52 protein-coding genes, 2 tRNA genes and 2 pseudogenes (2 of these 56 cut by a window edge) are annotated in these 57,671 nt (G+C 65.1%); 22 read left to right on the top strand and 34 right to left on the bottom strand.

Annotated elements, in window-relative coordinates:
• Together G404_RS19745 and G404_RS0104145 are read right to left on the bottom strand one after the other, a co-directional pair.
• Positions 1-458, bottom strand: the start of a protein-coding gene (locus tag G404_RS19745) for a tyrosine-type recombinase/integrase (protein WP_028639972.1). 799 nt of this gene lie to the left of the window's left edge; 458 of the gene's 1,257 nt are visible here — the first part of the coding sequence; its start codon is at positions 456-458; its stop codon lies off the left edge, out of view.
• 294 nt (positions 459-752) lie between these two features.
• Positions 753-827 (bottom strand) — tRNA-Gly (locus G404_RS0104145).
• 250 nt (positions 828-1,077) lie between these two features.
• Between G404_RS0104145 and G404_RS0104140 the strand changes: the two genes are divergently transcribed.
• Together G404_RS0104140 and G404_RS0104135 are read left to right on the top strand one after the other, a co-directional pair.
• Entirely contained in the window at positions 1,078-1,986 is a 909-nt protein-coding gene (locus G404_RS0104140) for a tetratricopeptide repeat protein (protein ID WP_028639971.1), read from the top strand.
• A gap of 7 nt (positions 1,987-1,993) precedes the next feature.
• The gene (locus G404_RS0104135) at positions 1,994-2,608 is read left to right on the top strand and encodes an LON peptidase substrate-binding domain-containing protein (protein WP_028639970.1); all 615 of its coding nucleotides are present in this window, start codon (positions 1,994-1,996) and stop codon (positions 2,606-2,608) included.
• 25 nt (positions 2,609-2,633) lie between these two features.
• Here G404_RS0104135 and G404_RS18000 read toward each other — a convergent pair whose 3' ends face one another.
• The 5 genes from G404_RS18000 to G404_RS0104110 all read right to left on the bottom strand — a co-directional run bounded on the left by G404_RS18000 (position 2,634) and on the right by G404_RS0104110 (position 6,242).
• Positions 2,634-3,326, bottom strand: a complete 693-nt coding sequence (locus G404_RS18000; RefSeq protein WP_051280142.1) for a hypothetical protein — start codon at positions 3,324-3,326, stop codon at positions 2,634-2,636.
• A 20-nt stretch (positions 3,327-3,346) separates the two neighbouring features.
• Complete coding sequence (folD, locus tag G404_RS0104125; protein ID WP_028639969.1) at positions 3,347-4,240, bottom strand: bifunctional methylenetetrahydrofolate dehydrogenase/methenyltetrahydrofolate cyclohydrolase FolD; 894 nt, start codon at positions 4,238-4,240, stop codon at positions 3,347-3,349.
• Between the two features lie 4 nt (positions 4,241-4,244).
• Complete coding sequence (locus tag G404_RS0104120; RefSeq protein WP_028639968.1) at positions 4,245-4,538, bottom strand: YggT family protein; 294 nt, start codon at positions 4,536-4,538, stop codon at positions 4,245-4,247.
• Between the two features lie 34 nt (positions 4,539-4,572).
• Complete coding sequence (gene argB, locus G404_RS0104115; RefSeq protein ID WP_051280140.1) at positions 4,573-5,487, bottom strand: acetylglutamate kinase; 915 nt, start codon at positions 5,485-5,487, stop codon at positions 4,573-4,575.
• A 71-nt stretch (positions 5,488-5,558) separates the two neighbouring features.
• Positions 5,559-6,242, bottom strand: a complete 684-nt coding sequence (locus G404_RS0104110; RefSeq protein ID WP_028639966.1) for a queuosine precursor transporter — start codon at positions 6,240-6,242, stop codon at positions 5,559-5,561.
• Between the two features lie 88 nt (positions 6,243-6,330).
• Here G404_RS0104110 and G404_RS0104105 point away from each other — a divergent pair, with 88 nt between their 5' ends.
• Positions 6,331-7,587, top strand: coding sequence for a NupC/NupG family nucleoside CNT transporter (locus G404_RS0104105; protein ID WP_028639965.1), 1,257 nt, complete (start codon positions 6,331-6,333; stop codon positions 7,585-7,587).
• A 28-nt stretch (positions 7,588-7,615) separates the two neighbouring features.
• Here G404_RS0104105 and G404_RS0104100 read toward each other — a convergent pair whose 3' ends face one another.
• Entirely contained in the window at positions 7,616-9,148 is a 1,533-nt protein-coding gene (locus G404_RS0104100; protein ID WP_084600997.1) for a carboxylesterase/lipase family protein, read from the bottom strand.
• Between the two features lie 74 nt (positions 9,149-9,222).
• Positions 9,223-11,811 (bottom strand): DNA mismatch repair protein MutS, encoded by a 2,589-nt coding sequence (mutS, locus tag G404_RS0104095; protein ID WP_028639963.1) that lies wholly within the window; start codon positions 11,809-11,811, stop codon positions 9,223-9,225.
• A 149-nt stretch (positions 11,812-11,960) separates the two neighbouring features.
• Here mutS and G404_RS0104090 point away from each other — a divergent pair, with 149 nt between their 5' ends.
• Both G404_RS0104090 and G404_RS0104085 read left to right on the top strand, forming a co-directional pair.
• Positions 11,961-13,598, top strand: coding sequence for a hypothetical protein (locus G404_RS0104090; RefSeq protein ID WP_028639962.1), 1,638 nt, complete (start codon positions 11,961-11,963; stop codon positions 13,596-13,598).
• 77 nt (positions 13,599-13,675) lie between these two features.
• Positions 13,676-15,940 (top strand): NADP-dependent malic enzyme, encoded by a 2,265-nt coding sequence (locus G404_RS0104085; protein ID WP_028639961.1) that lies wholly within the window; start codon positions 13,676-13,678, stop codon positions 15,938-15,940.
• A gap of 43 nt (positions 15,941-15,983) precedes the next feature.
• On the opposite strand, the gene G404_RS0104080 is transcribed toward G404_RS0104085, so the two are convergent.
• The 4 genes from G404_RS0104080 to G404_RS0104065 are packed head-to-tail and all read right to left on the bottom strand — an operon-like array spanning position 15,984 to position 21,353.
• A complete protein-coding gene (locus tag G404_RS0104080) occupies positions 15,984-17,234 on the bottom strand; it encodes a dicarboxylate/amino acid:cation symporter (protein ID WP_028639960.1) in 1,251 nt (416 codons plus the stop codon).
• A 23-nt stretch (positions 17,235-17,257) separates the two neighbouring features.
• Positions 17,258-19,009 (bottom strand): chloride channel protein, encoded by a 1,752-nt coding sequence (locus G404_RS0104075; RefSeq protein ID WP_051280164.1) that lies wholly within the window; start codon positions 19,007-19,009, stop codon positions 17,258-17,260.
• A gap of 56 nt (positions 19,010-19,065) precedes the next feature.
• Positions 19,066-20,313 (bottom strand): MFS transporter, encoded by a 1,248-nt coding sequence (locus G404_RS0104070; RefSeq protein ID WP_028639958.1) that lies wholly within the window; start codon positions 20,311-20,313, stop codon positions 19,066-19,068.
• Positions 20,310-21,353: a LacI family DNA-binding transcriptional regulator gene (locus G404_RS0104065; RefSeq protein WP_245584379.1), complete on the bottom strand. Its 1,044-nt coding sequence runs from the start codon at positions 21,351-21,353 to the stop codon at positions 20,310-20,312. The genes G404_RS0104070 and G404_RS0104065 overlap by 4 nt, the downstream gene beginning before the upstream one ends.
• A 145-nt stretch (positions 21,354-21,498) precedes the next feature.
• Here G404_RS0104065 and G404_RS17995 point away from each other — a divergent pair, with 145 nt between their 5' ends.
• From G404_RS17995 to G404_RS17990, 5 genes are all read left to right on the top strand, one after another.
• Complete coding sequence (locus tag G404_RS17995) at positions 21,499-23,904, top strand: glycoside hydrolase family 3 protein (protein ID WP_051280138.1); 2,406 nt, start codon at positions 21,499-21,501, stop codon at positions 23,902-23,904.
• A 29-nt stretch (positions 23,905-23,933) separates the two neighbouring features.
• Positions 23,934-26,678: a TonB-dependent receptor gene (locus G404_RS0104055; protein WP_028639956.1), complete on the top strand. Its 2,745-nt coding sequence runs from the start codon at positions 23,934-23,936 to the stop codon at positions 26,676-26,678.
• A gap of 26 nt (positions 26,679-26,704) precedes the next feature.
• Positions 26,705-27,670, top strand: a complete 966-nt coding sequence (locus G404_RS0104050; protein WP_051280134.1) for a glycoside hydrolase family 16 protein — start codon at positions 26,705-26,707, stop codon at positions 27,668-27,670.
• A 61-nt stretch (positions 27,671-27,731) separates the two neighbouring features.
• A complete protein-coding gene (serS, locus tag G404_RS0104045; RefSeq protein ID WP_028639954.1) occupies positions 27,732-29,012 on the top strand; it encodes a serine--tRNA ligase in 1,281 nt (426 codons plus the stop codon).
• Positions 29,009-29,749 (top strand): M23 family metallopeptidase, encoded by a 741-nt coding sequence (locus G404_RS17990; RefSeq protein ID WP_051280132.1) that lies wholly within the window; start codon positions 29,009-29,011, stop codon positions 29,747-29,749. Before serS ends, G404_RS17990 begins: the two co-directional genes overlap by 4 nt.
• 20 nt (positions 29,750-29,769) lie before the next feature.
• Here G404_RS17990 and G404_RS0104035 read toward each other — a convergent pair whose 3' ends face one another.
• Positions 29,770-30,183, bottom strand: a complete 414-nt coding sequence (locus G404_RS0104035) for a DUF1761 domain-containing protein (RefSeq protein WP_036520353.1) — start codon at positions 30,181-30,183, stop codon at positions 29,770-29,772.
• Between the two features lie 122 nt (positions 30,184-30,305).
• On the opposite strand from G404_RS0104035, the gene rimO reads away from it, so the two are divergent.
• Both rimO and G404_RS0104025 read left to right on the top strand, forming a co-directional pair.
• Complete coding sequence (rimO, locus tag G404_RS0104030) at positions 30,306-31,715, top strand: 30S ribosomal protein S12 methylthiotransferase RimO (RefSeq protein ID WP_036520352.1); 1,410 nt, start codon at positions 30,306-30,308, stop codon at positions 31,713-31,715.
• 41 nt (positions 31,716-31,756) lie between these two features.
• The gene (locus tag G404_RS0104025; RefSeq protein WP_028639951.1) at positions 31,757-33,157 is read left to right on the top strand and encodes a serine hydrolase domain-containing protein; all 1,401 of its coding nucleotides are present in this window, start codon (positions 31,757-31,759) and stop codon (positions 33,155-33,157) included.
• Positions 33,158-33,199: 42 nt separating this feature from the next.
• On the opposite strand, the gene G404_RS0104020 is transcribed toward G404_RS0104025, so the two are convergent.
• A complete protein-coding gene (locus G404_RS0104020; protein ID WP_156906183.1) occupies positions 33,200-33,826 on the bottom strand; it encodes a hypothetical protein in 627 nt (208 codons plus the stop codon).
• Between the two features lie 291 nt (positions 33,827-34,117).
• Here G404_RS0104020 and G404_RS0104015 point away from each other — a divergent pair, with 291 nt between their 5' ends.
• The 4 genes from G404_RS0104015 (at position 34,118) to G404_RS0104000 (ending at position 38,454) form a co-directional block, all read left to right on the top strand.
• The gene (locus tag G404_RS0104015; protein ID WP_281170250.1) at positions 34,118-35,614 is read left to right on the top strand and encodes a flavin-containing monooxygenase; all 1,497 of its coding nucleotides are present in this window, start codon (positions 34,118-34,120) and stop codon (positions 35,612-35,614) included.
• Between the two features lie 42 nt (positions 35,615-35,656).
• Entirely contained in the window at positions 35,657-36,418 is a 762-nt protein-coding gene (locus tag G404_RS0104010; protein ID WP_028639948.1) for a competence/damage-inducible protein A, read from the top strand.
• The gene (locus G404_RS17985) at positions 36,405-36,962 is read left to right on the top strand and encodes a hypothetical protein (RefSeq protein WP_156906182.1); all 558 of its coding nucleotides are present in this window, start codon (positions 36,405-36,407) and stop codon (positions 36,960-36,962) included. The genes G404_RS0104010 and G404_RS17985 overlap by 14 nt, the downstream gene beginning before the upstream one ends.
• A 112-nt stretch (positions 36,963-37,074) precedes the next feature.
• Positions 37,075-38,454, top strand: a complete 1,380-nt coding sequence (locus G404_RS0104000) for a hypothetical protein (RefSeq protein ID WP_028639947.1) — start codon at positions 37,075-37,077, stop codon at positions 38,452-38,454.
• Positions 38,455-38,529: 75 nt separating this feature from the next.
• Here the strand turns inward: G404_RS0104000 and rplA are convergent, their stop codons facing one another.
• The 4 genes from rplA to secE form a co-directional block, all read right to left on the bottom strand.
• Complete coding sequence (rplA, locus tag G404_RS0103995; RefSeq protein WP_028639946.1) at positions 38,530-39,231, bottom strand: 50S ribosomal protein L1; 702 nt, start codon at positions 39,229-39,231, stop codon at positions 38,530-38,532.
• A 4-nt stretch (positions 39,232-39,235) separates the two neighbouring features.
• Positions 39,236-39,667 carry a 50S ribosomal protein L11 gene (gene rplK / locus G404_RS0103990; RefSeq protein WP_028639945.1) on the bottom strand — a complete coding sequence of 144 codons (432 nt, stop codon included), beginning with the start codon at positions 39,665-39,667 and terminating at the stop codon, positions 39,236-39,238.
• A gap of 176 nt (positions 39,668-39,843) precedes the next feature.
• The gene (nusG, locus tag G404_RS0103985) at positions 39,844-40,380 is read right to left on the bottom strand and encodes a transcription termination/antitermination protein NusG (RefSeq protein WP_028639944.1); all 537 of its coding nucleotides are present in this window, start codon (positions 40,378-40,380) and stop codon (positions 39,844-39,846) included.
• A 50-nt stretch (positions 40,381-40,430) separates the two neighbouring features.
• Positions 40,431-40,625, bottom strand: coding sequence for a preprotein translocase subunit SecE (gene secE / locus G404_RS0103980; protein ID WP_028639943.1), 195 nt, complete (start codon positions 40,623-40,625; stop codon positions 40,431-40,433).
• Between the two features lie 353 nt (positions 40,626-40,978).
• On the opposite strand from secE, the gene G404_RS17980 reads away from it, so the two are divergent.
• A complete protein-coding gene (locus tag G404_RS17980; RefSeq protein ID WP_169719681.1) occupies positions 40,979-42,238 on the top strand; it encodes an AMP-binding protein in 1,260 nt (419 codons plus the stop codon).
• On the opposite strand, the gene G404_RS20965 is transcribed toward G404_RS17980, so the two are convergent.
• From G404_RS20965 to G404_RS0103960, 3 genes and pseudogenes are all read right to left on the bottom strand, one after another.
• Positions 42,235-43,764: a sensor domain-containing diguanylate cyclase gene (locus tag G404_RS20965; protein ID WP_342663690.1), complete on the bottom strand. Its 1,530-nt coding sequence runs from the start codon at positions 43,762-43,764 to the stop codon at positions 42,235-42,237. The two genes, G404_RS17980 and G404_RS20965, sit on opposite strands and share 4 nt — an antisense overlap.
• A 1-nt stretch (position 43,765) precedes the next feature.
• Positions 43,766-43,957 (bottom strand): annotated as a pseudogene (locus tag G404_RS20960) (sensor domain-containing diguanylate cyclase); the annotation flags it as partial.
• Positions 43,958-44,200: 243 nt separating this feature from the next.
• A tRNA-Trp gene (locus G404_RS0103960) sits at positions 44,201-44,276 on the bottom strand.
• Between the two features lie 90 nt (positions 44,277-44,366).
• On the opposite strand from G404_RS0103960, the gene aat reads away from it, so the two are divergent.
• Positions 44,367-45,158 (top strand): leucyl/phenylalanyl-tRNA--protein transferase, encoded by a 792-nt coding sequence (aat, locus tag G404_RS0103955; protein WP_028639942.1) that lies wholly within the window; start codon positions 44,367-44,369, stop codon positions 45,156-45,158.
• A 35-nt stretch (positions 45,159-45,193) separates the two neighbouring features.
• Here the strand turns inward: aat and G404_RS20020 are convergent.
• From G404_RS20020 to G404_RS0103935, 4 genes and pseudogenes are all read right to left on the bottom strand, one after another.
• Positions 45,194-45,556, bottom strand: a pseudogene (locus G404_RS20020) (DUF2155 domain-containing protein); the annotation flags it as partial.
• Between the two features lie 81 nt (positions 45,557-45,637).
• Positions 45,638-46,054, bottom strand: coding sequence for an NADH:ubiquinone oxidoreductase subunit NDUFA12 (locus G404_RS0103945; RefSeq protein ID WP_028639940.1), 417 nt, complete (start codon positions 46,052-46,054; stop codon positions 45,638-45,640).
• A 72-nt stretch (positions 46,055-46,126) separates the two neighbouring features.
• Positions 46,127-46,654, bottom strand: a complete 528-nt coding sequence (locus G404_RS0103940) for a DUF192 domain-containing protein (protein WP_051280127.1) — start codon at positions 46,652-46,654, stop codon at positions 46,127-46,129.
• Complete coding sequence (locus tag G404_RS0103935) at positions 46,635-47,231, bottom strand: regulatory protein RecX (protein WP_028639938.1); 597 nt, start codon at positions 47,229-47,231, stop codon at positions 46,635-46,637. The genes G404_RS0103940 and G404_RS0103935 overlap by 20 nt, the downstream gene beginning before the upstream one ends.
• A gap of 118 nt (positions 47,232-47,349) precedes the next feature.
• On the opposite strand from G404_RS0103935, the gene G404_RS0103930 reads away from it, so the two are divergent.
• Complete coding sequence (locus G404_RS0103930; protein ID WP_028639937.1) at positions 47,350-49,107, top strand: fatty acyl-AMP ligase; 1,758 nt, start codon at positions 47,350-47,352, stop codon at positions 49,105-49,107.
• Positions 49,108-49,150: 43 nt separating this feature from the next.
• On the opposite strand, the gene G404_RS0103925 is transcribed toward G404_RS0103930, so the two are convergent.
• A complete protein-coding gene (locus tag G404_RS0103925) occupies positions 49,151-49,858 on the bottom strand; it encodes an SDR family NAD(P)-dependent oxidoreductase (RefSeq protein WP_028639936.1) in 708 nt (235 codons plus the stop codon).
• Complete coding sequence (gene bla, locus G404_RS17970; RefSeq protein ID WP_036520251.1) at positions 49,858-50,805, bottom strand: class A beta-lactamase; 948 nt, start codon at positions 50,803-50,805, stop codon at positions 49,858-49,860. The genes G404_RS0103925 and bla overlap by 1 nt, the downstream gene beginning before the upstream one ends.
• Before the next feature lie 120 nt (positions 50,806-50,925).
• Between bla and G404_RS0103915 the strand changes: the two genes are divergently transcribed.
• From G404_RS0103915 to G404_RS0103905, 3 genes are read left to right on the top strand one after another with little or no spacing between them, the layout of a single operon-like run.
• Positions 50,926-52,131, top strand: a complete 1,206-nt coding sequence (locus tag G404_RS0103915; protein ID WP_028639935.1) for a toxic anion resistance protein — start codon at positions 50,926-50,928, stop codon at positions 52,129-52,131.
• A gap of 2 nt (positions 52,132-52,133) precedes the next feature.
• Complete coding sequence (locus G404_RS0103910) at positions 52,134-52,889, top strand: hypothetical protein (protein ID WP_028639934.1); 756 nt, start codon at positions 52,134-52,136, stop codon at positions 52,887-52,889.
• Entirely contained in the window at positions 52,889-53,194 is a 306-nt protein-coding gene (locus G404_RS0103905) for a polyhydroxyalkanoic acid system family protein (protein WP_028639933.1), read from the top strand. Before G404_RS0103910 ends, G404_RS0103905 begins: the two co-directional genes overlap by 1 nt.
• 37 nt (positions 53,195-53,231) lie before the next feature.
• Here G404_RS0103905 and G404_RS0103900 read toward each other — a convergent pair whose 3' ends face one another.
• The 6 genes from G404_RS0103900 to fdhF form a co-directional block, all read right to left on the bottom strand.
• Positions 53,232-53,963 (bottom strand): hypothetical protein, encoded by a 732-nt coding sequence (locus G404_RS0103900; RefSeq protein WP_169719680.1) that lies wholly within the window; start codon positions 53,961-53,963, stop codon positions 53,232-53,234.
• 80 nt (positions 53,964-54,043) lie between these two features.
• Entirely contained in the window at positions 54,044-54,487 is a 444-nt protein-coding gene (locus G404_RS0103895) for a DUF2721 domain-containing protein (RefSeq protein ID WP_028639931.1), read from the bottom strand.
• A gap of 43 nt (positions 54,488-54,530) precedes the next feature.
• Positions 54,531-55,229, bottom strand: a complete 699-nt coding sequence (locus G404_RS0103890) for a TonB family protein (RefSeq protein WP_051280123.1) — start codon at positions 55,227-55,229, stop codon at positions 54,531-54,533.
• A gap of 12 nt (positions 55,230-55,241) precedes the next feature.
• Entirely contained in the window at positions 55,242-56,027 is a 786-nt protein-coding gene (gene fdhD, locus G404_RS0103885; protein WP_051280121.1) for a formate dehydrogenase accessory sulfurtransferase FdhD, read from the bottom strand.
• Positions 56,017-56,259, bottom strand: coding sequence for a formate dehydrogenase subunit delta (locus G404_RS17965; protein WP_036520249.1), 243 nt, complete (start codon positions 56,257-56,259; stop codon positions 56,017-56,019). The genes fdhD and G404_RS17965 overlap by 11 nt, the downstream gene beginning before the upstream one ends.
• Positions 56,256-57,671, bottom strand: the 3' portion of a protein-coding gene (fdhF, locus tag G404_RS0103875) for a formate dehydrogenase subunit alpha (RefSeq protein WP_028639928.1). Its footprint extends 1,428 nt past the window's final position; the window shows 1,416 of its 2,844 coding nt (coding positions 1,429-2,844); the start codon falls outside the window, past its right edge; its stop codon occupies positions 56,256-56,258. The genes G404_RS17965 and fdhF overlap by 4 nt, the downstream gene beginning before the upstream one ends.

Raw genomic sequence — 57,671 nt, 5'->3', positions numbered from 1 at the left:
GGCGACAGCCTGCCTTCACGGGCGTTCTCTATTAGCTTGTCGACCAGCTTGGAGATCATCGCCGGCGACAGGTCCTCGAACATCTTCGTGGCCCAATGGGGCTTGATCCTGTTCATCAGCAGAATCTTATAGCGGATCGACAGGCGTTCTTTGTCAGGGTCGATCCGGCGAACGTAGGCATCGATGGCTGGCCCAATGCGCTTGCCGACCACCGTTTCGCCAGTGAGCGACTTGACCAGAAGCTGGTTGTAGAGATCATCGGCGAACTTAAAGGCCTGATGCTCATCGCCAGTGCCCGTGCTGCGGTTGACATAGCCCTTGGTGTTGGGAACCTTGATGCGGCAAAGCCATGTTGGCTTTTTGAAATCCGCGCGCTGGTAAAGGTAGATTGCTCCCTCACGGAACGTCTTAGACGCCGTGATCGTCCCTTTGGCGCTGTCTGTGGAACCTTTCGGCACCCAATCCCCCGAAACTCAATCAACCATTCGAATCCGAACACGATCCGAACATGCGATTTTTTTGACGTCGGGGGAACGGTGTCGGGCAAAATTCTCCGAAATTGGCAAACCGTGCCCGACAGTGATGAAATGTCGTTCGTTGCCGGACCTAAAGGGTAGTTGGGGAATCAGGCGGTTACTGACCCGATGAAATCCGAACATTTTCCCGAAAATCCGAACACGATCCGAACACGGCAAAATTGGCACCTCCCGCTGGGAAGTGTTTTTCTAAATCACTGATTTTCATGGTAAAACTGGAGCGGGCGAAGGGATTCGAACCCTCGACCCCAACCTTGGCAAGGTTGTGCTCTACCCCTGAGCTACGCCCGCTCGTGCGTTGCGCCGAACTGTCCCGCTATCCCTTGGAAAAGCGCCGTTCGGCTGGGGTGAGGCGGGCAAATAACGGCGATGTTGCGGGCGCGCAACCCCCCAAATGCACTTTCTTTCCACAATCGCCTGCGCGTGCGGTTTTGCACGTGGCTTTGCGGGCGATGCATGGCGATTGCCCTTGTCGAATGCGCATCGCTTCCCACATGGTGTGCAACAATCAGTTCCGACCATCCTTGCGGAGATTCCACGCGTGGCAAGCCTTGGCCTCAATCTCGACGAACAGAAAGCGGTCGACCGGTTCCGCAAGACGGTGGTCGAACCATCGATGACCAAGCTGGTGATCCTGGATTTCTGGGCAGAATGGTGCGGCCCGTGCAAGGCGTTGACGCCGATGCTGGAAAAAATCGCCGCCGAATATGCCGACAAGGGCGTGGTGCTGGCCAAGGTCAATGTCGATGAAGACCAGTTCATCGCCGCACAGTTCCAGATCCGGTCGATCCCCACGGTCTATGCCATGTTTCAGGGCCAGCCGGTGGCCGACCTGACCAATGCGCGCAGCGAATCGCAGCTTAAGCAGGTGCTTGACCAGATCCTGGCGCAAGTGCCGGTGCAGGCCGGTGACGAGCAGGCCCCCGATCTGGCGCCGATGCTGGCCCTGGGCGACGAAGTGCTGGCCGAAGGCGATTACGAGCAGGCGATCGCGGTGTTTGCCCAGATCATCGAGATCGCGCCCGACAGCGCGCTGGCCCACGCCGGGCTGATCCGTGCGCTGCTGGCCGCGGGGCACAAGGACGAAGCCGCTGCCGCGCTGGCCGAACTTGATCCCAAGCTGGCCGAAGATCCTGCGTTTGCGCAAGTGCGCGCCGCGCTGGCCCTGGCCGAAGATGCGCCCGAGCCGAGCGAACTGGATGGTCTGCGTGCGGCGGTTGCAGCCAGCCCGGACGACAACGACGCGCACCTGGCGCTGGCCAATGGCCTGTATGCCAGCGGTGACCGTGACGAGGCTGCCAAGGTCCTGCTGGCGCTGATCGCCAAAGACCGCGCATGGAACGACGGCGCGGCGCGCACGCGACTGCTGCAGATTTTCGAAGCCATCGGGCTGGAAGACCCGTGGGTGGCCGCAACACGTCGCAAACTGTCAACCGTGCTGTTCGGATGATCGCGCGATGACCCCCGAGCGGCTGTCGATCTTTCCCCTGGCCGGTGCCCTGCTGTTCCCGGGCCTGCAATTGCCGTTGCGCATTTTCGAACCAAGGTATCGCGCGATGGTGTCCGATGCGCTGGCCCGCGATCAGCGGATCGCTATGATCCAGCCGCAATCGCCCGAAAATGGTGCGCCGCTGTTCCGCGTCGGCTGCGTGGGCAAGATCGCGGATGTCGAGGCGCTGGACGACGGGCGCTACAACATCGTGCTGCAGGGCGTGGCGCGGTTTCGCGTGCTGCGCGAACTCGACGTGACCACCCCGTTCCGCCAGGTCGAGGCCGAACTGATCCATGAACCTCTGGATGCGGCGCTCAGCGCGATCGAACGCGCCGGGTTCGAGCGCGAGGCGCGCACATTTGCACAGGCGCAGGGCTATGCCGTCGACTGGGATTCGGTGGGCAAGCTGGATGATGTCGCACTGATCAACGGCGTCGCGCAGATCGCCCCGTTCGATCTGGCCGCCAAACAGGCGCTGCTCGAGGCCAGCACGCTGGCCACCCGCTGCGAACTGCTGATCCAGCTGATGCAGTTCTTTGGCCGGCGCGACCGCGACGATGGGCGCGTAACGCTGCAATAAACCCGGTCAGCCTGGGATCCGGACCCTAGTTACCGGCGGGCGTGGGGCGGTCGAGCACCGCGCGGAATGCACCATCCAGCCAGATCCAAACCTGCAACCGGCGCGATCGGTCGGGCAGGACAGTGCTGCGCCAGACCAGCGAGCCATCGTCCGAACGCCCGTCGCGGCTGTCGGACCCGGTCGGGGCGTCGTTGGCCGGCATGGCCGCAGGCAAAGCGCGCAGCAGGGGCGGGCCAGACGGGCGCGGGCCATCCGCCGGTGCCGGGCGCGGCGGGCAATCGGCCACTTTTCCGGTGATCCAGTCGGGCGCAGGGGGCACCGCGACAAGGGGCCCGGCATCGGTCAGGACCCATTTGAAATCGAGCTTTTTCTGGCGTTTCCACACCGTGGCAAACCAGCCGCCGCGCCAGGTACCGGCGCTGACCCCGGCGGTGCCGTCGCACGCGGCCCAGGCCGTGTCGGTGCGCCGATCGGCAAACCACGGCGTTGCATCATGCGCCTTGAGCCACACGCGCACCGCGCTGCGCGCAGGCGCAATCATCTCTGCCGTCTCTTCGCCGGTGTTTGCCAGCGCAGTATTGGCACCCTTGTCGCGCGCCAGATGTGCCAGCGCGCTTTCCGCTTCGACCAGCGCGCTGGGATTGCCAAGCGGGGTCAGGCCCCGCTTTGACGATTGCGCATGCCCGGACGCCGGCGCCAGGCACAGCGCCAGTGCCATCAGGGCGTGGCGCGCGCGGATCAGATCGCCTCTGCCGGCAGCGCCATCCCGGCGTTGCGGAATGCGGCGACCAGCGCATTGCGCAGCAGCACCGCGATGGTCATCGGCCCGACCCCACCCGGCACCGGGGTGATCGCGCCGGCCACGGCGCAGGCTTCGCCAAAATCGACATCGCCCACTAGCCGTGTCTTGCCCGGCTCTGCCGCGTCGACACGGTTGATGCCCACGTCGATCACGGTTGCGCCCGGCTTGATCCAGTCGCCCTTGACCATTTCCGGCCGGCCCACAGCGGCCACCACGATATCGGCGCGGCGCACCACATCGGCCAGATCGCGCGTGCGGCTGTGCGCGATCGTCACCGTACAGCTTTCGGCCAGCAGCAATTGCGCCATCGGTTTGCCAACAATGTTCGACCGCCCGATCACCACCGCATCCATGCCCGACAGGCTGCCCAGCCGGTCTTTGAGCAGCATCACGCAGCCAAGCGGCGTGCAGGGCACAAACCCCGGCTGCCCCACCGCCAGCCGCCCGGCGTTGGTGACATGAAAGCCATCGACATCCTTGTCGGGACTGATCGTCGAAATCACCGTCTGTTCGTCGAGATGCGCCGGCAGCGGCAATTGCACCAGGATACCATCCACCGCCGGATCGGCGTTGAGCGCCCCGATCAGCGCCAGCAGTTCGGCTTCACCGGCATCAGCCGGTAGGCGGTGCTCAAAGCTGGCCATCCCGGCCTCAACCGTCGCCTTGCCCTTGCTGCGCACATACACCTGGCTGGCGGCATCTTCGCCCACCAGCACCACGGCCAGCCCCGCCTTGCGCCCGGTGCGCGCGGTAAAGTCGGCCGCCAATGTGGCAATCCGACCGCGCAGACCCAGCGCATAAGCTTTTCCATCAATCCGTTCAGCGCTCATGCGATCAATATCCCTGGTGGGCCAGCACAGACAACAAATACATCACAAGCTGCATGCCGAGCAGCAGCACCAGCGGCGAGAAATCGACCCCATCGGCACGCGGCAAAGAGCGCCGGATCGGCCCGAGCACCGGCTCCAGCAGCGAACTCAGCCCGCGATAGAACCGCAACACGGCATCGTTGCGCGTGTCGACCACATTGAACGCGATCAGCAGCCCCATCACAAACTGGGCCATCACGATCCACCAGATCGCGTTGAACACAATCTGGACCATTCCAAGCAGAGTGTAGATCAGCACGGTCGGCGTCCCCTTCAAATCAGACGTGGAATCATCAAAGCCGGATCAGCGTTCCCGCCCCACGTGTGGTAAACACTTCGAGCAGCATGGCATGCGGCACCCGCCCGTCGAGCACAACCGCCGCTTCGCACCCGGCCTCAACCGCATGGACACACGTCTCAAGCTTGGGAATCATCCCGCCGCTGATCGTGCCGTCTTCTGCCAGCCTGCCAATATCGGCCGGCGTCAGGTCGGTCAGCAGCGACTTGTTCTTGTCGAGCACGCCCGGCACATCGGTCAGCAGGAACAACCGGGCCGCGCCCAGTTTGGCGGCAATCGCGCCCGCCATCGTGTCGGCGTTGATGTTGTAGGTGCAGCCATCTTCGCCGACGCCGATCGGCGCAATCACCGGGATCATGCCCGCGGCGCAAACGGTGTGGATGATCGTCAGGTCAATCGCCGAAGGTTCGCCGACAAAGCCCAGATCGACCGACAACTGGTCACCGCTTTCGGGATCGATGATCACCTTTTCGACTTTGGTGGCGGTGATCAGCCCGGCATCCTTGCCCGAAATGCCCAGCGCCTTGCCCCCGGCGGCGGCAATCCAGCTCACCAGTTCCTTGTTGATCCGGCCCGACAGCACCATTTCGGCAATTTCGGCGGTTTCCGCATCGGTCACACGCAAGCCATCGACAAAGCGCGATTCGATGCCCAGCTTTTTCAGCATGGCGCCGATCTGCGGGCCGCCGCCGTGCACCACCACCGGATTGATGCCGATCGCCTTCATCAGCACGACATCCTGCGCAAAATCCTGCTGTGCCGCCGGGTCGCCCATGGCGTGCCCGCCATATTTCACCACGAATGTCTTGCCGGCGTAACGCTGCAGATAAGGCAGTGCCTCGATCAGCGTTTCGGCCTTGTCGAGCATCGCCTGGCGATAGACGTCGTGGGTGTCGATATTGGTTGCCATGATGGACCGCGCCAATACCCTTTCGGGCGTGAAAGAGAAATGAATTTGCTGCGGCAGGCCGCGGGTTTCGCTTAAGCCCCCCGGTCAAGCCGGCGCCCGAATTGCACCGCCAGCCACACCAGCACCGGCACCATCACGGTCGACAGGACCAGCTTGGCGATGATCTGGCTGCCCATCATCACGCCCAGCGGCAAGGCGTGGCCATCGGCGCCGGCCACGCCCCAGAACGACAGCGTGATAAAGATCACCGTATCGACAATCTGGCTCAGCATGCTGGCCAGCCACGCACGCACCACCAGCACCCGGCCCATGCCATGCCCCGCCAGGCGCGCGAACACCGTGACGTTCAACGTCTGCGACAGGCCATACGAACACAGGCCAGCAAACTGCATCCGTGCGCCCTGCCCCAGGATCAGGGCAAACTGGCTCTGATTGGCCCAGATCGGCGCCGGGGGCACGACGTCGATGACAAGGCGGATCAGCACCATCGACAGGATCAATGGCACAAAGCCGAACCGCACCATGCGCTGCGCGGTCTGCACGCCGTACAATTCGCTGACCGCGCTCGACAGCACGATCAGCAGCAGAAACGCGAAAATCCCGCTTTCCACGGTCATCTGCCCGATCAGCGGCCAAGTGCCGACATTGGCCAGCTTTGCCCCCAGCACGCCGGCCAGCACGCACATGCCGCCATAGACCAGTGTATACAGGAACAGCGACGAAGGGACCGACACGACCGAAGTTTGCTTTTGCATAAAAGGCCGATAGCGGATTTTGACCGCGTGCCAAATTGGCTTTACGCGCATGGGCGCAATCGATCCCGTTGGAGCATCCGCGCGAACCATGCATATCCTGTCCAGTCTTGCCGGTATGGCGCTGATCCTTGCCATTGCGGTGGCGCTGTCGAACAACCGGCGCGCGATATCGCTGCGCATCGTGGTGCCCGCGTTTGCGCTGCAGGCCGGGTTTGCGGCGCTGGTGCTGCGATTTCCCCCCGGTAAATATGCGCTTGAGGGCGCCGCACACGGGGTGGAAAACCTGCTGGGCTATGCCCGCGCCGGGGTCACGTTCCTGTTCGGGCCGCTTGCTGCACCCGAAATCGGCGGGCACAGCTTTGTCATTTCGGCGCTGCCGACGATCGTGTTCTTTGCCGCACTGATTTCGATCCTCTATTATCTGGGCGTGATGCAGCTGGTGATCCGCTGGATCGGCGGCGCGCTGGAAACCGTCACCGGGATCAGCCGGGTCGAGGCACTGTGCGCGGCGGCCAACATCTTTGTCGGCCAAAGCGAATCGCCGTTGGTGATCCGGCCTTATCTGGCCGCGCTGTCGCCGCCGCAGATGTTCACGGTGATGACGGTGGGCATGGCGGGCGTCGCCGGCACGATCCTGGCGGCCTATGCGGCGATGGGCATCCGTATCGATTATCTGGTCACCGCTGCGTTCATGTCGGCACCGGGCGGGGTGCTGATGGCCAAGCTGATCTATCCCGACACGCCACCGGCCCCGCCCGAAATGGCCAGCGACGCACCGCTCAACGATCCGCATGAACCCGCGATCGCCGACCAGGGCGAAGAACGCCCCGCCAACCTGATCATGGCGGCCGCGCAGGGCGCGCAGACCGGGGTGCGGCTGGCGGTGGCGGTGGGCGCCATGGTGCTGGCGTTTGTCGCATTGGTGGCGTTGGCCAACGGCCTGTTCGGCTGGGCCGGCGGACTGATCGGTTACCCCGGCCTTGCCATGCAGGATGTGATCGGCAGCGTGTTTGCGCCGGTGTTCCGCCTGCTTGGCGCGCCCGACTGGCGTGAAGCGCATATCGCCGGCGGCATGTTCGGCACCAAGATCGTGCTCAACGAATTCGTCGCCTTCATCGATCTTGGGACAACCAGGGGCCTGAGCGCGCAGACCGTGGCGATCGTGACATTTGCGCTGTGCGGCTTTGCCAATTTCAGCTCGATTGCGATCCAGATGGCGGTGGCCGGCGGGCTGGCCCCCAACCAGCGCCCGGTGATCGCGCGTCTGGGCCTGCGCGCGCTGATCGCCGGCGCGCTGAGCAATCTGATGAGCGCAGCGCTGGCGGGGCTGTTTCTGGCGGTGTGACGAACCGGGATCGGCCCTGGGCCAAAGCCTAAAGGTCGCCCGGAAAAAACGGACACAGCGCCAGATCGGCCGCGGGCACAACCCGCACCGTGCTGCCGAAATGCATCATGGGTACGGCCGCCGCATCGACTGCGGTATTGCCCCAGCGCGGCCAGTGCGGCAGGCCCGGCCCGTTGGGATCGCCGCCGCGCGCAAAGTTGACCCAATACCGCATCATCGTGTCCGACAACGCCCGATCCGCCGCTTCGGCAGGCAGCCACGCCGCGCCGGTGCCAAACACATAGGGAATTTCCGCGCCGTGGTAGGCGCCAAACCCGTGGTGCCCGGGGCGCACCCGATCAAACCGGTACACCCACGCGCCAAGGCCACCGGCCGCGGTTGCCGCGGCCATCCGCACCGCCGGGCAGTGAAAGATCGGCGCGCTGGCCAGAAGGTCGGCGCGCATGGCGGGATCGTTCGACAGGTGCTGCAACAGGTGCGCGACATCCCCGGCGTTGGGCATGGCGAGCAGGGTCGATGCCTCACCCGCGCCGCGCGTGGCGGGATCAGAGGGCAGGTACAGGCGGAATTCGTCGGCGTTGGTGCCGATCAGCAGCGGCACGCGGAACGCGGGTTTGGGCGGCACCAGCGGTGACACGAACCGGCCCTTGCCGCGCTCGGTCTGCACATGCACCAGATCGGCGGCACTGCGCTGCGCCAGCGTGGCGGCGGTTTCGTCATGGACAAACAGATCGGCCGCAGCCTTTGCCGCGGCGGCGGGCGTGGCCATGCCGTCGGCGCGCAGAAACCCGCTTTCGATGACGGCGCGTGCGAACAGGCCCTTTGCAACCGGCATGTGCATCAGCGCGGCGATATCGGTGCCGCCCGCGGATTCGCCGAACAGCGTGACGCGCGCGGCATCCCCGCCGAATGCGGCAATATTGTCGCGCACCCAGCGCAACGCGGTGATCTGGTCCGACAGACCCTGCCGCCCGGCGCTGACATCGGACACCGCCGGATGGGCAAAGAACCCCAACGCGCCCAGCCGATAATTGATCGTGACCACCACCACCCCGCGCGCGGCCAGTCGCGCGCCGCGATAATCGGCCTCCTGGCTGTAACCGCTGGTGTTCGATCCGCCGTGGACCCACACCATCACCGGCAGACGCTTGCCCGCGGGCACCTTTGCGCCAGGCGTCCAGACATTGAGGAACAGGCAGTTTTCCGATTGGGTCGGCCCCGGGGGTACGACATCGCCATCGCTGCCCATCGCCACCGCCAGCCGGCGATACCACCCCGCGGTCGCCTCGGTCTGCGGACAGGCTGCGCCGTAATGCGTGGCATCGACTTCACCCGACAGGCGCGCCTGCGTCGACACATGCCAGCGTCGCGCGCCAGTGGGCGCATTGGCATAGGGAATGCCAAGGAACGCCGAAACACCGCCTGCCAGCGCCAGCCCGTGCAGATGCGCCTTGCCCACGGTGATGCGTGCGGGGGGCTCGGTTGCCGCGATATTGGGCACTGCCAGAACAAGTGCGAGTATTGCCGCACGCCAGCGCGCGCTTCGATTTGGCCGGTTCATGCAGATAAAGCCCCCTTCGCCCCGTCTGCAACAATGCCTCAAAACGAAACGCCTGGCCAGCGCCGTAACCAACCCTAACTGTTGGCTTCGCGTTTGAGCTCGTACAGCACATCCAGCGCCGCGCGCGGGCTAAGACTGTCGATATCGAGCACATTCAGCTTTTCGCGCAAGGCATCGACTTTGTCTTCTGCCGCCTCGATCGCGGCAGCGAACAGCGGCAGGTCATCAAGCCCGGCGGCCAGTCCGCCGGTCGCGGCCCGGCCTTTTTCCAGGCGATCGAGCACCGCTTTGGCGCGGCGGATCACACCCGGCGACACCCCGGCCAGCCGCGCCACCGCCAGGCCATAGCTTTTGTCCGCAGGGCCCTCGGCCAATTCGTGCAGCAGCACCAGATCACCCTTCCACTCGCGCGCACGCACGTGGCGCAGCGACAGCGCGGTGCAGCTTTCGGCCAGGCGGGTCAGCTCGTGGTAATGCGTGGCAAACAGGCAGCGGCAGCGATTGGTCTCGTGCACCGCCTCGACCACCGCCCAGGCCAGTGCCAGCCCGTCATACGTCGACGTGCCGCGCCCGACTTCGTCCAGAATGACAAAGCTGCGTGGGCCGGCCTGTGCCAGGATCGCGGCGGTTTCGACCATTTCGACCATGAACGTGGACCGCCCGCGCGCCAGATTGTCGCTGGCGCCGACGCGGCTGAACAACCGGTCGACCACGCCGATTGTCGCCGCCTCGGCCGGCACGAAACTGCCCGCCTGCGCCAGCAGCACGATCAGCGCGTTCTGCCGCAGAAAGGTCGATTTGCCCCCCATGTTGGGACCGCCGATCAGCCACAGCCGGTCTTCGGGCACCAGCCGGCAGTCGTTGGCGACAAAGCGTTCGCCGCGCGCCATCAGCGCCGTTTCGACGACCGGATGGCGCCCCCCGGCAATCGCCAACACGGGTTCGTCGACCACGCGCGGCAGGCTCCACCCGCCTTCGGCCGCGCGTTCGGCCAGGCCGGCGGCCACATCGAACCGCGCCAGCGCCACAGCGGTGCGGGCAATCGCCTCGCGCAAGGCGACCACGCGCGCGGTCAGATCCTCGAAATGCTGGTCTTCGGCGGCCAGCGCATGACCGCCGGATTCGGCAATCCGGCTGGCCTCTTCATGCAGCGCCAGCGCATTGAACCGCACCGCGCCCGCCATCGTCTGGCGATGGGTAAAGCCCGAATCGGGCGCCATCATCCGGTCGGCATGGCGCGCGGGCACTTCGATGAAATAGCCCAGCACGCCGTTGTGCCGGATTTTCAGCGCGGCTACGCCGGTTTCATCGCGATACTTTGCTTCAAGTGCGGCAATCGCGCGGCGCGAATGGCCCGACATGCGGCGCAATTCATCAAGCGCTGCGTCATAGCCTTCGGCAATGAACCCGCCCTGCCCGCGTTCGGTCGGCGGGGCCGGCACCAGCGCGCGCGCCAACAGATCGACCAGCGCGCCATGCCCGCGCAAATCGGGCACCAGCCGGTCGGCAAGCGCGGGCAAGGCGCCTGCCGCCTGCAACAGGTAGGCCAGTTGCGCCGCTTCGCGCAGGCCATCGCGCAATTGCCCCAGATCGCGCGGAGACCCGCGTCCGGCCACGACGCGCCCGATCGCCCGACCGATGTCGGGTGCCGCGCGCAACGTGGCGCGCAGATCGCCGCGCAACAGCGGATCGTCGTGCAGCCAGCTGACCAGTTCCAGACGGTTGCGGATCATCGCAATATCGGTCAACGGCGCCGACAGGTCTTCGGCCAGCGCCCGCGCACCCGCCCCGGTCACACAGCGGTCGACCGCCTCGATCAGGCTGCCGCGCCGACCGCCGCCCGACGCGACGGTCACTTCCAGACTGGCGCGTGTCGCCTCGTCCATCGCCATCGTGTGATCGCCGATCCGCGCCTGCGGGGGCAAAAGCAGCGGCAGGCGCCCGCGCCCGACGTGGTCGAGGTAATCGATCAGCCCGGCGGCCGCGGCCAGCATCGGCCGGGAAAAGGCGCCAAAGGCATCAAGCGTGGCCACGCCGTGAAGATCGCGCAGCAGCGTTTCGCCGCGCGCGCTGTCAAACCCGCGCGCGGGGCGCTGCGCGGCCGCGCCGGGCATCGCCAGGCCGTGCGCCGGCGCCGCGTCCGACACGATCAGTTCGCTGGCACCGATCCGCGCCAGCGCCGCGCCCAGCGCATCGGGGGCGCAGTCTTCCAGATCCATCTGCCCGGTGGATATGTCGCACGCGGCCAGGCCGACGCGTGCGCCCACCACACAGACCGCCGCCAGCACATTGGCGCGGCGCGGTTCAAGCAACGCCTCTTCGGTCAAAGTGCCCGCGGTGACAAAGCGCACGATATCGCGCGTCACCAGCGCCTTGGCGCCACCGCGCTTCTTTGCCTGTTCGGGGGTTTCGATCTGTTCGGCGATGGCCACGCGGTGCCCCGCGCGGATCAGCCGTGCCAGATAGCCTTCGGCAGCATGCACCGGCACGCCGCACATCGGCACCTGCTGGCCGCCGTGTTCGCCACGGCTGGTCAGCGCGATATCCAGGGTCTGGCTGGCGGCGCGGGCATCGTCGAAAAACAGTTCGAAAAAATCGCCCATGCGATAAAACAGCAGGCACCCTTCGGCCTGTGCCTTCAGCGCAAGATATTGCGCCATCATCGGAGTTGGGGCATGAGCGTTCACCGTGCCGGGGCTAGACGAGATTTCGGCACATCTCAAACCAACCCATCGAGGATATCGACAATTCCGCACCGACGCTTGGCAATTACAAGGCGCGATGGGCGGAACTGCACGGGTTTGGCTGGCTGATGCAGATGCACCCGAAATCCTGGCCCGACAAATTCCTGCGGTTTGCCCAGACCGCGCCGGGGCTGCCGTGGCTGTCGGGGCCGGGCATCACCCTGACCGTGCTGCTGGTGTGCCTGCCGTTCATGCTGGTCGAAGTGCCGCCGCTGATCGACATTCCCGGCCACATGGGCGCCGCCGCGATCGAGGCGGCAGGTCCCAACAGTCCGCTGGAAAAGTATTTTTCGTGGAAATGGGTGTTCACGCTCAACATCGGTGACGGCGTGTTGATGAAGCTGATCGGCGCGCAGTTCGGCGTGCTGGCGGCGGGCTGGTGGTCCACCGTGCTGGCCACCGCGCTGTACGCAGGCGGGTGCCTGGCAACGATCCGCGCGCTCAATGCGCGCGGCGGCCATGGCGCGCCCTGGGCCTTGATGTACGTGTTCAGCTTTCCGCTGCTAACCGGTTTTCTCAATTTCATTCTGGCGACGGGTCTGTCGCTGACGATGTTTGCGATGGCGATCTGGCTGGAGGATCAGCCGCGCCGGCGTGCGGCGCTGCTGATCGTGATCCAGCCGATGGCGCTGTTGTGTCATGCCATCGGCGGCATGCTGCTGGGCCTGCTGATCGGGGCCAATGCCTTTGGCCGCGAGATCGATGCGCTGCCGGCCGGATGGTGGCGGCCATCGCAATTTCGCACAGTGATCAGAACCCACGACTGGCGCGCGGCGATGCGGCGGCTGCTGGTTCTGTTGTGGCCGCTGCTGGCCACCGTGATCACGATCCTGCTGTGGAAATTCCTGTCACCGCCGCCTTCGCGCAGTTTCAACCGCTGGCGCTGGGATGAAAAGGAATGGTACCTGATCCTGACGCTGCGCGACCAGTCGATGATCCTCGATGCGGCGACGACCATCGCGTGTTATGCGCTGATTGCGTTCGGCTGGATCATCGGCGGCCGGTGGAAATGGTCGCAATTCCTGCCCGGCGCGCTGGTGATGGCCGAATTCATCGCGATCCCGAGCGATATCAACGGCAGCAATTTCGTCGATGTGCGGCTGTTGCCGGTGGCCTGCATGCTGTTGCTGGGGCTGACCGACTGGAGCCGCGCGCGCCCGACGATTGCCAAGGCGGTGGCCTATGGCGGGATGATGCTGCTGGCGCTGCGGCTGGTGGTGACGGCCGCCAGCTTTGCCGACTATGCCGATGATTTCCGCAAGCAGCTGGTGGCGTTGCAACATGTCGACGCGGGCAGCCGGGTCCTGGCCTTTGTCGAACATTCGTGTCTGGAAGAATCGTGGCGCAACACCCGGCGCGATCACCTGGCAAGCCTGGCCAGCATCTATCGCCAGGCCTGGGTCAACGACAACTGGGCGGTGCCGGGGCTGCACATGGTGGTGCCGCGGTTCCGCCCCGGGCGCAATTTCACCGCCGATCCGTCGGAATTCGTATGGTCGCAGGGCTGCGCCGGGGGCCGTTTGCGCAGCGTCGACACCGCGCTGAAATATGCCCCGATCGAACGCGTCGACTATGTCTGGCTGATCGATACCGGCCTGCCCAAGCGCCCCGATCCGCGTCTGCAACTGGTGTGGCAGGACGGCCGCAGCATGCTGTTTGCGGTGCGCCCGCTAACCATCCCCAACTGGCAGCCACGCGGGCTGTGATCGGGGCGATGACGCTGCTTGACGCAGCGTCAAAGAGCCGACAGGGCCGGTGGTACAACCAATCCGAGGATTGCCCGATGTCTGATGAAAGCAACGTCCGTTTCACCGAACGCGAAGCGCTGTTCTATCACAAGACGATCCGTCCCGGCAAAATCGAGATCATCGCGTCAAAGCCGGTGGCCACACAGCGCGACCTGTCGCTGGCCTATTCGCCGGGCGTTGCCGTGCCGGTGCAGGCGATCGCCGACGATCCGGCCTGTGCCTATGACTATACGGCCAAGGGCAATCTGGTGGCGGTCATTTCCAACGGCACCGCGATCCTGGGCATGGGCAATCTGGGTGCGCTGGCGTCAAAGCCGGTGATGGAAGGCAAAGCGGTGCTGTTCAAACGCTTTGCCGATGTCGATGCGATCGATATCGAAGTCGACACCGAAGACGCGGACAAGTTCATCGAGGCAGTGGCCCTGCTCGAACCCAGCTTTGGCGGGATCAACCTCGAAGACATCAAGGCGCCCGAATGCTTCATCATCGAGCAGGCGCTGCGCGAACGCATGAATATCCCGGTGATGCACGATGACCAGCACGGCACCGCGATCATTTCGGCCGCCGGGCTGCTGAACGCGTGTTTCCTGACCGGGCGCAAGCTCGACGAAGTCAAAGTCGTGGTCAATGGCGCGGGCGCGGCGGCAATCGCCTGCACCGCGCTGATCAAGGCGATGGGCGTGCGCCACGACAATGTGATCATGTGCGACCGTTCGGGCGTGATCTATCAGGGCCGCGAAGGCGGCATGGACCAGTGGAAAAGCGCGCACGCCGTCCGCACCGAGGCGCGCACGCTGGAAGACGCGCTGAAAGGCGCCGACATTTTTCTGGGCCTGTCGGCGGCGCGCGCGCTAAAACCCGAATGGGTGATGGACATGGCGCCGCAGCCGATCATCTTTGCCATGGCCAACCCCGATCCGGAAATCACCCCGCCCGAGGCCAAGGCCGCGCGGCCCGATTGCATCATCGCCACAGGCCGGTCGGATTACCCCAACCAGGTCAACAATGTGCTGGGGTTTCCCTTCATCTTCCGCGGCGCGCTCGACGTGCGCGCGACCACGATCAACGAAGAGATGAAGATTGCCGCGGCGCAGGCCATTGCCGAACTGGCGCGCGAAACCGTGCCCGAGGAAGTGGCTGCCGCCTATGGCAAGAACCACCAGTTCGGGCTGGACTATATCATCCCCGCCCCGTTCGATCCGCGCCTGATGGAACGCGTGTCGTCGGCCGTGGCCAAGGCCGCGATGGACACCGGCGTGGCGCGCATGCCGATCGAGGACTTCGACGCCTATCGCAACACGCTGAAAGCGCGGCTGAACCCGACCACATCGGTGCTGACCAATGTCTACGCCCAGGCCAAGCAGAACCCGCGCCGCGTGGTTTTTGCCGAGGCCGAAAACGAAGTCGTGCTGCGCGCGGCGATCCAGTATCGCGATTTCGGCTATGGCACCCCGGTGCTGGTCGGCAAGACGCAGCCCGTGCTCGACAAGCTGGTCGAACTGGGCGTGTCGAACCCGGAAAGTTATGAAATCCACAATTCCGCGGTGTCGCCGCTGGTGCCCGCAATGGTCGCCTATCTCTATCCGCGCCTGCAACGGCGCGGGTTTCTGGAGCGCGATATCAAACGCATGGTCAACCAGGATCGCAACGTGTTTGCCAGCCTGCTGGTCGCGCTGGGCCATGGCGACGCGCTGATTTCGGGCATGACACGCACCTTTGCGCAGACCCTGACCGAAGTGCGCCGCGTGCTTGACCCCAAACCCGGGCATATCCCGTTCGGCATCCACCTGATGGTGGGCAAGAACGACACCGTGTTCATGGCCGACACCACCGTCAACGAACGCCCCGGCGCCGAAGACCTGGCGCAGATCGCGATCGAAACCGCCGCCGTTGCGCGCCGCATGGGCCACGAACCGCGCGTGGCGTTTCTGTCGTTTTCCACCTTTGGCAATCCTTATGGCAAATGGATCGACAATATCCGTGGCGCCGTGGCGATCCTGGATGAACGCCAGCCAGGTTTCGAATACGAAGGCGAAATGTCGCCCGATGCGGCATTGAACCCCAAAGTCATGGCCAATTACCCGTTCAGCCGACTGTCAGCCCGCGCCAACGTGCTCATCATGCCCGGCCTGCAATCGGCCAACATTTCGGCCAAACTGCTGCGCGAACTGGGCGGCAATGCGGTGATCGGCCCGATGCTGATCGGCATGGAAAAACCGGTGCAGATCGCGCCGATGACCGCGCTGGCGCCCGATCTGCTGACGCTGGCGGTGCTGGCGGCGGCGGGGATTGCGGGCTGAAGCGGGTTGCGTTTGATCTGAAACGCAACCCGCTTCAGGCGAATTAGTTTTCCCGCGTCTGCCGACCCCGCCGCATCAACCAGCGCTGCACCAGCGTTACCGCGGTCAGATCCCCGGTCACGCTGGTGGCGGTGATCGCCGGGTCGGCCAGCGCGATCACCGCGACATACAGCGGCATGATCGCCATCGGCGCACCCAGCACGTGCAGCCCGGGGCCATAGATCGCATAGATCACCGCAGCACCCGGCAATCCCGCGCCGCTGACACTGCCCAGCACCACGGCAAGGCCGGCCAGCACCAATTGCACCGGGCCCGGCTGGATCCCCACCGCGTGCGCCGCCACCAGCACGGCGGCGACCGAATGCGCGACGGTGCCCAGCCGGAACAGCGATACCGACATCGGGATGGTCAGGCCCACCACATCCTCGGGCAGGCCCAGCCGTTCGACCGCGACCTCGATCATCACCGGCGTTGTCGCCAGCGACGAACAGCTGCCGGCGGCCATCGCCTGTGCCGGGGCGATCGCCGCGGCAAAGCGACCGAGCGGGGCCGCGCGCGTCACCCGCACCGCGACATAGCACAGCGCGGCCATCATCAGGCTGGTGGCAAAACACAGGGCAATGAACAGGCCCAGCACTTGCGCCACGCCCAGCCCCGACGACAGGCCAAGCCCGAGCGCCAGGCAGAATATGCCGACCGGTGCCACCACCAGCACCCAGTCGACAATTTTCAGCATCGCCTGCGCCAGTTCGGACAGCAGCCGCATGATCGGGCTGGTTTCGATCGGGCCATCGCGCGCGATGCGCGCGAGCGCCACGCCCAGCGCCAGGCCAAAGATCACCAGCGGGAAAATCTGGCCTTGTGCTGCCGCACCAATCGGGTTTTCCGGAATGATCGCGATCAGTTGCGCCGCCAGCCCCGGCACCGGCTGCGGTGGCTCGGCCCCGATCAGGCCATCGAGCGCATGCGCCGGGATCGGCCAGACATGCAGCACGGCTTCAACCAGGATCGTCGACAGGATCACCGTGACCACCATGGCGATCGCAAACACGCCCAGTGTCGTACCGATCAGGCGGCTGCCGCGACCGCCGGCCACCGCGCTTGCCACGCCATGCGTGATCATCGCAAAGATCAGCGGAACCAGCGTCATCTGCAACGCGCGCACCCACATCTGCCCCACCGGCAGCAGCGCCTGCGCCACATCGACCAGCCAGGCCGGGCCCGCCCAGCGCACCCCCACACCGGCCAATGTGCCAAGCACCAGCGCGCCAAGGATCAATCGGGTGCGGTTCACAGCGGATCGTGCTCCATCAGGGATCAGCTTTCGCCGAACATGCGCCGCTGCGCGGCCTCGATTTCTTCCAGATAACGGCGCCGCGCGTGCTTTTCGGTCACCACCCCGATCACCCGGCCGGCGTGATCGACCACCGCGAGTTCGTCGGCGCCTTCATCGTCGAACAGCGCCAGCACCGCCTTGATCCCGGCGTCGGGCGCCAGCGTTACACCGCATTGCCGTGCCAGCGGCGCCAGCGACAGCGCCGGATCGACCGCCGGCGCATACGCGGCAGCCGACTGCACGATGCCGTGATACGTGCCATCGGGCCCGGTCAGGATGGCATCGCTGGTCGAACCCAGCGGCACTTGCGCACGGAATACGGCAATCGTGGCATCGGCTGGCACGGTGACAAAATCGCGCCGCATCATGCGTTCGGCGGTCATCGTCAGCATCCAGCCGATATCGCGCGGCGAACGGATATCCGATCCGCGCACATGCAATCGCCAGGTCGAAAAGGAATAGCCGAACACTTCGCGCGTGATCGCACTGGATATCAGCGCGCCGGTCAGGACCACGCCCATCAGCTGAAAATCGCGCGTGGTTTCCAGCATCAGCAGCGCCAGCGTCATCGGCCCGCCCACCACCGACACGCAAAATGCCGCCATGCCGATCAGCGCAAAATCGGTCGGATCGAACAGCACGCCAAGGCCTGCCATATTCAGCGCCTGGGCAAAGGCCTGCCCCGCCAGCGAGCCCAGGAACAACGAGGCAAAGAACAGCCCGCCGCGAAACCCGCTGGCCAGCGAAATGACCGAAGCCACGATCTTCAGGATCAGAACGACCAGCAGGAACGACATCGCCGGGCGCGTCATCAGATCAAGATGCAGCGCACCGTGCCCCGCCGACAGCGCCTGCGGCGAAACCAGCGCCACCGGGATCAGCAATGCCCCGCCCAGCACCGGCCGCCACGCGCTGCCGCGGGTGATCGCCTGCATCATCCGTTCCGACCAGGTTACCAGCCGCATCACCGCGATGCCCAGAAACGCGCACAGCACCGCCAGGACCGCTGCCGCGCCGTAATCGATCAGACCGCGCGGCGAATTCGAGGTGAATGCCACCAGATAGGGCTCGGTCCCCAGCCAGCGCAGCACCAGCACGCCGGCCAGCGACGCCGCGATCACCGGGGCGACTTCGGCAATCGAATAGGACCCGATGACGATTTCAAAGGCATAAAATGCGCCCGCCAGGGGTGTGCCGAACGCCGCACCCACGCCCGCGCCCGCGCCCGCGCCGACCAGCCGCCGCAAATCGGCCCGCCGCAGATGCAGGCGCTGCCCCAGCAACGAGGCGATGCCGCCGCCCATCTGGGCATATGTCGCCTCAAGCCCGACCGAGGCGCCGCAACCGTTTGACACCACGGTCTGTGCCGCGATCAACAGATTGTCGGCGCCGGGTATCCGCCCTCCGTGCAGCGCGTTGGCCTCGACCACGTCGACCGGCGCGCCGCCGCGCCGCCCTTTCCATCGGCCCAGCGCAACGATCACCGCCCCGCCCAGCGGCAGCACGATCAGCCGCCAGGGGTGGTCGATCGAAGCCAGCGCGCTGAGCCGGGTAATGGTCAGGCCATAAAACACCTGCTGCATGCCGTGCGCCAGCCACCCTTGGGCAAGCGTGGCCAGCCCTGCGGCACAGCCCACCAGCGCCGCAAGTGCAATGAATGCCGCTTCGCTTTCGCGAAACCAGCGCTGCACCCGCACGATACCCACGCGCGCAAGACGTCTTTGCTGTCCCATCGCGATCAGCACCGCCCTATTCGCGCGTTCACGTCAAGCATGGATCGCCCGGAAAATCACACGACCGCCCGGATCCGCCCGACAAGGGTCCCCGCCATCACGCAACACAGCGCTGTCGCGGCAAAGCCCGCAGGCCACAACGCCTCGGTCGTGCCGCCTGACAGGCCCAGCACCAGCGCAGGCACCGCGATAGAGGGCAAGGTGTTGGCCAGATTGATATAACCCAGCACTTCGCCGGGGCGCGCTGCGTGGTTCAGGATCTGCGCCACCAGCGCGGTATCCAGCGCCAGATAGACGATCAGCGCGACATGAAACAGGCCATAGCCCGTCAGCAGCACCCACCCGCTGCCGGTCAACAGCATGCCCAGCGCCACTGCACCCGACACCGCCCCCAGCATCATCGGCGCCCGGCGGCGACGGTGCCTGTCGGACCAGTGCCCGGCCATGACCGTGACAATCAGCGCGGCGATGGTGGTGGCCAGCACCAGCCAGCCATATACCCCGTCGATCGATTGCCCCGGCGCAAGGCCCGCGCGCCAGGGGTGCCGGACGATGAACAGATAAAAATAGGTCCCCATGAAGGCCGCGCCGCTTTGCATCAGCATGCGTGCCAGCGCGACCAGCACAAGATCGCGCGCCCCGCCGGTGGGGCTGGCCGGTTCGGCAATGGGCACCGCCGCATCAACCGTCGGCAGGCACGGCGCAAATGGCCAGAGTGCGATCAGCGGCAGCACGCTGAGCGCGACAACCACCGCCAGCGCGCAAAATGGCGCCGGCCCGTCGCGGGGAAAACCCAGCGCCGCCACCCCGGTGCCCAGCCCCGCCAAAGGCATGGCCAGGTTGACCAGCGCGGCCATCCGTCCCTTGGCCCCGTCGGGGAAATGATCGACCAGCAGCGCGCCCAGTGGCGCAAACATCAGATTGAGCGACGCCTGAAACCCGATCAGTGTCAGGCCCACGACGACCGGCGTGCGCGCAAAACCCAGCCCCGCCAGTGCCAGCACGGTCAGCCCCAGGCCCAGCGCGATCGGCGCACGCCGGTTGCCATGGCGCGCGCGCCAGCCATCGCTGATCCGCCCTGCGGCAATATGCGCCACGCTTGCCGTCAGCGCACCTGCCAGGATCACCAGCGACGTTGTTCGCGCGGCATGGTCCGGCACGATCGCCAGAATGCGTCGCGGCAGCAGCAACGTCAGCAGCGGCACATAAGACAGATGCGCACCGAACGCGGCCAGCGCATAAACCACGATGACCATCATGCCCGCCACCGGCTGCGCGTGCCGGTGCGCGATCGGGCGGTTCACGCCCCGACCGCGCCGGTGCTGGCGCGACAGACCAGTTCAAAGGGGATTTCGTGCGCGGCGGGCCTGCCCCTGCCTTCGACAATGTCGATCAGACTGGAACAGGCCCGGGCGATCATATCGGCCACCGGCTGGCGGATCGCGGTCAGCGGCGGCACCGCAAAGCGCACGCCGGGCGTGTCTTCAAAGCTGACCACGGCCAGATCTTCGGGCACGCGCAGCCCGCGCGCGCTGGCGGTGTGCAGCGCGGCAAAGGCCATTTCGTCATTGGCGGCAATCACTGCCGTGGGCTGGTCGGGGCCCGACAACCACGCATCGATCACGCGTTCGGCGGTTTCAAAACGGAAATCGCCATCCCCGACCCATTCGCCCGCCAGGCCCGCTTCGGCCAATGCGGCGCGATAGCCGGCGATGCGCAGCGCCGAACTGCCGTAATTGGCCGCGCCGGCGATGAACGCGATCCGGCTGTGGCCTTGTGCGATCAGGTGGCGGGTGGCGGCGCCCGCAGCGGCGACTTCGTCCATGAACACGTCAACCGTCGCCTGGCCGTCGCTGTGGCCGATGCGCGCACAGGGAATGCCGCGTTCTGCCAGCAGGCCGATCAGTTCGGGATTGTCGCAATGCGGCGGGGTCAGGATCACGCCGTCGGGCCGCAACGAGGCGAGCGCATTGGCCAGGCCGCGCCGGGCAAGCGCCGCCTCGGTATCGACCAGTTCGAACACCAGGTGCCAACCTTGCGCCTCGCACGAGGTCATGCCGCCGAACAGCATCTGGTCAACCCAGTCGTTGCCGCGCCGCGCCTGCCAGTTTTCCAGCGTGCGCACCCGATCGTTGATCGCCAGCACCAGATAGGATCGCCCTCCGCCCATGCGCCGCGCGCTGAGATTGGGGACGTAGCCCAGCGCCTCGATCGCGGCCAGAATGCGGCTGCGCACTTCGGGTTTCACGTTGGGGCTGTCGTTCAGCACACGCGACACGGTCTGGCGCGATACGCCGACCCGTGCGGCCACATCCTCAATCGTCACACCGCTGCGCCGTATCATGGCCGCATGCATAACCGCGGTTTGCCCGGTTGACGAGTACCAGCATACGTGAACGTTCACAAAAATGTTGTGAACGTTCACAAAGCAGCGTATGTGTCGGTGCGACGCGAAGATGATTCGTGCGTTGCGTGGGGGCGGGGAGAGCATGGGGAAGGTTGGCAGCCATTGGCTGTTGTGTGCGGCTGCATCTGCGCTTTGCGCGCTGTCCGGCGCTGCGCCTGCCCAAACCGAACCGGCCACTGCATCCGATCGCGCGATCGAGGCCCGCATCGACGCGCTGCTGGCGCGGATGAGCCTGCCGCACAAAGTGGCGCAGCTGATCCAGCCCGATATTTCCACGATCACCCCCGACGATATGCGCAGCTATCGCTTCGGATCCTATCTCAATGGCGGCAACAGTGGCCCCGGCGGCGATGACAAGGCCCCGGCAAAGGCCTGGCTGGCGCTGGCCGATGCCTATTGGGCGGCGTCGACTGCACCCCTGCCCGATGGCGAACCGGCGATCCCGGCGATCTGGGGCACCGACGCCGTCCATGGCCACAACAACATTGTCGGCGCGACGCTGTTTCCGCACAATGTCGCGCTGGGCGCGGCGAACGATCCCGACCTGGTACGCCGGATCGGCGATGCGACTGCGGCCGAAATCGCCACCACCGGGATCGACTGGGCGTTTGCTCCGACGCTGGCCGTGGCGCGCGACACGCGCTGGGGCCGCAGCTACGAAAGCTATTCCGAAGATCCCGCGCGCGTCGCCCGGCTTGGCCCGCAGATGGTCGAAGGCCTGCAGGGTGTGCCCGGCACCCCCGGTTTTCTCGACCAGCGCCACGTGCTGGCCACGATCAAGCATTTCCTGGGCGACGGTGGAACCGGCGGCATCGACCGGGGCGATACCACCGGCCCGATCGACGATCTGATCCGCATCCACGGCGCAGGCTATGTCCCGTCGATCGCCGCGGGTGCACAAACGGTCATGGCCTCGTTTTCCAGCATCAACGGCAGCAAGATGCATGGCAATCACGATCTGCTGACCGGGCTGCTGCGCGATACGCTGCATTTCGATGGCCTGGTGGTGGGCGACTGGAACGGCCACGGCCTGGTGCCGGGCTGCACCAACACCGATTGTCCGCAGGCACTGATGGCGGGCCTTGACGTGTTCATGGTGCCCGAAGACTGGCGCGGACTTTATGCCAACACCCTGCGCGAGGTGCAGGACGGTACGATCCCGCAGGCGCGCATCGACGAAGCGGTGCGCCGCGTGCTGCGGGTCAAGCTGCGTGATGGCGTGATGGACAAGCCGCGCCCGTCGCAACGCGCGCTGGGCGGGCAATGGGCGCAGCTGGGATCGGCCGAACACCGCGCGCTGGCCCGCGAAGCGGTGCGCAAATCGCTGGTTCTGCTCAAGAATGATGGCGTGCTGCCGCTGCGCGCCGGGGCCAATGTGCTGATTGCAGGCCAGGCCGCCGACAGCGTGGCGCGGCAAAGCGGCGGCTGGACCATCAGCTGGCAGGGCGGCGGCGATCTGACGCGCGCCGAATTTCCCGGCGCAACCTCGGTTTATGCCGGGCTGGCGCAGGCGCTGAATGCCGGCGGGGGCACCGCACAGCTGTCGCCCGATGGCCATTTTGCCGCACGCCCCGATGCCGCGGTCGTGGTCTTTGGCGAAGCGCCCTATGCCGAATTTGCCGGCGACAGCCCCGATCACGCGCTGCACGATGGCGAAGGCCTGGCGCTGCTGCGCACGTTGAAGGCCGCGCATGTGCCGACCGTTGCGGTGCTGTTGTCGGGTCGCCCGTTGTGGACCAGCCGCGAGATTGATCTGGCCGACGCCTTTGTCGCCGCGTGGCTTCCGGGTAGCGAGGGCGAAGGTCTGGCCGACGTGCTGGTCGGCGATGCAACGGGCAAGCCACGTTTCGATTTTACCGGGCGCCTGCCGTTCCATTGGCCCGCCACCTGCCGCGACGATGCCCCGCCCGCCTGGTTTGTCGGCGCGGGCGGCGGCTATGCCGCAACGCCGCGCGTTCCCCCGCTGGTGCTGACATGCGCGGCGCCTGTGGCATCGCCCACGATGGCGCTGTTCCATCGCGCGCTGGGTGCCGATGTCGGGGTCAGCGTGCGCGGCGTGGCCAGCGATCCGCCACAGGCCCTGCCCGCGCTGGTCGGCAACGATGGCGCCGGCGTCGTCAATGTGTCGACCTTCGATGCCCACGCCCAGGAAGACGGGCGGCGTATCGAATGGCGCAAGGCCGGCATCGTCAGCTTTGCCCTGCCGCACGCGGTGCCCGCCAAAGACCACGCGCTGGTGATCGAATACCAGCCCGACCCGCACCAGACCGGCGCGATCACGATTGCCGCAGATTGTGCAGGATGCCGGGCCGGCCAGATCCTGCACGCCACACCCGCACCCGCGCCGCTGCGCATTGCGCTGTCCTGCCTTGGCACCACGCCGATCACTGCGGTGCGCTTCACCGCGCCGGCGGGTGCGGTGCTGCGGCTTGTTTCGGCCACGATCGTTACCACGCATACGCCTGCAACCTGTTCAAAAACCAAGTAAAAATAGACACCGTTTAGGAGGAGAGAGTCATGAGGACCAACCAACTTCTGCAAGTCGCATCCAGCCTTGGCATTGCCGTGGCATCGCTGAGCCTTGCGCCTGCTGCCTGGGCGCAGACCACGCCCGCGGCCGAGGCCAAGGACCAGAAGGCCGGCGACGAAATCATCGTCACGGCCGAGCGCAAGGCCCAGAACCTGCAAAAATACGGCGGCACTTCGACCGTCGTGACCGGCAAATTGCTGGCCGAAACCGGCGTCCAGAATATCACCGACCTTCAGGGCCGGATCCCCGGGCTCGACATCCTGCCCAACAACAACAACCTCGAAGTCTATATTCGCGGGGTCGGTTCGAGCAACAACACCGAACTGGGTGATCCCGCTGCAGGCACGCACTATGACGGCATCTATATCCCACGCCCCTCGGGGTTCGGTTCGATCTTTTTCGACATCGATCGCGTTGAAGTCAATGTCGGTCCGCAGGGGACCTTGCGGGGCCGCAACGCCACCGCAGGTACGGTCAACATCATTCCATGGCATCCCGGTCTCAACATCTGGGACGGCTATGTCGAAGCCGGCATTGGCAACTATGGCCAGAAATCGGTGGAAGGCGGCCTAAACGCTCCGCTGACCAACACGCTCGCGATCCGCGTATCGGGTGAGCACCTCGAACACGACAGCTACACCCACAATGTGGGCCCCGTCACCGGCCTCAAGGGCCCGGAATGGGAAGACAACTACGCCGGACGAGTTCAGCTGCTGTGGAAACCGAACGATACGTTCGACATGCTGCTGAGCTATGACAACACCGTTGAAAATGGCGGCGGGGTAATCGGTACCAATCTGGCGGGAGCCGAAGGCAACAACGTCGCTATCAGTAGCCTCAATCTGCGCGATGTCTATCTGTTCCCCACCGACCCGCACCAGCACACCGCACACAGTGGCGAGAAGGCCGAATTCAATTATCACGGAAAGGATTTTGACGCCCAGTTGACAGTCAGCCATCGCCATCTGTTCACCGATTGGCTTGGTGCGCCTCCGGGCCTGGCCGCCTATCCGGGCGGGCTGGCCGCAGCCGACGCCAACGACGCAACCGGCAGCATTGCCAATGACTATTCGCACTACGAAACCCAGAATATGTCGAATTCGGACACGCAGGAACTGCGTATCACGGCGCCCAAGGGATCGCGCCTCGAATGGACATTGGGTGGTTTCCACTTCAGCGAAAGCCAAGCCTCGTTCCTGGGCAGCGTCGCGGATCAGAACGCCTATTTCCAAGGCAACGAGTTCAACACCCGCACGCGCAGCAGTTCGCTGGCCGCCTATACCGACGAAACCTTCCATGTGGACAGCAAACTGAGCCTGTCTGGCGGGTTGCGTTATACCGATGAAACCAAAGATCGCACCGGTGTCGCCGCGCGCTACATGATGCTGCTGGGTGGCGCCGGATATGGGTGCTGCATGGGTCCGGTGATCGGCACCCCCGGGTTCCAGTTCATGGGCCTCAGCCGTACCGACTTCAACATTCCCAATCCGATCTATGCCGTCGCTCCTCAGGGTTCGCCCCAGCTTTCCATTTCGCAACAGGAGGCGCTGACTTATTACCTGGACGGCATCAAATCGTTTGGCGTGAACGATACGGTTCCAGGGATTTTCCCCGGGGGCATGGCATCGAATGGCGCCAGCGGAAATTGCGTAAACAATCCCTCGGCCGGACTCTATTGCGCCGCGGGCAACAATTACACTTACGCGCCCGGGCTCGACGGAACGCAGTTCTACGACCAGAATGCCAGCGACCATTACCACTTCCTCGACTGGCGCGCGCGCGCCCAAGTGGAAATAGATGCTGATCACATGGCCTATGCGCTGGTTGCCACCGGCAACAAGGCGGGTGGATTCAACGACAATCTGGGCAGCGGCGGACCGGCGATCACGTACAACCCCGAACGGCTGACCAATTTCGAGATCGGGTCGAAAAACCGATTCACCATCGTGGGCGAGCCGGTGAAATTCAACATCAGCGCATTCTACGAGTTGTACCACAACCAGCAACTGACCAGCTTGCTTAGCCTGTGCAACGAGGCAAGCTACAACAACATTGTCGCCCCCAACGCGTCCTGCGCGATCGTGGTCGATTATACCTATAACGCCGCCAATTCAGTGATTGCGGGCTCACAATTTGATGGTTCGATCACCATCCCCGAAGCAAAGCTCAACATTGCCTTTGACGGATTGTGGCTGCCCGAAGCGAAAGTGACCAGTTCGCAATCGATCGAAGATTTCCGTTTCCAGAGCGACATCGACAGTAACGATGCGGGGCTGCGGTCTATCCAGGGCAAGCGCCTTCCACGTACATCGAAATATCAGTTCAACATGCGCATTTCGCAGAAATTCGAAACGGGCCTGGGCGAATTCGACTATGTGCTGGCGCCGGGCTATCGTTCCAGCACCTATGCCACGATCTTCAACGGCGAAGACTATGCCTATCAGGCATGCCAGACCGGCGGGACCGTGACGAGCAGCAGCGGCGCCGCAGTCGGGGGTTGCGGCATCACGACCACCTATCGCGGGCGGTTGAACGACACGATCCCCGGGTACTGGACGCTCGACATTGGCGGCGGTTTCTCGACCTCCAACGGCCGTGTCCGCATCGAGGCCTATGCCAACAATCTGATCAAACGGTCGCTTGCTGGCCTGTTGATCAGCCAGTCGGGCGGCACCGTTGCGTTTATGCCGCGCCCCACCACATATGGCGCGCGCGTGCGGGTAAGGTTCTGATCGCGATCAGGGAAAGGACGAAAATCATGCGCAAGATCCGATGTGTCATCGGGCTCGGCGCGGCACTGTGCGGCGGTCTGTCATGGACCGCCGCCGCCATGGCAGAGCAGCAGACGCCAGCCGATGGCTGGAAACTGGTGTTTTCGGATGAATTCGATGGCACCGCGATCGATCCGGCCAAATGGCACGCCTATCAGGATTGCTGGGGCGGCGGGAACATGGAGCGCGAATGCTATACCCGGCGCCCCGACAATGTGGCGGTGCACGACGGGCAGCTTGACCTGACCGCGCATTTCGAAAAGGCAACCGGACCCGCGCTGTCCGAGGATATGCCCAGGGACGGGGTCATACCGCCGCCTGCGACCAAGCCGTTCACATCGGGCAAAGTATCGACCAAGGGCAAGTTTACGCTGACCTATGGCCGGGTCGAAGTGCGCGCCAAATCGCCCACCGGACAGGGCGTGTGGCCGGCAATCTGGCTGCTGCCCGAAAAGGACCTTTATGGCCCCTGGCCCGGTTCGGGCGAAATCGACGTGATGGAGGCGGTCAATCTTGGCGTGAAATGCGGTAGCTGCATCGGCGGGGTCGAAAACCAGATCTATGGCACGATCCATTACGGCAGCAACATGCACCACTATCAGGGTCTGTCGCAGCAAAAGGCCTTTGCCCTGCCCAAGGGCAGCGAAGGCGACTGGCACACCTATCGCGTCGACTGGAGCCCGGACGAAATGGTCTGGTACGTCGACGGCAAGGATTACAGCCATATCAAACTGCACAACTGGCGCGATCCGCTGCAAAAGACCGTGCCCGCGCCTGCGGTGGGCAATGCGCCGTTCGACCGCCCGTTCTACCTGATCCTCAATCTGGCGATCGGCGGCCAGTGGCCCGAAAGCCATGACCAGGGCGGGGTACAGCTGGCAGGTTTTCCCAAGAGCCTGAGCATCGACTGGGTGCATATCTACCAGTGCGACCGCGCCAACGGCTGCGGATGATCCCGACCTGTATCCGCCCGGGTTGAAACGTGACGCCCGGGCGGGCATAGGCAGTGCCACCATGCACGATATCCGACTGATCCGCGAAAACCCCGCCGCCTTTGACGCAGGGCTTGCCCGGCGTGGCGCTGCGCCTGCTGCCGCCGCCATTGTCGCATGCGACAGCGCACGGCGCGATCTGCTGACCCGGATGCAAGAGGCGCAGGCCCGCCGCAACGAAGCGTCAAAGGCGATCGGCGCGGCGATGGGCAAAGGCGATCATGCCACCGCCGACGCGCTGAAGGCCGAAGTGGCCGCGCTGAAGGACCAATTGCCAGCACTCGAGGAGGACGAGCGGCGCCACACGGCCGAGCTCAGCGCGCTGCTCGCATCCCTCCCCAACATTCCCGCCGACGACGTGCCCCAGGGCACGGACGAGGCCGACAATGTCGAAATCGCACGCTGGGGCACGCCGCGCGACTTTGATTTTGCAGCGCGCGAACATGCCGACATCGGCCCCGCACTCGGCCTCGATTTTGAAACCGGTGCGGCGCTGTCGGGCGCGCGGTTTACCTTTCTGCGCGGGGGCATGGCGCGGCTGCACCGCGCGCTGGCGCAATTCATGCTCGACATGCAGACCGGGGCCCATGGCTATGTCGAATGCATCACGCCGTTGCTGGTGCGCGACGAGGCTGCGTTCGGTACCGGGCAATTGCCCAAATTTGCCGAAGACCTGTTCCGCACCACCGATGGCCGCTGGCTGATCCCCACCGCCGAGGTCAGCCTGACCAATTCGGTGCGCGAACAGATCCTGGCGCCAGGCGGGCTGCCGCTGCGGATGACCGCGCTGACCCCCTGTTTCCGCTCCGAGGCGGGCGCGGCAGGGCGCGACACGCGCGGTTTTATCCGCCAGCACCAGTTCGAAAAGGTCGAACTGGTCTCAATCGCCACGCCCGACCAGTCCGAGGCCGAACACGAACGCATGACCCACTGCGCCGAGGCGGTACTGCAGGCGCTGAACCTGCCGTACCGCAAGATGCTGCTGTGCACCGGCGACATGGGTTTTACCGCGCGCAAGACCTATGACCTGGAGGTGTGGCTGCCGGGACAAGGCGCCTATCGCGAGATTTCGTCGTGTTCCAACTGCGGCGATTTTCAGGCGCGGCGGATGAATGCGCGCTATCGCCCCGAGGGTGCCAAGGGCACCGAATTTGTCCATACGCTCAACGGATCGGGTCTGGCCGTTGGCCGTACGCTGGTTGCGGTGCTGGAAAATTACCAGCAGGCCGACGGTTCGGTCGACGTGCCGGCAGCATTGGCCCCTTATGCCGGTGGCCTGACCCGCCTGGTGCCACTGCCGTGAAACGCGCGTTGCTGGCGGCGCTGGCCCTGGTACCCGCCGCAGTGCCCGGCCCGGCCGGCGCCGCACCGCCGATCGTGGCGTGGACTTATACCGTTCAGCCCGGCGACACGCTGGCCGCGGTTGCCGCGCGGATGGGTCTTTCGACCACCGCACTCGCCCGCGCCAACGGCATCGATCCCGAAGCCCGGCTGATGCCCGGCACCGTGCTCAAACGGCCCGATCCGGCCGACATTCCGGTGCAGGACAAACATCCGGTGCGCCGCCCGCCGGCGGCAGCGCGCGCCGTTCCGGTGCTGCGCATCGCGCCAGTGCCGCGCACCTTGCCCGAACCCACGCACGCGGCCGAACCCGGCACGCCAAAGCTGATGTGGCCGACATCGGGCGCGGTGGTCACGCGGTTTTCCGCGCGTGTCCACGGCCTGCCCGCCAACGGCATCGACCTGGCCGCATTTTCCGGCATGACCGTGCGCGCCGCCGCCGCCGGCCAGATTGTCTTTGCCGGAACCGAGCCCGAACGGTTTGGCCAGCTGATCGTGATCGACCACGGCAACGGCTGGGCCACGGCGTATGCCTATCTGGGCAAAGTCTCGGTCAAACAGGGCGCCAGCGTGCGTGCCGGCGAACCGATCGCGCGGATCGGCGCCAGCGGCGAAGTCAAAAAGCCCACGCTGCATTTCGAATTGCGCCACGACAATGTGCCGCATGATCCCGTCGCGGCATTGCCGATAAGGCTTTGATCCAGCCGGTGGGGGAAGACCTACCGCGCCATCAGGAAAAAGGTCAGTCCGATCGCCAGATAGGCGACCAGCCAGAACCCCGCATCGATCAACGCCAGCCGCAAACTGATGCGCAGGTTCCGGTAATTGATGCCCAGCGCCGGGATCACGAACGCGCCGGCAAGGCCGCCCGACATCATGAAATACAGCCAGGGCTTGGCAGCCAGGGTGTCGGGCCCGACGCGGGCAAACATGTGACCGATCATCGATGATGACACCAGCAGCAGCGCAAAGGTCAGCGCCAGCGTGCGCCACGGCGCGGCGCGATGGCCCAGCCCGCCCGGGCCCAGCTCTGCCAGGCGCGCGCGCCCGAACAACGGCCCGTACCACACCGAAGACACCGCCAAGGCCGCCAATGTTGCAATGAGCACCGCCAACCAGTTTACCGGACCCATTGCAGCGCGCTCCACCCGCCCTTGGCCTCGAAGAGGCGGTTTGAATGACGGAAATCGCGCATACCGCCTGGCACCAGGCATGGCAATTCGGTCATGTCGTGACGCGGCGCAAAAAACCCGCTATGCGCCGCCGCCTGATGGCTGATCAACATTCCCCGCTTGTCCTCCCTTCCGCGCCGCGTGTCGGTATGGTCAGCCTTGGCTGCCCCAAGGCTCTGGTCGATTCCGAACGCATCCTGACCCGGCTGCGCGCCGACGGCTATGACATGAGCCCGGATTATCAGGGCGCAGATGTCGTTCTGGTGAACACCTGCGGCTTTCTCGATTCGGCCAAGGCCGAAAGCCTGGCCGCAATTGGCGAGGCGATGGCCGAAAACGGCCGGGTGATCGTGACCGGGTGCATGGGCAACGAGGCCGATGCGATCCGCGCGCAATTCCCCGATGTGCTGGCGGTGACCGGCGCGCACCAGTACGAGGATGTGGTCGACGCGGTGCATGCCGCAGCACCCCCGGGCATGGGTCCCTACGTGGATCTGATCCCGCAAAGTGTACCCGGCGATGTCAAGCTGACCCCGCGCCATTACAGCTATGTCAAGATATCCGAAGGCTGCAACCACGCCTGCGCCTTCTGCATCATCCCCAGCCTGCGCGGGGGCCTGGTCAGCCGCCGCATCGATGCCGTGCTGCGCGAAGCCGAAAAACTGGTGGCCGCAGGCACCCGCGAACTGCTGATCATCAGCCAGGACACCTCGGCCTATGGCGTGGATGTGCGGCACGAGGAACGGCAGTGGAAGGGGCAACCGGTGCGCACCCACATGACCGATCTGGCGCGCGAACTGGGCGGCCTGCGCACGCCCCGGGGTGATGTGCCGTGGGTCCGCCTGCACTATGTCTATCCCTATCCGCATGTCGAAGCGGTGATCCCGCTGATGGCCGAGGGACTTTTGACGCCCTATCTCGACATCCCGTTCCAGCATGCCAGCCCCAAAGTGCTGCGCGCGATGAAGCGCCCGGCGAACGAGGCCAAAGTGCTGGAACGCCTGCGCACCTGGCGCGAAATCTGCCCCGATATCGCCATCCGGTCCAGCTTTGTGGTCGGCTTTCCAGGCGAGACCGAGGATGATTTCCGCTATCTGCTCGACTGGCTGGACGAGGCGCAGCTTGATCGCGTCGGCGCGTTCCGGTTCGAACCGGTGGCGGGCGCTGCGGCCAACACCCTGCCCGATCCGGTGCCCGAGGCGGTGAAGGAAGAACGCTATGCCCGGATCATGGAAAAGACCGAGGCCATCAGCCGTGCCAAGCTGGCGGCAAAGGTCGGCCGCACGATCCGCGTGATCATCGATGACGTGGGTGAAGCCGATGAAGACGGCGATATCGGCGCCACCGGACGATCGCAGGCCGACGCCCCCGAAATCGACGGCGCGGTCCATCTGCGCAATGTGCCCGCCACGCTGGCCCAGGGCGATTTTGTCGATGTCACGGTCGAAGAGGCCGATGCGCATGATCTGTTCGGGGTCATTTCGGGCACCTGAAGCCGGTTGCGCGACGCGCATCAGCGGCTAATCAGGAACGCATGAACCGAACCCTTCGCGCATTCGTCGCGCTGGCGCTGTGCGCGCTGCCGCTGTCCGCCATGGCCCAGGCGCTGTCGCCCGACGAGGCAACCGCGATCGACGCCGCGGTTACCGACACGCTGGCGCGTACCAAAGTGCCCGGCGTGTCGATTGCGGTGGTGCGCGATGGCAAACTGGTGCTCGCGCGCGCCTGGGGCAAGGCATCGGACAGGCTGGGCCCGGCCACGCCCGGGATGCCGTTCCAGATTGCATCGAATTCCAAACAATTCCTGGCCGCACTGATCCTTCGGCTGGCCGACGAGGGCCGCCTGTCGCTGGACGACAAAGTGGCCAGGTGGCTGCCCCAGGTGAGCCAGGCCGACCAGATCACCGTGCGCCAGTTGCTGTCGCACACCGCGGGCCTGCAGGATTACTGGCCGCAGGACTATGCATTCCAGGCGATGGCGACGCCCACCACGCCCGACGCGATCATTCGCCGCTGGGCGATGAAACCGCTCGATTATGCCCCCGGCACGCGCTGGCAATATTCCAACACCGGCTATGTCGTGGCGGGGCGCATCGCCGAACTGGCTGGCGGCGCGCCGCTGGCCAGCCTGTTTGAGACATACCTGTTTCACCCGCTGGGCATCCACCCGCTGTTCATCGACGATGCCAACGGTCCGCAATTTCCGCATGGCTACAACCGGTTTGCGCTGGGCCCGGTGCGCGAGGTGACCCCGCCCGCGCACGGCTGGCTGTATGCCGCGGGCGAACTGTCGATGACCGCAGCCGAACTTGCGCGGTGGGACATCGCGCGGCTTGATCGCACGGTGCTGACGCCGAAGGACTGGGCCGAACAGGAAACTCCGGTGCGGCTGACCGATGGCACCAGCACCGATTACGGCCTGGGCGTATTTGTCGCCGAACGCGACGGGCGCCGGTTGATCAACCACGGCGGCGAATCGGTCGGGTTCCTGTCGCAAAACACCGTCTGGCCCGACGATCGCGCGGCGGTGGTGGTGCTGACCAATGCCGGCTTTGCCGATGTGCAGGGCACACTGACCGAGGCAATCGGCAAAGTGATCCTGCCGCGCGCCATCCAGGCGCAGACCGGCGAAGTTGCCCGCCTCGCCGATGCCCGCGCCGAATGGGCGGCACTTGGCAAAGGGCACCTGATCGCCAGCCATTTCACCGATGACGCCCGCGCCTATTTCACCCCGCAAGCCGTGGCCGATTACCGCACGTCGCTGACCGCGCTGGGCGCATGCACCCTGACCGCGCGGGCAAAACCCCGCCTGCGCGGCGGTTTCGTCAACCGCAATTTCGCCGCCCGATGCCACGGCCACGACTACACCGTGATCACGTATGCCGAACGCGGCCCCAAAGGCCGCTGGGAACAGTTCCTGATCAGCCAGGATTAGCAGCCCGGGACACGCCCCCGGACGCGCAGGCCCAATTCGAATTCAGGACGGAGTCTGGGCCTTGCAGCGGTCGTCCGCGGACGACGATCCACACAAATAGACCGATTTTATCAGATATGTATTGGCAAGCGCATCTGATTTCATCTCTTCGATGACAGCGTTCATCTGATCCTTTGAAAACGACTGTATGCCACCCACGGTACTGGGCGCGACATGTCGTTCACGCAAAACGACGTACTGCGCGTCATTGCCCTGGATGATTTTATAAAAAATCTTCAAGCCAAAGGATGTACCGCGCTGCCGGCCACAATAGACCTGCCCGTATGCGACATTAAATCCGCCTTCGATCTGTGCTTTGGGACCATTTGCGCGTACCGCATCGCATTTGCCGCCGGCCAGTTGAATTATACCTCGAAGCGCCACGGACGGGTCCGCGCCGCGTTTTTCGGGAAGCGCCATGGCGACAAGGATATCCTTGTAATGGTCAGCGTTTTGGTCGGAGGGCACGCGTTCGATCAGAAATTTCGCGCCCACAGTGTCGTGTGTCACCTCTTTCCAGACCTGGGCATCTGGATATGGCTCCAAGACCAGGTGCTCCGGCAGTTTTTCCGTCGACGCTCCAACGGACAAAAGCGCGGCTGGAACCGCCAAAATGGATTGCATCATCACGGCGCGCTCCCCCCGGAAATTCGGCCAGCTTCGACCGATCGATCGTACGACAAAGTCAGGCTATTGCGCAGTCGTTGATCGCGTCAACAAAAAGACGGCAGCCCGGCCCCGGATCAGGCCCGGGGCGATGGTGGGGTGCGGGTGTGCAAATCCTTGTGTCGCGCGCGATAATCGGCGCCGCGCGCCTGGCCCGATGCGCACTCTTTGCGCACTCTGGCCATCCATCACAAATTCGCCTAGAATTTAAGGAATCGATTAAAACAACATCCGGAGATGGTAATGGGCGCTGGCGTGGCAAACGGGGATGGTCCGCTTGATGTGATCATCGTCGGTGCGGGGATTTCGGGCATCGGCATGGCCGCGCATATGCAGGCGATGTGCCCCGATCAACGCTATCTGGTGCTCGACCGGCGCGAACGCATCGGCGGCACCTGGGATCTGTTCCGCTATCCCGGGGTGCGTTCGGACAGCGACATGCACACACTGGGCTTTGTGTTCGAACCCTGGCGGCACGAAAAATCGATCGCCGACGGCCCTTCGATCCTGGAATACCTGGACCGCATCGCCGATGAACGCGGCATTCGCCCGCATATCCGGTTCGGCACGCAAGTCATTGCCGGCAATTGGGACAGCAGCGCCGGGTTGTGGCGGCTCGAGGTCGACACCCCCGAAGGGCCGCGCACGCTGGAAACGCGCTTCGTCTACCTGGGATCGGGCTATTACGATTACGATGATCCCTATGACGCGCAGATCCCCGGCAAGGCCGATTTTGCCGGGCAGATCGTGCATCCGCAATTCTGGCCCGACAATCTGGATTATACCGGCAAGACCGTGGTGGTGATCGGATCGGGTGCAACCGCGGTAACGGTGGTGCCGGCGATGGCTGCCAAGGCCGCACACGTGACCATGCTGCAGCGCACGCCGACGTGGATGGCATCGCGCCCGGCGCGTGACGGCATTGCCAATTTCCTGCGCCGCGTGCTGCCCGAAAAGCTGGCCTATCGTCTGACCCGGTACAAGAACATCACGATGCAATCGCTGGTGTTTCACCGCGCGCGCACCCGGCCGGACAAGGTCAAGGCATTCCTGACCAAACAGACCCAGTCGATGCTCGGCGACCATTACAGCGCCACCGATTTCACCCCGCCCTACGATCCGTGGGATCAGCGGCTGTGCCTGATCCCCGATGGCGATCTGTTTGCCGCGATCCGCGCCGGCAAGGCCAACGTGGTGACCGACCATATCGATCGCATCGATGCCACCGGGATCCAGCTGACATCGGGCCGGCATCTTGATGCCGACGTGATCGTTACCGCCACCGGGCTGACCATGACGATGGCGGGCAAGATCGCGTTCAGCCTGGACGGCGTGCCGATCGACTGGTCGCAGCATTATTACTACAAGGCGTGCATGTTTTCGAACGTGCCCAATCTGGCGGCGGTGTTCGGCTATCTCAACGCATCGTGGACGCTGCGCGCGGATATCATTTCCGATTATGTCTGCCGCCTGATCAACCTGATGGCAGAACGAAACCTGGCAGTCGCCACGCCGGTGCTGCCCGCCGATCACGATCTGGTCGAAGACGATCCGTTCGATTTCTCTTCGGGCTATATTGCGCGCGCGCGGCACCTGTTGCCCAAAAACGCATCGGACATGCGCTGGCGGCTCAATCAGGACTATGTGCGCGATCGCGCCTGGATGAAAAACGATCCGATCGACGATGGGGTGCTGCGGCTTGACCCCGCCCCCGCAGCATTGCCCCAAGAGGTGCTCGAAGCCGCGGAATAGGATGCTTGCGCCGCACCGGCATTGCTTTATCGATCGCGCATGATGACCCAAACCACCCGCATCTGGACCGCCGCGCTGATTGTCGTGGGCGATGAAATCCTGTCCGGCCGCACGCAGGACAAGAACATTGCCCAGGTCGCCTCGTGGCTGGGGGTGCAGGGCATCCGCCTGCGCGAAGTGCGCGTGGTGCCCGATGTGATGGACGCGATTGTCGAGGCGGTGAACACCTTGCGCGCGCGCAACGATTATCTGTTTACGACAGGCGGCATCGGCCCGACGCACGATGACATCACGGTCGATGCCGTGGCGCAGGCGCTGGGCGTGCCGGTGGTGATCCACCCGCGCGCGCATGCCATCCTCGATGCCTATTACGCCACGCGCGGCGGCCTGAACGAGGCACGGTTGCGCATGGCGCGCGTACCCGAAGGTGCGGGGCTGATCGAAAACCGGCTGTCGGGCGCGCCGGGCATTCATGCCGAAAACATTTTCCTGATGGCGGGCGTGCCGTCGATCACGGCACAGATGCTCGATGGCATGACCGGCACGCTTGAGGGCGGATTGCCGCTGCTGTCGCGCACTGTGGGCTGCTGGGTTGCCGAAAGCGAGATCGCCGAACTGCTGCGCGACACCGAACGCAACCATGACGGCGTGTCGATCGGCAGCTATCCATTTTTTCGCGAAGGCCGCGTCGGCGCCAATTTCGTGATCCGGTCGACCGACACCGCGGTGGTGTCTGCGTGCGCCACGGCGCTGTCCGACGCGCTGAGCGCCCTGGGCCGCGAACCGTTCGATGGCGGCATCTGACGTGCGCCGGGCGGGCGTGCTGTTGCTGGCGCTGACGGGCGCCTGCGCGCAGGCCGGCACCCTGACCGAATTCCGCCAGACGCTGGCCAGCCACGACAGCGCGACCGTTGCATTGGAACAATGGTGCGAACGGCGCGGCATCATGGCCCCGGCGCACGTGCTGGCCGTGGCGCAGGACGATGCCGCAGCCGTGCCCGCCAGCCCCGCAATCCGCGCGGCGCTGGGCGTGGGCGCGGATGAGCCGGTGCGGGTGCGGCACGTGCTGCTGACGTGCGGCAACACCGTTCTGTCGGATGCGCGCAACTGGTATGTTCCCGCACGGCTGACCCCGGACATGAACCACACGCTTGACACCACGCGTGTGCCGTTCGGCAAAGTGGTGGCGCCGATCGGCCTGCACCGCGTACCACAGGCCCACGCTTCGGCCGCGCCGTGCCCTACGGGTACGATCCAGCACGACACCGCCGTGCTGCACCGCAATGACGGGCTGGCCTACAGCCTGGTCAGCGAATGCTATACCCGGGCCAACATCGACCCGCGCTGAACGTAGATTCCGAAGCTGTTTTGTGACCGGGATCAAGGACAAGCCTGCCCGACCGTGGCCTGATGTTTTCTCATCAGGGGATGACCATGACGGTCCTGACAGGGGAATCCACATGCCACGCTTATCCGCCAGCCGTCGGCATGCGCTGCACAACGCAACGCTTGCCTGGCGTGTCGTGCTGCCCGCAGCCATCGGCCTTGCCGCGCTGGGCCTGACCCGCCCGGCCGCAGCCGTGCCCAGCTTTGCCGACCAGACCGGGATGCCGTGCCAGGCCTGCCATGTTGGCGGCTTCGGCCCGCAATTGACCGCGTTTGGCCGCGAATTCAAACTGAACGGCTATACCCTGCGCACCAAGCCGTTCAACGTGCCGCTGTCGGCCATGGCGATCGGGTCCTATACCCACACCCGCGCCGACCAGGTGCCACCGCCCGACAATCTGAAAGCCAACGACAATGTCACGTTCGATCAGGGCAGCGTGTTTCTGGGCGGATCGATCGGCCAGCATGTCGGCGGGCTGGCCCAAGTCACGTATGATGGCATCGGCAAGCATTGGTCGTGGGACAACCTCGACATGCGCATCGTAAACCAGGGCAAACTGTTTGGCGCCGATGCAACCTACGGGTTTGACATCAACAACAACCCCACCGCGCAGGATGCGTGGAACAGCACCCCGGCCTGGGGCTGGCCTTATACCGGCGGCGCGGTGGCGCAGACCCCGGGGGCGGCCACGCTGATCGATGGCGGGCTGGCGCAGCAGGTCATCGGTGTGTCGGCCTATGCCTGGATCAACCACCATGTCTATCTGGAGGCAGGCGGTTATACCACGCCGGCGGCAGGCACGCTGACCTGGCTGGGTGCCGATCCGATCGGGCTGGGCGATATCAACGGCGTGGCCCCTTATGGCCGCCTGGTGTGGCAGCACGACCTGGGCAAGGGCACGGTGCATCTGGGCGCGTTTGCGCTGAAAGCTGCGATCAATCCGGCGCGCGATCGTTCGACCGGGCTGACCGATCACTATGCCGATGTGGGCCTTGACGGGTCATATCTGTTGCCCATGGCCAAGGGCGATACCCTGACGCTGCAGGGGCGTTACACGCATGAAGCGCAGAACCTGGCGGCTACTTGCGCGCTGAACGCGCTGCCGGGCGGTTGCGCGCGCACCCATCTGGGCGAATGGCGCGGCGATCTGGCCTATTCCTGGCGTGGCAGGGTCGGCCTGACGCTTAGCGCGTTTACTATCACCGGCCCGGCCAACACGTTCCTGTATGGCGGGCCGTTTGCCCGGCCCGACAGCAACGGCGTGATGACGCAGATCGATTACACCCCGTGGGGTGCCGGCAACGGGCCACTGGGGCCGCTGGTCAACGTCCGGTTCGGCGCGCAATACACCGCCTACGGCCAGTTCAACGGCACGCACAGCAATTTCGATGGAAACGGTGCCAATGCCGCCGACAACAACGCATTGCGGCTGTTTACGTGGGTTGCGTTCTGAAACGAAAACGGGCCGGGATTGCTCCCGGCCCGCTGTTCTTGTGCACCGACCCGCAAGGATCGGCGGCGTTGGATCTCAGTGTCCGTAAACCTGGCCAACGTCGACCTTCAGGCCGGGGCCCATCGAGCTCGACAGGCCGACCTTGCGGACATACTTGCCCTTGGCGCCGGCCGGCTTGGCCTTGACGATCGCATCGACAAACGCGTCGAAATTCGCGCGCAACGCTTCGTCCGAAAACGACAGCTTGCCGATACCGCCGTGGATGATCCCGGCCTTTTCAACGCGGAATTCGATCTGGCCGGCCTTTGCCGCCTTGACCGCATCGGCCACGTTCGGCGTCACGGTGCCCAGCTTCGGGTTCGGCATCAGGCCCTTGGGGCCCAGGATCTTGCCCAGGCGACCCACCAGACCCATCAGGTCGGGGGTGGCGATGACACGGCCGTAATCGACGTTGCCGCCCTGCATTTCTTCCAGCAGGTCTTCGGCACCGACGCGGTCGGCGCCAGCGGCCAAAGCCGCTTCGGCCTTGTCACCGCGTGCGAACACGGCAACCTTGACGTCCTTGCCGGTGCCCGAAGGCAGCGTAACCATGCCGCGGACCATCTGGTCGGCGTGGCGCGGATCGACGCCAAGGTTCAGCGCAACTTCAAGCGATTCGTCGAACTTGGCGCTCTTGAGTTCCTTCAGCAGCGCGATGGCTTCATCGATGCCGTAAAGCTTCTGGTTGTCGCCCAGCTTGGTGGTCAGCGCCTTGGTCTTCTTGGTCTGCTTTGCCATCGGATCAGCCCTCCACAACCTGGATGCCCATCGAACGGGCAGAACCTTCGATGATCTTCGACGCCTGTTCGATGCTGTTGGCGTTGAGATCCTTCATCTTGGCGGTCGCGATCTCGTCCAGTTGCGAACGCTTGATCGTTCCGGCAGTCGTCTTGCCCGGCAGCTTCGAACCCGACTTCAGGTTCAGCGCCTGCTTGATGAAGAACGTGGCCGGCGGAGTCTTGGTGATGAAGGTAAACGAGCGGTCGGCATAGACGGTGATCACCGTCGGCAGCGGCGTGCCCTTTTCCACTTCCTGAGTGGCGGCGTTGAATTCCTTGCAGAAACCCATGATGTTGACGCCGCGCTGACCCAGTGCGGGCCCGATTGGCGGCGACGGCTTGGCTTCGCCAGCCTTGATCTGCAACTTGATGTAGCAGTCGATCTTCTTGGCCATGGTGGCCTCCTTGTCGTCCTGTTGGGGTTGCCCCCGCAGAGTTAGCGGTCAGACAGCACCAGATGGTGCCTCCCGCAGCGGAATCACCCGACCAGGGCCGGGTGAAGGCGGCGCGGGTAACAGCACGCGCCGAAATTGCAAGCTAATCCTCTTTCGGGTCAGCAAGGATCGGCAGATTACTTGACCAGTTCGACTTCTTCGAAGGCCAGTTCGACCGGCGTTGCGCGACCGAAGATCGACACCGACACCTTGACGCGCTGCTTTTCGAAATCCAGTTCCTCGACCACGCCGTTGAACGACGCAAAGGGGCCCGCGTTGACCTTGACCGAATCGCCGATCTCGTAATCGACCGCGACCTGGGTGCTGGGTTCGGCAGCGGCCGCTTCGCGCGCGCCGAAATAGCGCTGGGCTTCCTTTTCGGAAATCGGCTGCGGCTTGTTGTTGGTGCCAAGGAAACCGGTCACTTTGGCGGTGTTCTTGACCAGGTGATAGATATCGTCGTTCAAGGTCAGCTTGGCCAGCACATAGCCGGGCATGAACTTGCGTTCGACCTGGATCTTCTTGCCGCGCTTTACCTCGGTGATCGTTTCGGTCGGCACTTCGACCGCTTCGACAAGCTGGGCCAGGCCCTTGCGCTCGGCTTCGGACAGGATCGCCTCGCGCACTTTGTTTTCAAAGCCGGAATAGGCGTGGATGATGTACCAACGGGCCATGGTGGGTTCCTGAATTAATCCGGCCGGGCGCGGGGCACCGGCCGCGGCAATCATGCCAGCGAAAGCAGCAGACGAACGACATAACCAAACAGGCTGTCGACCCCGAGGAAGAACACCGACAGCAACAGCATCATCAGCGCGACAAAGATCGCGGTGGTGGTGGTTTCCTGGCGGGTGGGCCAGACAACCTTGCGCGCTTCGGCTTTGACCTGATTGAAAAACTCGGTCGGGCTTGTCCTGGCCATGGCTGCGATTGTGCCTTCAACGAAAGAATTGCCAACGAAAGGTTTGCTACGAAACAAACTGCGTCTTTTACCTAGGGGCCATCGCCGCCCCGGACAAGTCCGGGAGGGGCAGGCAGGGCTCCAAGGTGCGGGAGAGATTCGCATCTAGTCGGCAGCGGTCAAAAACGCAAGAGCAGCGCGCAGCGGGTGCCGCGAACCGCGCCCCGCCGCACCGCCATGCAAAAAATGCCAGTTGCGCGTGCCGCAAAGGCGTGGCCAGATGCGCAACGACCGGGGGGCAATCCCGGCACACGATGAAACGTGGTGATGCCACAGGCACGCAACCTGCGGCACCCGACCGGGAGAGAGCATGCATGGGCGGGCCGCACCTCGCCTGGGCTTTGGCTGTGCCAGGCACCGCCGAACGCACAGCGCATATTTTCACGTTTGACGGCTATCTGCGCTTCTGGGCAGAGGATCGACCCGATGCGATCGCCATCGACACCGGTGCCGACCTGATCCGCTTTGCCGAACTCGATCTGGTAACGGCCAAAGTGGCCGCCGGACTTGCCGACCTGGGCGTGGGTGCGGGTGATCGCATCGCGTGGTACGGGCATGATGCCGCGCTGTTCCTGGTTGTGCTGTTTGCGGCAGCCCGCAGCGGGGTGGTGATGGTGCCGATCGACCCAGCACTGCCCGCCGCAATGGCGCGCACCATTGCCGACGACGCCGGGGCCAGGCTGGTGTTTGCGCAGCGCGACCAGACTGTGCAGGACGCAGATTTTGCGGGCCTGTGCAGCGTGGTGCGGGTGTTTGACCCGGACCAGACCCGGGCGTGGATTGCCGGTCTGCGGCCTGGCGGCTTTGCGCTGCCGTCGCCCAACGCAGCCGTGCTGCAGATCTACGAGACGGCCTGCACCGCAGGCCGGCATGGTGTCGTCTTGTCGCATTGCAATCTGCTTGGCCTGCGCAAGGCTGTGCTGGGCCACGACCTGCCCCATGTCGCGCCCGACGATGGCGAGGCGATGCTGGTGGCGATGCCGTTCTGGCAGATTGCCGGTATCGGCCCGGTGGTGCTGGCGCTGGCGGCCGGGCTGGCGGTGGCCGTGCGCAGCGCGGATGACCCCGGCGCGATGATCGATGCGCTGGCCAAACGCCGCGCGACCCGGCTGTATATGGCGCCCGATACGCTTGCGGCGATGCTGTCGCGTCCCGAACTGGCACGGATCGGACGCAAGCAGGTGCGCATGATCGTCTGCGGGCCCCGCGCCCTGCCCACCGGACTGCGCCGCGCGGTGCGGACCAGGCTGGGCGCGACCCTGATTCGCAGCTATGGCGTGCCCGAAACCGCAGGCACGGTCGCCATGCTGCCGCCGGGGATTGCCGCGGGCCCCCACGCGGTGGGCCAGGCGCTGCCGGGGGTGGAAATCGGCATCGTCGATGACGCAGGCAATGCCGTGCCGACAGGCGCCACCGGCACGATCCGCATCCGCTCAGCCGGCACGATGCTCGGCTACTGGAACCAGCCGCAGGCGACCGCCGCAACGCTGACGCACGATGGCTGGATCGTGACGCGCGATCGCGGATACCTTGATCCCGACGGCGTGCTGCATCTGCATCACGGTGATGGTTAGGCCACCGCGCGCACCGCATTGCGCCCTGCGCGTTTGGCCTCGTACAGCGCCAGATCCGCACCATCGAACAGCGCCTCGCGGCTCATCCCCGGGCGCAGTTCGGCAAGACCGCATGAAATCGACGCCAGTACGACCACATTGCCCGCGGTCACGATCGGCTCTGCCGCGACCAGGCGTACGATGCGATCGCAAATGGCGCGCGCCGCCTCGACACCACAGCGGAACAGGATCGCGAATTCATCGCCGCTCAGCCGCCCGACCACATCGGCTTCACGCGTGCCCGTCATCAGCCGCCGGGCGATTTCCACCAGCGCGGCATCGCCTGCCGCATGGCCGTGGGTGTCGTTGATCGCTTTGAAATGATCGACATCGATCAGTGCCAGCGTCAGCCGCCGATCGGGCATATCGTCTGCCGTCTCGATCGCGCGGGCAAGCCTTTGGCGAAACCCGGCCCGGTTGAACACACCGGTCAGATCGTCGGTTTCGATCCGTCTGGAAATTGCCATTTCGCGCGCCTTGCGCACCGTGATGTCGCGCAACGTGATGACCGAGCCCACCATCTGCCCCGGATCGTGCGGCGCGATGCGCAACGATGCCTCAAGCGTCAGGTGCGCCTGCCCTGCCGGGCGCAGCTCGACCGTGCGCAAACCGTCGTGCCCGCGCACGGTTTCGCGGTACAACTGGCCCAGCGCCAGTCCGGCGCGTGCCACCACCGCATCGATCGGCAATCCGACCAGCGTATCGGGATCCAGCCCCAGATAATCGTAGACCGGCCCATCGGCCCAGCGACACACGCCGGCGCCATCCAGCCCGATGATCGCATCGGGAGAATGCGCCATCACCAGCCGCAACAGTTCCTCGCGCTCGGCCAGAAGCGTGCGCGCCTCGGCGCGCGAGGCAACGATCGTTGCCACCGGCAGGGCGGTGCACAACAAGACCGCCAGATACAGCTGAAAACAGACCACTTCAAACGCCATGTCCTGGTGGAGAATGGTCATGGGGCCGCCATGATGGATCAGCGCGATCGCGCCGATCACCGCCACCATCATCACCCCGGCCTGGGTGGCCAGCCGGCCCAGCCCGAACGACAGCAGCAGCAGTGTGGGGAATGGCAGAAACAGCAGCGGCATGCGGCTTTGTCCAAAGACGATCAGCGTGACGCCGGCGTGCGCAGCAAACATGGCAATACCGCGCAACAGGTCGGTGCGCGACTGGGATTCAAGCGCGCGGGCATAACTGCCATCGAACACCGCCTTGAAAAACGGGGTGAAGATTACAAAGCCCAGCGCATTGCTGCAAAACCAGCGTACAAAACTGGGCCAGGCCGGCTGTCCAAATATCGCCGCTGCAACCGCCGTGCCCAGAATGGCGCCCAGCAGGGGTGCAGCCAGGCCCGCCGCCAGCAGAAACCGCACGATCGTGCGCCCGTCGGTCAGGATATCGCGATCGCACCGCGCGCGCGCCACCCCAGGGCAAACGCAACAGGTGTGCGGCCAGCAGGGTCTGGCCCATGTTGATCGCACCATACAGCACGACACCACCGGTCCAGCCGCGTTCAACCCCGTTGCCCAGCAGATTGGCCAGCCAGCCCGCCAGCAGCAGCACCGGCCAGTCGCGCCCGGATCGCGCCAGCAACAGCGCCAGGATCACCGCATCGGACGGCCACACCGTTGGATGGTTGCGCCCGTCGCTGGTCAGCGCGATCGTGGCAATGGTCATGCAGACATAGGCGGTGGCCGCGATCAGTGCCCACACGCCCTGTTCGCGCAACGCGCCGCGCCTTGCCGCCGGACCCTTATGTTGCAACCCCACCATTGCGGTCATCTTTGGGTAAGACAGATGAAGCCCGTCTTGCCAAAGGTGGTTGACGGCGATTCATGGATCGCGCGGTGGCGGATCGGTCACACGCACCACCGCCCCGGACACACGGCATGCGGCGGATTCAAAGTTGCTGTGGGAAAATGGCAGGAGTGGAGGGATTCGAACCCCCGGCCCTCGGTTTTGGAGACCGATGCTCTACCAGCTGAGCTACACTCCTGCAGCCAAAGGGCTTTGCCCCGGCAAGAGCGACGCCCATAGTGGGTTGACGGATGGGATGCAACCGGGGAGATGATCATTTCGAACTGCCATGGCGCGCGAAGATCCACAGACCATTCCGCCCGAGCTGTTGCTGCGGGCCTATCGTGCCGGGATCTTCCCGATGGCCGACAGCCGCGACGATCCCGAGATCTATTGGGTCGAGCCGCGGATGCGGGCCATTCTGCCGCTCGACCGGTTTCACCTGTCGCATTCGCTGGCGCGGACGTTGCGACGGGGGCGGTTTCGCGTCAGTTGCAACACCGCGTTCGATGCGGTGATCGATCACTGCGCAGCACCACGCCCCGATGCGGAAGAAAGCTGGATCAGCGCGCGGATCCGCGAAAGCTATCGCGATCTGCATGCGCTGGGTGCGGCGCATTCGATCGAAACCTGGATGACCGGGCCCGATGGCGTGGAACGGCTGGCTGGCGGGCTGTACGGGGTGGGCTTTGCGCGCGCGTTCTGCGGCGAAAGCATGTTTTCGCGCGCATCCGATGCCTCGAAAGTGGCGCTGGCCTGGCTGGTCGCGGCGCTGCGCCGCGGCGGGGCCGAATTGCTCGATTGCCAGTTCACCACGCCGCACCTGGCATCGCTTGGCGCGGAGGAAATTCCGCAGTCCGAATATCTGGTCCTGCTGGCGCAGGCGTGTCGCCCGTTGCAGCCGGGCGAGGCATCGCTTTATTGCGGTGCAGCCTCTTCCACCGGGGCATCATCATCGCCGGCGGTGTCGGGGGCAGGTTCGCTCTTGGCCTTGGGCTTTGCCGCCCTTGAGGCCGATGCGGCGGGATCTTCCTCTTCGCCCGGAAATTTCATCGCGCAGTCCTTGACCCACACGTCATAGACCGGGTGTTCGGCCACGTTGAGCGATGGCGCATTCTTGAACAGCCAGCCCGAAAACACCTTGTGCCAGGCCAGCTTGTCCTGGATGCTCGCGCGCTCTTCGACGAACAGCTGCACGAAAGCGCCGGTTTCCTGCGGGTCTTCCCACGGGGCGGTGCGTTCGCACGTGGCCAGTTTGACGATCACATTGCCCACCCTGCGCGATTCGCCGGGCTTGAGCACGATGTCCTGGGTGATGTTGTTGCGCTTGTTGATCAGGCCCAGCGTCGCCACGCGATCCTTGACCGGGGTGCCGTAATCGCTTTCCACCACACCGCTGGCCAGCGCGGCAGGGCCGGCGGTCTCGGTCGCTTCGGCCGGCGGCGGTGCTTCGGACTGACGGCCGCAGCCCGCCACCATCAGGGACAGCAGGCACAGGCATCCCGCCGATCGGATCACGTGCTTGTGCGGGCCGGACATCGGATCAGCGCGCCCGTACGATCAGACCTGGTCGGGCGACCAGGCTTCGTAATCGCCGGTGGCCGCGGCACGGTGTCCGCCACGCTCCAGCGCGCCCTGCGGGCGATAGGCGGCCGAAGTGCCGGTGGCATTGGCGGTAAATTCGGCTTCCCACACGCGTGGCGGGGGCAGATTGCTTTCGGGCACGCCGTCGAAATTGCCGTGCAGCCAGCCATGCCATTCGGCCGGCACGCGGCTGGCATCGTTGGCACCGTTATAGATCACCCAGCGGCGTTCGCGCCCGGCAAAGGGATGCCCTTTGGGAAAGGGCTTTTTGGCACGGAAATAGACATTGCCCTGCACATCCTCGCCCACGCGCACGCCGTTGCGCGCGCTGTCAAGCATGGTGCCGAAGGTGGCGCCGTTCCACCAGGTGAAGATTTTGCCAAGGATGCTCATGGCCGTTGCGCTTAGCCCTTTCCGGGGTGCGGAGGCAAGGTGCTCGTGCGGTGTTTGCTGTCGGCGCGCACCTTACCAGCTGACGGTGTCGCCGGGCTTCATCCCGATCTGTGCGGCGCGCCCTGCATTCAGCTCGAGCACGGCGGCGGCATCGCCCTTCGATGGCAGCGCGGTTTCGTCATAGGGCACCGCATTGGCGGCAATGTTCAGCACCTTGTGATCGGCGCCGATGAAAATGATATCCAGCCCGATGACCGTGTTGCGCATCCAGAACGCCGCCGGGCGCGCCGGGATCATCGGAAAGATCATGCCTTCGTCTGCGCCCATCGCATTGCGGAACATCAGCCCTTTTTCCTGCTGCGCAGACGAAGCGGCAACTTCGACCCGGAACCTGTGCTCCCCGGTCGCGGTCACCACCCGGAGCGGGATGACCGCCAGCCCCGACAGCGGATGAACCTGCGGTTCGCTGGCGCTTGCCGAGGCGCTGGCGGCGGTGTCGCCCGCCGCCACTGGTGAACAGGCGGCAATACCAACCAGCAGGCTGCCCGCAGCGGCCAGGCCGGTCAGCATGGCAAAGGTCTTACGAATCATCGGCTTCATCCACCCATTCCTGTGCTGCGTCACTGTCGGCCGCATCGATCATCGCGCTGGCCGCGGCAAAGGGATGCCCGGCTCGCACCATCGCCGCCACCTGCCGCGCCCGCGTGGCGGGATCAATCCTGCCCTGACGCTTGTCGCCATTTTCATGTGAACCCGTGCCGAACGGGCCCAGTCTGCGGCGCTGCGCAAAGGCCAGCGCCGCCGCCCGCCGTTCGCGCTCGCTGCCGCTGGCCTGCGCCACCAGCGGCGCATCGATGCCATCGCGACCCAGTGTCTGGGCAATGCGCCGCGCGCCAAAGCCGCGCCGCATCAGCCCGGCGCCACGCGCCAGCGCAAAGCCGGCATCATCGACATATCCGCGCGCCACCATGCGTTCGACCAGCGCGGGCACATCGGGCGTGCCCGCGCCTTCCCATCCGCGTTCGCGGATCTTGCGTTTCAGATAATCGCCCAGCCGCCCGCTGCTGGTGGCAAAGCGCGCGACATAGCCCAGCGCCATTTCATCCAGCCGCGCCTGATCAAGCGGCCGCGCCACCTTTCGGCCGCGGTTCCGGCCCGTTTCGCCCTGATCGTCCATCATTACGCCTTATTCGTGCCACAGTCGCGGATATAGGAGAAGTCTGGCCCGATCCGCCAATGTGTGTCATCGGGCCACCGCAGGAATGCCCATACCACAACAAATCCCGGGGTAGCAGATGACCGTTTCCGAAGCCCTCCGCGATACAGGGGCGATCGTGCCGACACCCAATGACGACGCACAGCCGCGTCGCTTTGCCGATTTCGCCACGTTCTGCGATGCGCTCGACTATGCCGCCGCGGGTGCCTGCGGGTTCAATTTCCACGATGCACGCGGCGTGCTGGCAAAAGTCTATCCCTATTCGCAGCTGCGCGCCGATGCGCTGATCGCGGCGCGGCGGCTGATCGCGATGGGCATCAAGCCCACCGATCGCGTGGCGCTGATCGCCGAGACCGGTCCCGACTTTGCCGCGCTGTTCTGCGGCACGATCTATGCTGGCGCCTGGCCGGTGCCGCTGCCGCTGCCCACCAGTTTCGGCGGCAAGGACAACTATATCGACCAGATCGCGGTGCAACTGGCCAGTTCCGACCCCAGCGTGTTGCTGTACCCGGCCGAAATCGGCGAAATGTGCGCCGCCGCGGCGGGGCGCCAGGGCTGCCCTGGGATGAGCTGGGACGAAGTGGCGGCGATCGTGCCGGCCGAGGGCGCATTGCCGCCTGCCGATCCCGATGCCATCAGCTATCTGCAATATTCCAGCGGATCGACCCGGTTCCCGCATGGCGTGGCGGTAACCCACCGCGCGCTGCTGGCCAATCTGGCGGGCCATTCGCACGGCATGAAAGTGCAGCCCGGCGATCGCTGTGTCAGCTGGTTGCCGTGGTACCACGACATGGGACTGGTCGGATGCTTTCTGTCGCCGATCGCCAACCAGGTTTCGGTGGATTTTCTGCGTACCGAGGATTTTGCGCGTCGCCCGCTGGCCTGGCTCGACATGATCAGCCGCAACCCCGGCACCACCGTGTCCTATTCGCCGACATTCGGGTACGATATCTGCGCGCGCCGCATTTCCAGCCAGACGCATGTCGCCGAACGGTTTGACCTGTCGCGCTGGCGCATTGCCGGCAATGGCGCCGACATGATCCGCCCCGATGTGATGCAGGGCTTTGTCGACGCGTTTGCGCCGGCCGGATTCAAGGCGGCAGCGTTCCTGCCCAGCTATGGCCTGGCCGAAGCGACACTGGCGGTGACCGTCATGCCGCCGGGCGAAGGTATCCGGGTCGAACTGGTCGAAGAAGAACGCCTGTCGGGATCGCCGCGCGATCTGTCGCGCCCGGCGCGGTACCGCGCGATTGTCAATTGCGGGCTGCCCGTGCGCGGCATGGAAATCGCGATCCGCGGCGAAGACGGGCAAAGCATCGCGCACCACCATATCGGCAAAGTATGGTGCCGCGGCTCGTCGGTGATGCACTCGTATTTCCGCGATCCCGAATCGACCGCCGCCGCGCTGGTCGATGGCTGGCTCGACACCGGCGACATGGGGTATCTCAACGCGCAGGGATACTTGTTCATCGTCGGCCGGGCGAAGGACATGATCATCATCAACGGCAAGAACCACTGGCCGCAGGATATCGAATGGGCGGTGGAACAGCTGCCCGGATTCCACCAGGGCGATATCGCCGCATTCTCGATCGAGACCGAAACGGGTGAAGAAGCGCCTGCCGTATTGGTGCATTGCCGCGTGTCGGACCCGGCCGAGCGCCTGCGCCTGCGCGATCAGATCCGCGATAAAGTGCGCGCGATCACCGGCATGAACTGCGTGGTGGAACTGGTGCCGCCGCGCACGCTGCCGCGCACCAGCTCGGGCAAATTGAGCCGCGCCAAGGCCAAGAAGCTGTATCTGAACGGCGAGATCGCACCGTACCAGCTGGCGGCGTAACGGCGCGACCGACCGATCCCCCAAACGGCAGAGACGGGACGGGTCAGAACGGGATCATCGTGCCATCCCAGGCGAAAAATCCGCCGCTGTCAGCAGGCGTCAGCCCGTCGATCACGCGCAGCAGCGCGGCGGCGCTCATCGCGGGCGTGAACAGCTTGTCGGGTGCAACGCCGCGCTGAAACGGCGCGGACAGCGCGGTGGCGACGGTGCCGGGATGCAGTGCTGCAACCACCGCCCGGGGATGGCTGCGCGCCCATTCGATTGCAATTGTGCGCAACAGCATGTTCAGCGCCGCCTTCGACGCGCGATAGGCATGCCAACCGCCCAGCCGGTTGTCGCCGATCGAACCCACCCGCGCCGACAAGGCCGCGACCACACAGCGCCGCTCGCGCGGCAGCAGCGGCTGCACCGCGCGCGCGATCATCGCGGGCACGATCGCGTTGTCGGAAAATTGTTCGGCCAGTGCCCCTGCATCCAGTTGCCGCAGCGCCTTTTCCGGACCGCTGCCGTCGGCTCGGGTCAGCCGCCCGGTGGCGATCAGGACAATGTCGAGCGGCGCACCGAGCGCGGCCACGGTCTGCGCCAGGCTTTCGTCCAGCGCATCGAACGTGAAAGGCACGATCTTTGCCCCTTGCGGCACAGCCCCACGCCGCGATCCGGCAAAGACCGCCTCGACATCATCGCGCGCGACCAGTTGCCCCACCAGCGCGGCACCGATCCCGCCCGAGGCCCCGAACACCGCGCATCGCATCATCGTCGTTTCACTTTCCATGCCTGGGTGTCGGTGGCGATGCGCATGACCGCCGCCAGCACCGCTTCGTCGGCCGGCCGCAACTCATCCAGTCTGCCCCCCGGCAGATAGTAGGCGGTCACTGCCAGCGGCGCGCGGAATTGACCACCGCCCACCGGGGCAAGCACCAGCGCCAGATCGTTGATCCGGGCAAGCGCCTCGGGCCCGTATTCGGTGCCGGTCTTGTCGCCCGCCTGCCATCCGGCGGGCAGTCCTGCGCGCAGGCGGCCAAGCCCGGTGGAGCAATTCTTCATCCAGCCCCACAGCAGCGCACGCGATGCGCCCGACAGCACACGGCCGGTCAACACCCGGCCAAGCGTTGCCGCCATTGCGGCGGGCGTGGTCGTGTCGTGCACTTCGCCCAGGCCCACGCGGTTAAGCATGGGCTCGTTATGGTCCAGCCGGCTGACCTCGTCGCCCATTGCACGCCAGAATGCGGTCAGCGCGGCCGGGCCGCCAAACCGCGCCAGCAGCAGGTTTGCCGCGGTGTTGTCGCTGCGTTCGACAGCGGCCTGCGCCAGGGCCAGAATCGACATGCCTTCGCGCCCGGCCAGCGCCTCGTCGCCCGCGGTGCGTGTTGCCGCGGCACCGGTAACCGGTGAGGCCGGCAGCACATCGAGCACCGAATAGGCCAGCACCTCGTCCCCGCGCGCGCGCCCGGCGTCGATCTGGGCCAGCACCATCGCCGCCAGCGACAGCTTGAACGTCGAACAATGGGCAAAACGTTCGTCCTGGCGCCAGCCAAAGCCGTGCCCCGTCGCGCAATCGCGCACCATCACGCCCAGCTGCCCGCCCGACCGGCGTTCGAGCGCGGACAGCATGGCCACGCCCGCCAATGGCGCCTTGGCCAAGGCAGGCACGGGAACAACGGCGGCGGCCAGTGCGCCAAGCAGGGTACGACGATGCATGATGACAAGGCTAACCCGAATTCCGACCAACCGCCAAGGGCCATCGACATGACACCCTTGCGGGAAGCGCCACATCGGGCCATCTTCGCCGTTATCAGACGTCTCCAACCGAGTGTTCCCATGGCCACAAACGCCACCGATGCCGCCCCGACCCTGACTTTGACTCCGCCCGATCCGGTGCCGGTGGTCGCACCGCAGGCCGCCGCCGGGCTGGTGCCGATTGCCGAGGGCACAAAGACCAAACTGGAAGAGCGCGCCGACGCCTTTGTTGCCGAGCTGATTGCGCAAGATGCCGCCAGCCCCGAATTCGGCAAGCGGGTCGATCAGCTGACCGCGCTGGGCGGCAAGGAAATCGCGGCAGCGGCGGGCATGTCGAACCGGTTTCTCGACCGCCCGGTGCGCGCAATGGACAAGGACAGCGGCGTGGGCGCCGACCTTGCCGCGCTGCGCCGCACGGTCGAGGATCTTGATCCGGGCAAAAAGGGCGTGACCACCGGCGGGCGCAAGTTCCTGGGCGTGATCCCGTTCGGCAACAGCGTGAAGAAGTATTTTGACGGCTATGTCTCGGCGCAGGGCCATATCAAGTCGATCCTCGACCGGCTGGCCTCGGGCAAGGATGAGTTGCTGAAGGACAATGCCGCCATCGATGTCGAACGCGCCAAGCTGTGGGACGCGATGGGCAAGCTGGAACAGATGATCCACATTGCCCGCACGCTCGACCAGAAACTGGAAGATGCCGCGATCGACCTGGATCACACCGACCCGGCCAAGGCCAAGGCCCTGCGCGAATCGGCGCTGTTCTACATCCGCCAGCGTACGCAGGACCTGCTGACGCAGATGGCGGTGACGGTGCAGGGCTATCTCGCGCTCGATCTGGTCAAAAAGAACAATGTCGAACTGGTCAAGGGCGTCGATCGGGCGGGCACCACCACCGTGGCCGCGCTGCGCACCGCGGTCACCGTCGCGCAGGCGATGACCAACCAGCGGCTGGTGCTGCAACAGATCACCGCGCTCAACACCACCACCGCCAACATCATCGATGCCACCGGTGCGATGCTGAAGGACAACACCGCGCGCATCCACGAAATGGCGGCATCGAGCACGATCCCGCTCGAAACGCTGCAACGCGCATTCCAGAACATCTATGACACGATGGATTCGATCGACACCTTCAAGCTGAAGGCGCTCGATTCGATGAAGCAGACGATCGGCACGCTGTCGACCGAAGTGGAAAAATCCCAGGGCTATATCGCCCGCGCGCAAGGCACCGGGCCCAACGGCAGCGCGGCGCCGCATCCCGCGCTGACACTCGACGGCGAAGCCTGAGCATGGCCAACGATCTTGCCGACAGCGCGCACATCCTGCGCGCGGCCAGCGCCAGCCTGGCCTTTCAGCAGCAGGGCGGGCGGCGCAGCGGCGGATCGATCGGGCGGCGATCGGCCGATCTGAAACGCCAGCACCTGTTGCGCAAACTGGTGCGCGCCAGCCTGGCGGTGGGCGTGATCGTGCTGGGCGTGTCGGTGCTGGGCGTGGTGATCGGCGGCATCGGGTTGGGCGGGCTGATGCTGACGCTGCTGATGCTGGCGCTGGCGGTCGGGTTTCTGGCGACGTATCCCCGGCTGAAAGTGCCGCAACTGGGCGCGATTAACCGGGGTGATGTGCGAAGCACGGTGGGCCGCACGCAACTGTGGCTCGAGGCGCAGCGCACCGCGCTGCCCCCGCCTGCGTCGCGCCTGCTCGACGGCATCGGGCTGCGGCTCGACGCGCTGGGCACGCAGCTCGAAGGGATCGATCCGGGCGAACCGGCGGTGGGCGATGTGCGACGCCTGATCGGCGAACATCTGCCCGGCATGGTTGCCAGCTATACCCGCATCCCCGCGCATCTGCGCAGCGAACAGCGCAGCGGCAAGACCGCCGACCAGCAATTGACCGAAGGGCTGGCGCGGATCACCGACGAAATCGACGCGCTGTCGCGCAAACTGGCCGAAGGCGATATCGACGCGCTGGCCACCGAGGCGCGCTATCTTGACTATCGCTATGGCAATGCGATGGACGAGCCGGGAAAACTGACCGGACCTGTCTGATGCGCCTGGAAATACCGCACACGCTTGGCAAGGACGAAGTCCGCCGCCGTATCGCCGCGCGCATGGACGGGGCCGAGGCCAAAGCCGGCGCCATCATCGGCGGCCCGCTGAGCCTTGATCTGGCGTGGATCGCCGCCGACCGCCTGGCGGTCAAGGCCATGGCGATGGGATACACCGTGCCGGCCACGCTCGACATCACCGAAACCGCGCTGGTGTTCGACGTGACCATCCCCGGCGGCCTGGGTTTTGCACGGCGCATGATCGAAAACATGATCCGCGAACGCGGTGAAAAGCTGCTCGCCTGATCCTCCCCGAAACGGGGAGATCAGGCGGTGCGGGCTGTCAGGTCACGATGATATATTGGACGGCGGAGACTGACAGGATCTTGCCAGGGGCAAGGTTGTCACCATCCCGTTGGGCCGTAATGGTCAGCTCGAAGTCAGAATTGGCACCCAGCACCAGGCATTCGGTGGCTTGGTCATGTGCACATTGCGTCACACCGCCGGGCTTTGTCGCGATTCTTCCCTCGAGGATCCAGGCCGCGCACCCTTTTGCATCCAATTGTCCCGCATCACACTTTGGTGCAATCGTTCCGGCTCTTACCGCATCCAACGCCGCCTGAAACAGCAAGGCACCACGAACCGCAGTTTCTGCATCCCGGGCGGCAAACCATTCCGTGCGGTCGTCTGCCCCCAGCGCCGAACAACGATCCTGCCATACGCTATGCGACAGGACCGGCGCGCGTAAGGGCATGGCGACAAAGGCAAACCAGGGTGTCGCTGTCACCTTGTACGGGCGAACCTTGCTGTTTCGCGTCTGCCGACCGGCTTCGGTCGGTGCGTACCACACGGTTACGCCATCACGGCTGCACAGGCCTTCAAATTCCGTGCCGTGCGCACGGGTTGTCGTGCTGATCGCGTGCACGCCGACAAACATGCCGCGCTGGTACTTTCTCACGGGGTTGAGGATCGATAGCAGGTCCTTGTGCGCCTGGCGCGTGGCGGCCTTGGGCGACAGCGCCTCAAGTTGGCGAGAGGTCATGTCCTCCTGCGCCTGCACGGGCGCAGGTGCCATCGCCATCATTGCCAACACCAAGGCTATCGGGCGCATGCAGCGTTTCTCCGTGTATCATCCCCGAAACGGGCAGGATAATGTCACAAATCCTGTCGGTCGAATTCGAGCAGTTCGGGCGGCAGGCGCAACGTGCGCGACACCAGCCGGGTTTCCAGCAGCAGATAGACCAGCGCCAGCATCAGCAGGCTGATCGCGGTGAAAAAGGTCAGTTCGGTGGCGATGCGGAATTCGCGGCCAAGCATTTCGCCCAGGAACAGCGTGCCCACGGTGACCCCGATGCCGATGCCGCTCATCACCAGGATCAGCAGCGCATGGCCGATCAGCTGGATGCGCCGGTCGACAAAGCGCATTTCGATCACCACCGCGTCATGGTCCGGCCCGGTGGTCTTGGCGTGCAGGATCTGCAACGCGCGCGACCGGTCGACGATCCGGCCAAGGCGGGTGGTCAGGATGTTCATGATATTGCCGATCGCCACCAGCACGAACACCGGGGCGAGCGAAAGTTGAATGGTCTGCGCAATCATGTCGCCATGATGCCAGAGCCGGCGCAGGCGCGCCAGACCCGCATCACTGCGCAAAAAACCGCTGTTGCCAGCCGAATGTCGCTTCGACCGGATTGCCGTTCGGATCGAGCGCGGGGTGAAAACGGAATCGTTCGATCGCCAACCGGCAGGTCACCGCATCGGCATCGGGGTCGCCGCTGGGTTGATGCACGCGGCAGGCGGTCACCCGCCCGTCGGTGCCCACGGTCAGCGCCACGATCACCGCGGTGCCCAACCGCCTGGCGCGGCCCGCCTTGGCATAGTCACGCTCGGCCAGATCGCCGGCAATCTTGGTCGGCGCACCATAATGCCCCCCACCGCCGGGTCCGTTGCCGCTGCCCGCACCGCCCGTGCCTTCGCCGCCGGCACTGGCGCCCGATTGCGGCGCACTGCCGGTGCCGGCAACCGGCGCGGCCGGCGGCGCGGTCACGACCGGGTGCGACGGTGCGACGATCGGGTCCGCCTCGGCGCGTCTGGCCGCGGCACCGCGGGCACCGTCTGCCCGGCGACGATGCGCATCCGCATGCCGCGTTGCGAACACCACCGACGTGATCGACGGCTGTCGATAGGCCTCGTAGGTATATCGGACAAACGGATCAAACGCCCGGATCGCCCAGAGCACGGCCCCGCCATAGGCCACCAGCAGGCCCGCGCGCAGCCCCAGGCGCGCACGCGCCGACAGGATCGGCGCATCGGCAAAGCGGTGGGGCGATGTGCGGGCCATGCCGCGGGTGTATCAGATTTCGAGCAGGCTGTCCTCGCGCGCCAGGCTGTACAGCGTCAGGCCATGGTCGCGCGCCTGCGCAACCGCCAGCGTCGATGCGGCAGAGATCGTCGCCATCACCGGCACATTGGCAATCACCGCCTTTTGCACCAGTTCAAAACTGCACCGCGCGGTCAGCACGACAAACCCGGTGCCCGGATCGATCCCGGCCTGCGCCAGCGCGCCGATCAGCTTGTCAAACGCGTTGTGCCGCCCGACATCTTCGCGCAGACAGCGGATCGTGCCATCGACATCGCAGAACGCAGCGGCATGCGCCGCGCGCGTCACCCGGCCCAGCACCTGGTGATCGCCCAGCGCCGACACCGCGCGAAACACCGCCGCCTTGTCCACGTTGAGCCGCGCGGTCACCGGCGCCAGGGGGCGCAGCACCTGTTCCAGGCTTTCGATCCCGCACAAACCGCAACTGCCCTCGGCCAGCCGCAGCCGCGCCCGATCGATCAGCGGGCCTGCGGATGGCGCATCGAGCACCACGCGCAGCATCCAGCCGCCGCCCGGCACTTGCACCGCATCGGCCGAAACGAACCCGGACCGCGTGGCGATCAATTGTTCCGACAGGCAAAAGCCCAGCGCATAATCATCAAGATCGGCGGGCGTCGCCATCATCACGGCATAGCCGATGCCGTTGATTTCGATCGCGATCGGCGCCTCGTCGACCAGCGCCCGGGTCAGCGCGCGCGCCGCGCGGCCATCGGCAAAATGCTCGATCGCCGCTGCATTGCGCGCGCCGTCAGGCGTCATGGGGTGCGCGGATGCCCGGTGCCAGCCGCGCCATCACCGCAACGGCAACCGGATCGAGCCCGGTAGAGCCGTGTTCGAGCAATTGCTGCTGCATCCGCACCGTCCAGAACGCATGGATATGATCGGCAATCGCGGCAATCTGGTCCTTTTCACGGGCAGTGTTGCGCACGATCTGGTTGATCATCGTCACCAGCTTGGCGGTGGTATCGACATGGTGGACCTGTCCGGTCATTCCGCCGGCTCCATCGCGATGCGGCGCGACAGGTCGGCTTGCGCCTCATAATCCTGCTGCCACTGGCTGGGGCCGTTCGACGGGGTGATCTGCACCGCGGTCACCTTGTATTCGGGGCAATTGGTCGCCCAGTCCGAATTGTCGGTGGTGATCACGTTGGCCTGCGTGGTGGGGTGGTGGAACGTCGTATAGACCACGCCCGGCGCCACGCGGTCGGTGACCGTTGCGCGCAAGGTGGTTTCCCCGGCGCGGCTGGCCAGCCGCACCCAGTCACCCGTGCGGATGCCGCGGTTTTCGGCATCGGAAGGGTGGATTTCCAGCAGATCCTCTTCATGCCACGCGCTGTTTTCGGTGCGCCTGGTCTGCGCGCCGACATTGTATTGCGACAGGATGCGTCCGGTGGTCAGCAGCAGCGGGAAACGCGGCCCGGTGCGTTCATCGGTCGGCACATATTCGGTAACGATGAATTTGCCCTTGCCGCGCACAAAGCCGTCGACATGCATGATCGGCGCACCGTCGGGGAACGCTTCGTTTACCGGCCACTGCAGCGACCCTTCCTGGTCAAGCCGGGCAAAGCTGACCCCGGCAAAGGTCGGCGTCAGGCGCGCAATCTCGTCCATGATTTCGGACGCATGCGTGTAATTCCAGTCAAGCCCCATGGCGCGCGCCAGTTCCTGCGTCACCTGCCAGTCTTCATACCCGTTCAACGGTTCCATCACCTTGCGCACCGGCTGGATCCGGCGTTCGGCATTGGTGAACGTGCCGCTCTTTTCCAGGAACGTCGAACCCGGCAGGAACACATGCGCATAGTTGGCGGTTTCGTTCAGGAAAATATCCTGCACGATCACGCATTCCATCGCCTCAAGCCCCGCGACCACATGCCTGGTATCGGGGTCGGACTGAACGATGTCCTCGCCCTGGATATAGAGGCCCTTGAACAGGCCGTCGGTTGCCGCATCGAGCATGTTGGGGATGCGCAGACCCGGTTCGGGATCGATCGGCACGCCCCATTCGGCCTCGAACATCGCGCGCGCGACCGGATCCGACACATGGCGATACCCCGACAATTCGTGCGGGAACGAACCCATGTCGCACGCGCCCTGCACGTTGTTCTGCCCGCGCAAGGGGTTTACGCCCACGCCGCGCCGACCGATATTGCCCGTGGCCATCGCCAGATTGGCAATCGCCATCACGGTCGATGATCCCTGGCTGTGCTCGGTCACGCCCAGCCCGTAATAGATTGCGCCATTGCCGCCGGTGGCAAACAGCCGTGCCGCGCCGCGGATCTGTGCGGCATCGACGCCGATCACCGGCGCCAGGAATTCGGGGCTGTGGCGCATGTCCGACACGAAATCGGCCCAATCGCGGAATTCATCCATATCGCAGCGTTCGGCCACGAAGGCCTGGTCGAC

Origin of the sequence: Novosphingobium acidiphilum DSM 19966 (assembly GCF_000429005.1) — a bacterium.
GTDB classification, from domain to species: Bacteria; Pseudomonadota; Alphaproteobacteria; order Sphingomonadales; family Sphingomonadaceae; genus Novosphingobium; species Novosphingobium acidiphilum.
Note: the sequence above shows the minus strand (reverse complement) of the source record. Positions and strands in the feature narration are given on the sequence as shown.

Coding starts and splice junctions, on each gene's coding strand:
- G404_RS0104135 (WP_028639970.1), top strand. CDS start 1,994: ATGACCCCCGAGCGGCTGTCGATCTTTCCCCTGGCCGGTGCCCTGCTG.
- G404_RS18000 (WP_051280142.1), bottom strand. CDS start 3,326: ATGGCACTGGCGCTGTGCCTGGCGCCGGCGTCCGGGCATGCGCAATCG.
- folD (WP_028639969.1), bottom strand. CDS start 4,240: ATGAGCGCTGAACGGATTGATGGAAAAGCTTATGCGCTGGGTCTGCGC.
- argB (WP_051280140.1), bottom strand. CDS start 5,487: ATGGCAACCAATATCGACACCCACGACGTCTATCGCCAGGCGATGCTC.
- G404_RS0104110 (WP_028639966.1), bottom strand. CDS start 6,242: ATGCAAAAGCAAACTTCGGTCGTGTCGGTCCCTTCGTCGCTGTTCCTG.
- G404_RS0104105 (WP_028639965.1), top strand. CDS start 6,331: ATGCATATCCTGTCCAGTCTTGCCGGTATGGCGCTGATCCTTGCCATT.
- G404_RS0104100 (WP_084600997.1), bottom strand. CDS start 9,148: ATGAACCGGCCAAATCGAAGCGCGCGCTGGCGTGCGGCAATACTCGCA.
- mutS (WP_028639963.1), bottom strand. CDS start 11,811: ATGATGGCGCAATATCTTGCGCTGAAGGCACAGGCCGAAGGGTGCCTG.
- G404_RS0104090 (WP_028639962.1), top strand. CDS start 11,961: ATGCAGATGCACCCGAAATCCTGGCCCGACAAATTCCTGCGGTTTGCC.
- G404_RS0104085 (WP_028639961.1), top strand. CDS start 13,676: ATGTCTGATGAAAGCAACGTCCGTTTCACCGAACGCGAAGCGCTGTTC.
- G404_RS0104075 (WP_051280164.1), bottom strand. CDS start 19,009: ATGGGACAGCAAAGACGTCTTGCGCGCGTGGGTATCGTGCGGGTGCAG.
- G404_RS0104065 (WP_245584379.1), bottom strand. CDS start 21,353: ATGATACGGCGCAGCGGTGTGACGATTGAGGATGTGGCCGCACGGGTC.
- G404_RS17995 (WP_051280138.1), top strand. CDS start 21,499: ATGGGGAAGGTTGGCAGCCATTGGCTGTTGTGTGCGGCTGCATCTGCG.
- G404_RS0104055 (WP_028639956.1), top strand. CDS start 23,934: ATGAGGACCAACCAACTTCTGCAAGTCGCATCCAGCCTTGGCATTGCC.
- G404_RS0104050 (WP_051280134.1), top strand. CDS start 26,705: ATGCGCAAGATCCGATGTGTCATCGGGCTCGGCGCGGCACTGTGCGGC.
- serS (WP_028639954.1), top strand. CDS start 27,732: ATGCACGATATCCGACTGATCCGCGAAAACCCCGCCGCCTTTGACGCA.
- G404_RS0104035 (WP_036520353.1), bottom strand. CDS start 30,183: ATGGGTCCGGTAAACTGGTTGGCGGTGCTCATTGCAACATTGGCGGCC.
- rimO (WP_036520352.1), top strand. CDS start 30,306: ATGCGCCGCCGCCTGATGGCTGATCAACATTCCCCGCTTGTCCTCCCT.
- G404_RS0104025 (WP_028639951.1), top strand. CDS start 31,757: ATGAACCGAACCCTTCGCGCATTCGTCGCGCTGGCGCTGTGCGCGCTG.
- G404_RS0104010 (WP_028639948.1), top strand. CDS start 35,657: ATGACCCAAACCACCCGCATCTGGACCGCCGCGCTGATTGTCGTGGGC.
- G404_RS17985 (WP_156906182.1), top strand. CDS start 36,405: ATGGCGGCATCTGACGTGCGCCGGGCGGGCGTGCTGTTGCTGGCGCTG.
- G404_RS0104000 (WP_028639947.1), top strand. CDS start 37,075: ATGCCACGCTTATCCGCCAGCCGTCGGCATGCGCTGCACAACGCAACG.
- rplA (WP_028639946.1), bottom strand. CDS start 39,231: ATGGCAAAGCAGACCAAGAAGACCAAGGCGCTGACCACCAAGCTGGGC.
- rplK (WP_028639945.1), bottom strand. CDS start 39,667: ATGGCCAAGAAGATCGACTGCTACATCAAGTTGCAGATCAAGGCTGGC.
- nusG (WP_028639944.1), bottom strand. CDS start 40,380: ATGGCCCGTTGGTACATCATCCACGCCTATTCCGGCTTTGAAAACAAA.
- secE (WP_028639943.1), bottom strand. CDS start 40,625: ATGGCCAGGACAAGCCCGACCGAGTTTTTCAATCAGGTCAAAGCCGAA.
- G404_RS17980 (WP_169719681.1), top strand. CDS start 40,979: ATGGGCGGGCCGCACCTCGCCTGGGCTTTGGCTGTGCCAGGCACCGCC.
- G404_RS20965 (WP_342663690.1), bottom strand. CDS start 43,764: ATGGTGCGATCAACATGGGCCAGACCCTGCTGGCCGCACACCTGTTGC.
- aat (WP_028639942.1), top strand. CDS start 44,367: ATGGCGCGCGAAGATCCACAGACCATTCCGCCCGAGCTGTTGCTGCGG.
- G404_RS0103945 (WP_028639940.1), bottom strand. CDS start 46,054: ATGAGCATCCTTGGCAAAATCTTCACCTGGTGGAACGGCGCCACCTTC.
- G404_RS0103940 (WP_051280127.1), bottom strand. CDS start 46,654: ATGAAGCCGATGATTCGTAAGACCTTTGCCATGCTGACCGGCCTGGCC.
- G404_RS0103935 (WP_028639938.1), bottom strand. CDS start 47,231: ATGGACGATCAGGGCGAAACGGGCCGGAACCGCGGCCGAAAGGTGGCG.
- G404_RS0103930 (WP_028639937.1), top strand. CDS start 47,350: ATGACCGTTTCCGAAGCCCTCCGCGATACAGGGGCGATCGTGCCGACA.
- G404_RS0103925 (WP_028639936.1), bottom strand. CDS start 49,858: ATGCGATGCGCGGTGTTCGGGGCCTCGGGCGGGATCGGTGCCGCGCTG.
- bla (WP_036520251.1), bottom strand. CDS start 50,805: ATGCATCGTCGTACCCTGCTTGGCGCACTGGCCGCCGCCGTTGTTCCC.
- G404_RS0103915 (WP_028639935.1), top strand. CDS start 50,926: ATGGCCACAAACGCCACCGATGCCGCCCCGACCCTGACTTTGACTCCG.
- G404_RS0103910 (WP_028639934.1), top strand. CDS start 52,134: ATGGCCAACGATCTTGCCGACAGCGCGCACATCCTGCGCGCGGCCAGC.
- G404_RS0103905 (WP_028639933.1), top strand. CDS start 52,889: ATGCGCCTGGAAATACCGCACACGCTTGGCAAGGACGAAGTCCGCCGC.
- G404_RS0103900 (WP_169719680.1), bottom strand. CDS start 53,963: ATGGCACCTGCGCCCGTGCAGGCGCAGGAGGACATGACCTCTCGCCAA.
- G404_RS0103895 (WP_028639931.1), bottom strand. CDS start 54,487: ATGATTGCGCAGACCATTCAACTTTCGCTCGCCCCGGTGTTCGTGCTG.
- G404_RS0103890 (WP_051280123.1), bottom strand. CDS start 55,229: ATGGCCCGCACATCGCCCCACCGCTTTGCCGATGCGCCGATCCTGTCG.
- fdhD (WP_051280121.1), bottom strand. CDS start 56,027: ATGACGCCTGACGGCGCGCGCAATGCAGCGGCGATCGAGCATTTTGCC.
- G404_RS17965 (WP_036520249.1), bottom strand. CDS start 56,259: ATGACCGGACAGGTCCACCATGTCGATACCACCGCCAAGCTGGTGACG.